The 57,671-nt window shown below is 43.6% G+C and carries 53 protein-coding genes (2 of these 53 only partly in view); 29 read left to right on the top strand and 24 right to left on the bottom strand.

The annotated features are described in order from the left end of the window. The 3 genes in view from DQN48_RS06960 to DQN48_RS06970 are tightly spaced (at most 59 nt apart) and all read right to left on the bottom strand, a layout consistent with a single transcriptional unit that may run on beyond the window. Nucleotides 1-259: the start of an HD domain-containing protein gene (locus tag DQN48_RS06960; RefSeq protein ID WP_013023645.1), read on the bottom strand. It extends 935 nt beyond the left edge of the window; the window shows 259 of its 1,194 coding nt (coding positions 1-259); its start codon is at nt 257-259; its stop codon lies off the left edge, out of view. A 59-nt stretch (nt 260-318) separates the two neighbouring features. Then, nucleotides 319-1,887: a ribonuclease Y gene (gene rny, locus DQN48_RS06965; protein ID WP_111713515.1), complete on the bottom strand. Its 1,569-nt coding sequence runs from the start codon at nt 1,885-1,887 to the stop codon at nt 319-321. Further along, nucleotides 1,796-2,440: a 5-formyltetrahydrofolate cyclo-ligase gene (locus tag DQN48_RS06970; RefSeq protein ID WP_111713516.1), complete on the bottom strand. Its 645-nt coding sequence runs from the start codon at nt 2,438-2,440 to the stop codon at nt 1,796-1,798. The genes rny and DQN48_RS06970 overlap by 92 nt, the downstream gene beginning before the upstream one ends. A 146-nt stretch (nt 2,441-2,586) precedes the next feature. Here DQN48_RS06970 and DQN48_RS06975 point away from each other — a divergent pair, with 146 nt between their 5' ends. The 11 genes from DQN48_RS06975 (at nt 2,587) to lpxD (ending at nt 12,323) form a co-directional block, all read left to right on the top strand. Then, nucleotides 2,587-3,297 carry a TlpA family protein disulfide reductase gene (locus DQN48_RS06975; RefSeq protein ID WP_013023648.1) on the top strand — a complete coding sequence of 237 codons (711 nt, stop codon included), beginning with the start codon at nt 2,587-2,589 and terminating at the stop codon, nt 3,295-3,297. A gap of 12 nt (nt 3,298-3,309) precedes the next feature. After that, complete coding sequence (ftsY, locus tag DQN48_RS06980; RefSeq protein ID WP_013023649.1) at nt 3,310-4,188, top strand: signal recognition particle-docking protein FtsY; 879 nt, start codon at nt 3,310-3,312, stop codon at nt 4,186-4,188. Then, nucleotides 4,188-5,531 carry a DNA repair protein RadA gene (radA, locus tag DQN48_RS06985; RefSeq protein ID WP_013023650.1) on the top strand — a complete coding sequence of 448 codons (1,344 nt, stop codon included), beginning with the start codon at nt 4,188-4,190 and terminating at the stop codon, nt 5,529-5,531. Before ftsY ends, radA begins: the two co-directional genes overlap by 1 nt. 60 nt (nt 5,532-5,591) lie before the next feature. Further along, on the top strand, nt 5,592-6,011 hold the full coding sequence (locus tag DQN48_RS06990) for a universal stress protein (protein ID WP_013023651.1): 420 nt from the start codon (nt 5,592-5,594) through the stop codon (nt 6,009-6,011). After that, nucleotides 6,008-7,315, top strand: coding sequence for a DNA recombination protein RmuC (rmuC, locus tag DQN48_RS06995; RefSeq protein WP_231843987.1), 1,308 nt, complete (start codon nt 6,008-6,010; stop codon nt 7,313-7,315). Before DQN48_RS06990 ends, rmuC begins: the two co-directional genes overlap by 4 nt. Before the next feature lie 11 nt (nt 7,316-7,326). Further along, nucleotides 7,327-8,013, top strand: coding sequence for a di-trans,poly-cis-decaprenylcistransferase (locus DQN48_RS07000; protein ID WP_013023653.1), 687 nt, complete (start codon nt 7,327-7,329; stop codon nt 8,011-8,013). Nucleotides 8,014-8,057: 44 nt separating this feature from the next. Next, entirely contained in the window at nt 8,058-8,279 is a 222-nt protein-coding gene (locus DQN48_RS07005) for a hypothetical protein (protein ID WP_013023654.1), read from the top strand. Beyond that, the gene (locus DQN48_RS07010; protein WP_013023655.1) at nt 8,272-8,511 is read left to right on the top strand and encodes a hypothetical protein; all 240 of its coding nucleotides are present in this window, start codon (nt 8,272-8,274) and stop codon (nt 8,509-8,511) included. The genes DQN48_RS07005 and DQN48_RS07010 overlap by 8 nt, the downstream gene beginning before the upstream one ends. Next, nucleotides 8,477-10,540, top strand: a complete 2,064-nt coding sequence (gene priA / locus DQN48_RS07015; RefSeq protein ID WP_013023656.1) for a replication restart helicase PriA — start codon at nt 8,477-8,479, stop codon at nt 10,538-10,540. The genes DQN48_RS07010 and priA overlap by 35 nt, the downstream gene beginning before the upstream one ends. 110 nt (nt 10,541-10,650) lie before the next feature. Next, entirely contained in the window at nt 10,651-11,358 is a 708-nt protein-coding gene (locus DQN48_RS07020) for a triose-phosphate isomerase (protein ID WP_013023657.1), read from the top strand. Between the two features lie 2 nt (nt 11,359-11,360). Then, nucleotides 11,361-12,323, top strand: a complete 963-nt coding sequence (gene lpxD / locus DQN48_RS07025) for a UDP-3-O-(3-hydroxymyristoyl)glucosamine N-acyltransferase (RefSeq protein ID WP_013023658.1) — start codon at nt 11,361-11,363, stop codon at nt 12,321-12,323. Nucleotides 12,324-12,466: 143 nt separating this feature from the next. Here lpxD and DQN48_RS07030 read toward each other — a convergent pair whose 3' ends face one another. The 10 genes from DQN48_RS07030 to DQN48_RS07075 form a co-directional block, all read right to left on the bottom strand. Further along, nucleotides 12,467-15,118 carry a phosphoenolpyruvate carboxylase gene (locus DQN48_RS07030; RefSeq protein WP_013023659.1) on the bottom strand — a complete coding sequence of 884 codons (2,652 nt, stop codon included), beginning with the start codon at nt 15,116-15,118 and terminating at the stop codon, nt 12,467-12,469. A gap of 137 nt (nt 15,119-15,255) precedes the next feature. Continuing rightward, complete coding sequence (locus tag DQN48_RS07035) at nt 15,256-15,567, bottom strand: SMR family transporter (protein WP_013023660.1); 312 nt, start codon at nt 15,565-15,567, stop codon at nt 15,256-15,258. After that, the gene (locus DQN48_RS07040) at nt 15,567-15,905 is read right to left on the bottom strand and encodes a DMT family transporter (RefSeq protein ID WP_013023661.1); all 339 of its coding nucleotides are present in this window, start codon (nt 15,903-15,905) and stop codon (nt 15,567-15,569) included. The genes DQN48_RS07035 and DQN48_RS07040 overlap by 1 nt, the downstream gene beginning before the upstream one ends. A gap of 69 nt (nt 15,906-15,974) precedes the next feature. Beyond that, nucleotides 15,975-16,850 carry a prolipoprotein diacylglyceryl transferase gene (gene lgt, locus DQN48_RS07045; RefSeq protein ID WP_013023662.1) on the bottom strand — a complete coding sequence of 292 codons (876 nt, stop codon included), beginning with the start codon at nt 16,848-16,850 and terminating at the stop codon, nt 15,975-15,977. Then, complete coding sequence (locus DQN48_RS07050; protein WP_013023663.1) at nt 16,847-17,161, bottom strand: hypothetical protein; 315 nt, start codon at nt 17,159-17,161, stop codon at nt 16,847-16,849. The genes lgt and DQN48_RS07050 overlap by 4 nt, the downstream gene beginning before the upstream one ends. Next, the gene (locus DQN48_RS07055; RefSeq protein ID WP_013023664.1) at nt 17,158-17,895 is read right to left on the bottom strand and encodes an RluA family pseudouridine synthase; all 738 of its coding nucleotides are present in this window, start codon (nt 17,893-17,895) and stop codon (nt 17,158-17,160) included. The genes DQN48_RS07050 and DQN48_RS07055 overlap by 4 nt, the downstream gene beginning before the upstream one ends. After that, nucleotides 17,892-19,064, bottom strand: coding sequence for a lipid IV(A) 3-deoxy-D-manno-octulosonic acid transferase (gene waaA / locus DQN48_RS07060; RefSeq protein WP_013023665.1), 1,173 nt, complete (start codon nt 19,062-19,064; stop codon nt 17,892-17,894). The genes DQN48_RS07055 and waaA overlap by 4 nt, the downstream gene beginning before the upstream one ends. Before the next feature lie 8 nt (nt 19,065-19,072). Next, the gene (locus DQN48_RS07065; RefSeq protein WP_013023666.1) at nt 19,073-19,777 is read right to left on the bottom strand and encodes a zinc ribbon domain-containing protein; all 705 of its coding nucleotides are present in this window, start codon (nt 19,775-19,777) and stop codon (nt 19,073-19,075) included. Nucleotides 19,778-19,807: 30 nt separating this feature from the next. Next, nucleotides 19,808-20,545 (bottom strand): Nif3-like dinuclear metal center hexameric protein, encoded by a 738-nt coding sequence (locus DQN48_RS07070; protein ID WP_013023667.1) that lies wholly within the window; start codon nt 20,543-20,545, stop codon nt 19,808-19,810. Nucleotides 20,546-20,664: 119 nt separating this feature from the next. Beyond that, nucleotides 20,665-23,361 carry a RecB-like helicase gene (locus tag DQN48_RS07075; protein ID WP_013023668.1) on the bottom strand — a complete coding sequence of 899 codons (2,697 nt, stop codon included), beginning with the start codon at nt 23,359-23,361 and terminating at the stop codon, nt 20,665-20,667. 113 nt (nt 23,362-23,474) lie between these two features. On the opposite strand from DQN48_RS07075, the gene DQN48_RS07080 reads away from it, so the two are divergent. After that, complete coding sequence (locus DQN48_RS07080) at nt 23,475-24,251, top strand: hypothetical protein (protein WP_013023669.1); 777 nt, start codon at nt 23,475-23,477, stop codon at nt 24,249-24,251. A gap of 301 nt (nt 24,252-24,552) precedes the next feature. On the opposite strand, the gene DQN48_RS07085 is transcribed toward DQN48_RS07080, so the two are convergent. The 6 genes from DQN48_RS07085 to uvrB form a co-directional block, all read right to left on the bottom strand. After that, nucleotides 24,553-25,038, bottom strand: a complete 486-nt coding sequence (locus tag DQN48_RS07085; protein ID WP_013023670.1) for a phosphatidylglycerophosphatase A family protein — start codon at nt 25,036-25,038, stop codon at nt 24,553-24,555. Further along, nucleotides 25,039-26,034, bottom strand: a complete 996-nt coding sequence (locus DQN48_RS07090; protein WP_013023671.1) for a sulfate adenylyltransferase — start codon at nt 26,032-26,034, stop codon at nt 25,039-25,041. 25 nt (nt 26,035-26,059) lie between these two features. Beyond that, nucleotides 26,060-26,209: a hypothetical protein gene (locus DQN48_RS07735; protein WP_158303477.1), complete on the bottom strand. Its 150-nt coding sequence runs from the start codon at nt 26,207-26,209 to the stop codon at nt 26,060-26,062. Further along, a complete protein-coding gene (locus DQN48_RS07095) occupies nt 26,187-27,077 on the bottom strand; it encodes a DNA-binding transcriptional response regulator (protein WP_013023672.1) in 891 nt (296 codons plus the stop codon). Before DQN48_RS07095 ends, DQN48_RS07735 begins: the two co-directional genes overlap by 23 nt. Further along, nucleotides 27,074-28,210, bottom strand: a complete 1,137-nt coding sequence (locus DQN48_RS07100) for a bifunctional 2-C-methyl-D-erythritol 4-phosphate cytidylyltransferase/2-C-methyl-D-erythritol 2,4-cyclodiphosphate synthase (RefSeq protein ID WP_013023673.1) — start codon at nt 28,208-28,210, stop codon at nt 27,074-27,076. The genes DQN48_RS07095 and DQN48_RS07100 overlap by 4 nt, the downstream gene beginning before the upstream one ends. 366 nt (nt 28,211-28,576) lie before the next feature. Then, a complete protein-coding gene (gene uvrB / locus DQN48_RS07110; protein WP_013023674.1) occupies nt 28,577-30,541 on the bottom strand; it encodes an excinuclease ABC subunit UvrB in 1,965 nt (654 codons plus the stop codon). Between the two features lie 144 nt (nt 30,542-30,685). Here uvrB and DQN48_RS07115 point away from each other — a divergent pair, with 144 nt between their 5' ends. Further along, the gene (locus tag DQN48_RS07115) at nt 30,686-32,761 is read left to right on the top strand and encodes a heavy metal translocating P-type ATPase (RefSeq protein ID WP_013023675.1); all 2,076 of its coding nucleotides are present in this window, start codon (nt 30,686-30,688) and stop codon (nt 32,759-32,761) included. A gap of 255 nt (nt 32,762-33,016) precedes the next feature. Here the strand turns inward: DQN48_RS07115 and DQN48_RS07120 are convergent, their stop codons facing one another. Beyond that, nucleotides 33,017-33,700 carry an outer membrane beta-barrel protein gene (locus DQN48_RS07120; protein ID WP_013023676.1) on the bottom strand — a complete coding sequence of 228 codons (684 nt, stop codon included), beginning with the start codon at nt 33,698-33,700 and terminating at the stop codon, nt 33,017-33,019. Nucleotides 33,701-33,765: 65 nt separating this feature from the next. Between DQN48_RS07120 and DQN48_RS07125 the strand changes: the two genes are divergently transcribed. Genes DQN48_RS07125 through DQN48_RS07140 form a run of 4 tightly spaced genes read left to right on the top strand, consistent with a single transcriptional unit; the run spans nt 33,766 to nt 36,987 of the window. After that, nucleotides 33,766-34,872: an MlaE family ABC transporter permease gene (locus DQN48_RS07125; protein ID WP_170118064.1), complete on the top strand. Its 1,107-nt coding sequence runs from the start codon at nt 33,766-33,768 to the stop codon at nt 34,870-34,872. Further along, complete coding sequence (locus DQN48_RS07130) at nt 34,869-35,642, top strand: ABC transporter ATP-binding protein (protein ID WP_013023677.1); 774 nt, start codon at nt 34,869-34,871, stop codon at nt 35,640-35,642. The genes DQN48_RS07125 and DQN48_RS07130 overlap by 4 nt, the downstream gene beginning before the upstream one ends. After that, entirely contained in the window at nt 35,627-36,418 is a 792-nt protein-coding gene (locus DQN48_RS07135) for an MlaD family protein (protein ID WP_013023678.1), read from the top strand. The genes DQN48_RS07130 and DQN48_RS07135 overlap by 16 nt, the downstream gene beginning before the upstream one ends. Next, nucleotides 36,415-36,987, top strand: a complete 573-nt coding sequence (locus DQN48_RS07140) for an ABC-type transport auxiliary lipoprotein family protein (protein ID WP_013023679.1) — start codon at nt 36,415-36,417, stop codon at nt 36,985-36,987. Before DQN48_RS07135 ends, DQN48_RS07140 begins: the two co-directional genes overlap by 4 nt. 124 nt (nt 36,988-37,111) lie before the next feature. On the opposite strand, the gene DQN48_RS07145 is transcribed toward DQN48_RS07140, so the two are convergent. The 3 genes from DQN48_RS07145 to DQN48_RS07155 all read right to left on the bottom strand — a co-directional run bounded on the left by DQN48_RS07145 (nt 37,112) and on the right by DQN48_RS07155 (nt 42,411). Then, nucleotides 37,112-38,365 carry an MFS transporter gene (locus DQN48_RS07145; RefSeq protein ID WP_013023680.1) on the bottom strand — a complete coding sequence of 418 codons (1,254 nt, stop codon included), beginning with the start codon at nt 38,363-38,365 and terminating at the stop codon, nt 37,112-37,114. A gap of 453 nt (nt 38,366-38,818) precedes the next feature. Next, on the bottom strand, nt 38,819-41,635 hold the full coding sequence (uvrA, locus tag DQN48_RS07150; RefSeq protein WP_013023681.1) for an excinuclease ABC subunit UvrA: 2,817 nt from the start codon (nt 41,633-41,635) through the stop codon (nt 38,819-38,821). A 74-nt stretch (nt 41,636-41,709) separates the two neighbouring features. Then, the gene (locus DQN48_RS07155) at nt 41,710-42,411 is read right to left on the bottom strand and encodes a DUF4198 domain-containing protein (protein WP_158303478.1); all 702 of its coding nucleotides are present in this window, start codon (nt 42,409-42,411) and stop codon (nt 41,710-41,712) included. A gap of 49 nt (nt 42,412-42,460) precedes the next feature. Between DQN48_RS07155 and DQN48_RS07890 the strand changes: the two genes are divergently transcribed. Beyond that, nucleotides 42,461-42,586, top strand: a complete 126-nt coding sequence (locus DQN48_RS07890; RefSeq protein ID WP_269460490.1) for a hypothetical protein — start codon at nt 42,461-42,463, stop codon at nt 42,584-42,586. A gap of 204 nt (nt 42,587-42,790) precedes the next feature. Here DQN48_RS07890 and DQN48_RS07160 read toward each other — a convergent pair whose 3' ends face one another. Then, nucleotides 42,791-43,480, bottom strand: coding sequence for a Bax inhibitor-1/YccA family protein (locus DQN48_RS07160; protein ID WP_013023683.1), 690 nt, complete (start codon nt 43,478-43,480; stop codon nt 42,791-42,793). A 241-nt stretch (nt 43,481-43,721) separates the two neighbouring features. On the opposite strand from DQN48_RS07160, the gene DQN48_RS07605 reads away from it, so the two are divergent. From DQN48_RS07605 to DQN48_RS07220, 11 genes are all read left to right on the top strand, one after another. Beyond that, complete coding sequence (locus DQN48_RS07605; RefSeq protein ID WP_158303479.1) at nt 43,722-43,943, top strand: hypothetical protein; 222 nt, start codon at nt 43,722-43,724, stop codon at nt 43,941-43,943. Nucleotides 43,944-44,120: 177 nt separating this feature from the next. After that, nucleotides 44,121-45,113, top strand: a complete 993-nt coding sequence (gene gap / locus DQN48_RS07165) for a type I glyceraldehyde-3-phosphate dehydrogenase (protein ID WP_013023684.1) — start codon at nt 44,121-44,123, stop codon at nt 45,111-45,113. A gap of 4 nt (nt 45,114-45,117) precedes the next feature. Further along, nucleotides 45,118-46,266, top strand: coding sequence for a DegT/DnrJ/EryC1/StrS family aminotransferase (locus DQN48_RS07170; protein WP_013023685.1), 1,149 nt, complete (start codon nt 45,118-45,120; stop codon nt 46,264-46,266). Between the two features lies 1 nt (nt 46,267). Then, nucleotides 46,268-46,789: a hypothetical protein gene (locus DQN48_RS07175; RefSeq protein ID WP_013023686.1), complete on the top strand. Its 522-nt coding sequence runs from the start codon at nt 46,268-46,270 to the stop codon at nt 46,787-46,789. Nucleotides 46,790-47,229: 440 nt separating this feature from the next. Beyond that, nucleotides 47,230-48,603: an amino acid permease gene (locus DQN48_RS07180; RefSeq protein ID WP_013023687.1), complete on the top strand. Its 1,374-nt coding sequence runs from the start codon at nt 47,230-47,232 to the stop codon at nt 48,601-48,603. 80 nt (nt 48,604-48,683) lie between these two features. After that, nucleotides 48,684-50,330, top strand: a complete 1,647-nt coding sequence (locus DQN48_RS07185) for an ABC-F family ATP-binding cassette domain-containing protein (RefSeq protein WP_013023688.1) — start codon at nt 48,684-48,686, stop codon at nt 50,328-50,330. Beyond that, nucleotides 50,327-51,694 carry a TolC family protein gene (locus tag DQN48_RS07190; protein ID WP_013023689.1) on the top strand — a complete coding sequence of 456 codons (1,368 nt, stop codon included), beginning with the start codon at nt 50,327-50,329 and terminating at the stop codon, nt 51,692-51,694. The genes DQN48_RS07185 and DQN48_RS07190 overlap by 4 nt, the downstream gene beginning before the upstream one ends. A gap of 512 nt (nt 51,695-52,206) precedes the next feature. Beyond that, nucleotides 52,207-53,145: an HlyD family secretion protein gene (locus tag DQN48_RS07195; RefSeq protein ID WP_041913408.1), complete on the top strand. Its 939-nt coding sequence runs from the start codon at nt 52,207-52,209 to the stop codon at nt 53,143-53,145. Further along, nucleotides 53,145-54,224 carry an ABC transporter permease gene (locus DQN48_RS07200; protein WP_013023691.1) on the top strand — a complete coding sequence of 360 codons (1,080 nt, stop codon included), beginning with the start codon at nt 53,145-53,147 and terminating at the stop codon, nt 54,222-54,224. The genes DQN48_RS07195 and DQN48_RS07200 overlap by 1 nt, the downstream gene beginning before the upstream one ends. After that, a complete protein-coding gene (locus tag DQN48_RS07205; protein ID WP_013023692.1) occupies nt 54,221-55,354 on the top strand; it encodes an ABC transporter permease in 1,134 nt (377 codons plus the stop codon). The genes DQN48_RS07200 and DQN48_RS07205 overlap by 4 nt, the downstream gene beginning before the upstream one ends. Nucleotides 55,355-56,710: 1,356 nt before the next feature. Then, nucleotides 56,711-57,671: the 5' portion of a restriction endonuclease subunit S gene (locus tag DQN48_RS07220; RefSeq protein ID WP_013023694.1), read on the top strand. The gene runs 365 nt beyond the window's last position; only the first 961 of its 1,326 coding nucleotides appear in the window; it begins with the start codon at nt 56,711-56,713; its stop codon lies beyond the right edge, outside the window.

Genomic DNA, 57,671 nt, shown 5'->3' on the forward strand with positions numbered 1-57,671 from the left:
AAACAGGAGGCTTAATATCTGTGAGGACCACACGAGAAAAAAATTCAAAACAAAAATACAAGATAAGATTTTCCCAATCAATTTTCACCCCCCTCTCTTGCTCCTCTATACGTGCAAACAAATAGGCAATCACGAACTTATGAGCCTGCTTATCAAGCTCCACAAATTCAATGGGAGTGGCTTGATCATTCCACCTACGGATAGAAGCAGCGACAAAAATCTTGCGCAGCAATGGGGTTTTGAGTCTTGGATCTTTCATCTAGCACTTCTTTGGATTTTTTTGTATTTTGGATTTTTTAGAGGCGGTGTCATCTTCTTTCATCTTGCAAAATCCACAGATCGCGTCTCGCGGATCACATTGACTTTAATCTCGCCAGGATATTGGAGGGTGGATTCAATGTCTCTTGCAATCTCGCGCGCAAGCACCACTGCGCCCTCATCACTCAACAAATCTGCCCTAGCAATCACGCGGACCTCCCGACCCGCACTAATAGCATAAGCCTGCTTGACGCCAAATTTTTGTGCAGCAATCTTTTCAATATCCTGCATGCGGTTTAAGAAGTTTTCTAACACCTCTTTGCGCGCACCAGGACGCCCCGCACTAATAGCATCTGCTGCGCAAACAAGGGCAGATTCTATGCTTGTGGCCTCCTCATCACCATGATGAGAAAGAATGGCATTGATTACCACAGGATGCTCGTTATAACGCTTGCAAACATCAGCGCCTCGAGTTACATGATTGCCACTCTCTTGGGTGAAAACCTTGCCAATATCATGCAAGAGCCCCGCACGGCAAGCCAAATCTTCATCTGCACCGAGCTCTGCAGCCATAAGCCTTGCAAGCTTGGCCACCTCGATGGAATGCCCCAGGGCATTTTGGCCAAAGCTCGCGCGATATTTTAGCTTTCCAATGAGACGCTGGATTTCAGGATGGATATTATTGAGTCCCAAATCAATGACAACTTTTTGCCCCTCTTCTAATACAAGATTTTCCATTTCCTGCGAGACTTTTTTATAGATTTCTTCGATATTGGCAGGCTGGATTCTGCCATCTTGGATTAGCAGCTCCATGGTTCGCACTGCAATAGCACGACGATAAAGATTGAAATTACTCAAAATAACCATCCCAGGAGTATCATCAATAATCACATCCACTCCAGTAATCATTTCAAAAGTCTTGATATTCCGCCCTTCCTTGCCAATGATTTTGCCCTTGATTTCATCATTGGGCAAATGAACCACATTGATGAGTTTTTCTGTGGCAAATTCCCCAGCATAGCGACTAATAGCCTGGGCGATGATATAATTTGCACGCTTTTTTGCCTGCTCCATGGCTTCGCGCTCAGAGCGCTTGATGAAACGAGCCTGCTCAATAATAAGTTCTTTTTGAAGTTGGTCAAGAAGGATATGCTTGGCTTCCTCTTGTGTGAGCTGGGTGTAGGAGCTTAGGGTCTCAAGCATTGCTTTAGAGTATTCCTCACAATCCTTGATGAGTTTTTTGTATTCGACTTCTTGGTGCAAGAGCTTATTTTTGAGGTTAGCAAGTCGATCTTGTTCCTGCTCCAAAAACAATCTATCGCTTCGACTTTTTTGGGAAATCTGGTATTCCTTGTCTTTTAGACGGGAGAGCTTGTCTTCGTATTCTTTGATGATGGAAGAGGATTTTTCTTCAAACTGCTCTCTTAGCTCCATCTCCTGCTCCTTGAGCTTTAGATTTTGCTTCTGTAGCAAGGTGGTAGCCTCAAACTCAATGGCCTTGGCCTTGGCTCTGGCTTGATCGATGATGAAATCTCTATTAGAGTGGTAGAGCCTTTTTACGACAAAAAAAGTGATAATCCCCACAAATAGGCCTACGCCCAAAGAGCTGATAATCAGGTAACTTAACATTCTTTGCCTTTTTGATTTTATAGAAACTGGAAATAAAATAATCACCCTGGATATCAAAATCCTGCGTAATTATATCTTTTGAAAAATAGAATTTTTTGGCGATAAAAATAACTTTTGGCTTCTTTTTGAGGCTTGCAAAAAAGCGATCATACATCCCCTTTCCAAAGCCAACGCGCGCAAAGTTGCCATCCATGCCCAAAATGGGCACGACCATGGCATCAAGTTTGCAAGAAACCCTTCGCGTGTTGCATTCCAAGATTCCATAGGAATTCTTTTGCAAAGGGAGAGAAAATCTTACAACATCAAAGCTAATTTTTGCGATTTTGGGCAGGAAAACCTTAATGCCCCTTTGTTTTTTCAGCGCAAAGAGAGTGGGCCTTAGATCCACCTCGCTTCTCAAGGGATAATACAGCAGGATTTTTTTGGCCCCAAGATTTTTGAGCAAGGAGCAAATCTCTTGATTGATGGCAGTTTTTTGTGCATGATAGCCTAGCCTCTCACGTCGCAATCTTGCCCTGCACTCTGCTCGAAAATGCTTTTTTTTCTCCTGCATGCCTTGCCTTTGGTTTTTTGCCTGTGATGATTTTGCTAATAGCCCAAATATTTATGGTGCTCAAAGCCCCTTGCAAGCTTGCAAAAACTTGATTTTTGAAGCTTTTCATTGTTATAATTTTACAAATATTTGGCAAGAAGTAATTGATGAAAAAATGGCTTATAGCGACCCTGCTTTTTTCTCTATTCACGGGCTGCAATCCACACAAAAAAAATCTTAAAAAATACCAATTCCAGGACCTGGGGCAAAAAACCATCCAAATCCAAAGCGATTTTTTTCATCTCTCCTTGCGCTATGGCGGAGTGCAAAAACCAGAAACGCAGAAAAACTCACAAAAGAGTGCGAAAAACACACTTTTATTTGTGTTTGATTTGGATGATAAAAGCTATCAGGCCTATATTGATGTACTAGAAAATCTCCAAAAAGACTACAAAGATCTGCGTGTCATTGGGGTATTGGACACGCATAAAGATCCTAAAATTCTGCAAAAATTTGCCCAGGATTATAAGATTCATTTCCCCATCCTCAATCCCATGGATGGAAAATCTCTGCGCGCGGATTTTTCAAAAATTCTCGCACAAAATGCAGAGCTAGAGGAGCAAAATTCCCAGGCTATAGACCCAAATCAAAATGCTCTGGCACAAAATTCCACCTCGCAACACTCTCTAGCAACACCAACTCAAAACACCCTCAAAAACACTGCACAAAACACGCAACAACATTCTGAGCAAAAAACACCCTACCCAATCCTGGGGCTACCCTTTCTCGTACTCTATGATAAAAATGGCCAGAAGGTCCAGTATTATGAGGGCAGCGTGGTGCAGGAGATGTTTATGCATGATCTAAATCACTTATAAAAAAGGAAAAAAATGTTTGATTTTTTTAAAAAAACCGCACAAAATATCAGCAATTTTTTGGGAGGTGGAGCCAAACAACAAATAGAAAAAGAGCTCCTAGAAGAGGTTTTGATCGAAGCAGATGTGGATTATGAGGTCATTGAACAGTTACTGCAGCACCTGCCTCAAAATATCACGAGGAATCAGCTAGAAGTGGGGCTAGATCGCTTTTTTCGCGGAGAGAGCTATTATGACAAAGTCTCCCTCAAAGACATCCCCACCAAGCCCCTTGTAGAGCTTATCATCGGAGTAAATGGCGCAGGCAAAACCACCACAATCGCAAAGCTTGCAAAACGCTATAAAGATTCTGGGAAAAAGGTATTGCTTGGTGCAGGGGATACCTTCCGCGCAGCTGCAATCGATCAACTAAAACTTTGGAGTGAAAAAATCAGTGTGGACATCATCAGCACACAATATGGAAGTGACCCCAGCGCACTAGCCTATGACACCATCAACGCAGGAAGTGCCAGAAAAATGGATCACATCATCATTGATACCGCAGGACGTCTGCACAATCAAACCAATCTCAAAAATGAATTGCTAAAAATCACTAGAGTCTGCTCCAAGGCTCTCAATAATGAGCCCTATCGCAAAATCCTGATACTAGATGGAACACAGGGGAGCTCTAGCATCAATCAAGCAAAAATTTTTCATGAAATGCTAAAGGTGGATGGGGTGATTCTCACCAAGCTTGATGGCACAAGCAAGGGCGGGGCGATTTTGAGCATCATTCATGCACTCAAACTCCCCATTATTGCTATTGGTGTGGGAGAGAGGGCTGAGGATCTGCTAGATTTTGACCAAAAAGATTTTATTAACAAATTGCTAGATTCTATTTTTGAGGTCAAATAGTGGCAAAAAAAATCACGCTCTTTGAATGTCAGCATTGTGGCGCTCAAAGCTCAAAATGGCTTGGTAAATGCAGCAATTGCGACTCCTGGGAGAGTTTTGTTGAACTCAAGGCTAGTGAAATTGAAAGCCTCAAAAACCCCTCTTTGCAAGGCAAAAAAAGCAGTGCTACTCCCATCACAGAGGTAGCCTATGAGAGTGTAGAGAAATTCACCTCCACACAAGAGGAGTTTGATATCGTGCTTGGCGGAGGGATCGTCAAAGGTGGGCTTTATCTCATCGGAGGCAGTCCAGGAGTGGGGAAATCCACGCTTTTGCTCAAGGTCTCTGGAGGGCTAGCCCAAATGGGAAAAAATGTGCTTTATGTGAGCGGAGAGGAGAGTGCTGGGCAAATTCGCATGCGCGCAGATCGCCTCTCTTGCGTGCATGAAAATCTTTTTTTGCTCAATGAAATTGAATTAAGCGCGATCAAAACCCAACTTGTGAGCAAAAAATATGAGATTTGCATCATTGATTCCATTCAGACGATTTTTTCCTCCCAGATCCTCTCTGCCCCTGGGTCTGTCTCACAGGTGCGAGAGATTACCTTTGAGCTCATGCGCCTTGCCAAAGAATATGAAATTGCCATTTTCATCATCGGGCATATCACCAAAGAGGGGAATATCGCAGGTCCCAGGGTGCTAGAGCATATGGTAGATTGCGTACTTTATTTTGAAGGCGATCCCAGCAGGGAATTGCGATTACTGCGGGGTTTTAAAAATCGCTTTGGTGCTACCAGTGATGTGGGGATTTTTGAGATGAAAAATGATGGATTAGTCAGCGCCAAAAATGCCTCTAGGCTCTTTTTTTCTGCCAAGAGCAAGGCCGCAGGAAGTGCCATCACCATCCTTCTTGAAGGCTCCAGGGCCCTGGTGCTAGAGATCCAAGCCCTTGTGAGTGAGAGTAGCTTTGCCACCCCCAAGCGCTCTGCTACTGGGTTTGATACCAATCGCTTGAATATGCTTTTGGCATTGCTAGAAAAAAAGCTAGAAATCCCACTCAATCGCTATGATGTCTTCATCAATGTCACTGGAGGCATCAAGATCACTGAGACAAGTGCGGATTTAGCAGTGATTGCAAGCATACTCTCTAGCTTCAAAAATCGCCCCCTCAATCATGATGTAGCATTCATTGGAGAAGTGAGTTTGATTGGCGACATTCGCGAGGTAAGCAATATGGACATGCGTCTCAAAGAAATGGAGAATTACGGATTCAAAAATGCAATTCTTGCCAAAAGACCCAAGACAAAAACAGCCATTAAATGCTTTGAAGTCGCAGAGGTGACCAAGATCTTGGATTGGATGTAAATACCTCTTAAGAATCGCAGGCTTTTGGGTAGAATATCAAAATCATCTCAAGGAGTCAGAATGAAAAACATACTTTTTGGAGTGCATGATACCGAGGAATGCAGACAGGCCATCAACACCATAGCAAGGCTCTTTGGAGATCAAAAAGAAAGTCTAGAAATCACGCTTTTGCATGTGATTCCTGAGACCATCATCCACACAGAAAGCGGCATTATTGATTATGAAATGATCGAGGAAAAAGAACAAGAAGAAGGCCAAAAAATCTTGCAAGAATTCGCGCATGCTTTTTATGAATTGGGCTTTTCCTGCAAAAAAATCCTAAAAAATGGAGATCCTATCGACAAGGTATTAGAGGCAGCACGCGATTATGAATTACTCATCATTGGGGCTAGCGAATCTTCCTTTCTGCATCGCATTTTCAACTCCCATCAAGACAGCTTTGTCAACGCATCTCCCATCTCAGTGCTCGTGGCAAAATGATGCCTTTGCTCATCGCCTTGGCAATCTCACTCCTTTTCCTTGTGGGGCTAGCTTTTTATGCCTATATGCTCAGATCTGCGCTCAATGCAAAGAGCGCACAAAATACCGCTCTAGAAAAAGAAAACACAAATCTACAAAACCAAAACCTAGAATGCAGAGAAAATTTCCACAAACTCAAGGAGCAAGTCAGTATTTTGCAAACACAACTTCAGGCAAAAGAAGAGAAAATTTTAGAGTTACAAAGCTCTTATGAATTGCGCACTCGCGAACAAAAAGAAGATTATCATGCCCAAATCACAGAATTAAGGGCCCAATACCAAAACAATATCACTACGCTCAAAGAGGAACTGCACAAAAATATCCAGGAGCAAAACCAAAGCCTGCTTGCCCAAAATAAAAATCTCATCAACGAGGATTCCAAAAAAATCCTTAGTGAAATCTTTGACCCACTCAAAGAAAGAATCAAATCCTATGAGAAGCGCCTGGGTGAGAATGAAGTAATCCTAGGCCAGCAAATCCGACAGGTCTTTGATTTTTCCAAAAATATCAGCGACAATGCAAACAATCTTGCCAACATCCTCAAGGGAGACAAAAAAATCCGTGGGAATTTTGGAGAAATCCAACTAAAAAATGTCCTTGAAAACAGCGGGCTAGTGAAAGGAGAGCAATACAAGCTCCAAGAATCCCTGAAATGGGAGAATGCACGCTATGTGCCTGATGCAATCATTTATCTAGAGCGAGATAAAAGCGTGATTGTGGATGCAAAATTCTCCCTGCCCAGCAATCTGGATTTTCAAAGACTTGATGATGGGGTGGGTGGTGAACTCTCTCAAAATCTGCGCGCACGCATTGATGAGCTTGCCAAAAAACCCTACAAACAACTCGGGGACTATAGCTTTGTTTTGTTATTCATCCCCTATCAAAATCTCTTGGACCTAGCACTAGACAAAGACCCCTCCCTCTATCAATATGCCTACAATCAAGAGGTCTATCTCACCACGCCCCACACGCTATTCATGGCATTAAAGACCATCAATCTCACCTGGCTTAATATCCGCCGCGATGAAAATATCTCCAAAGCCTTTGAGGAAATTGGGAAATTTTATGACAAATTCTGTGGCATCGTGCAAAATTTTGAAGAAATGAAGCGCCATCTAAACAGCTTGCAAAAATCAGCAGATGGTCTAGATAATAAGCTCATCTCTGGGAGCGGGAATCTCTCCACGCGCTTTGAACAGCTCAAAACCCTGGGCATCAAGACGCAAAAATCCCTAGCACAGCACAATAAAAGTCTGCTGTCATAAAGCCAGAAGCTATGAATTCTCTCTGTCATCTTGCAATCATCATGGATGGAAATGGACGCTGGGCTAAGGAGCGCAAAAAACCCCGCAAAGAAGGCCATAAAGCCGGCACCAATGTCGTGCGTGAGATCACAACCTGGTGTGCAAAAAATGCCATTACCTACCTCACCCTCTATGCATTCTCCACAGAAAACTGGAAACGCCCAAAAACAGAGGTGCGCTATCTCATGAAGCTTCTAGCCCAATATCTAGAAAAAGAAAAGCAAACCTACCTTGACCATGACATTTGCTTCAAGGCCATTGGAAACATCGAGGCATTTGACCTCTCGCTCAAAGAAAAAATCTATGAGCTCCAATCCCTCACACAAAACAACAAAAGCCTCACCCAAATCCTTGCGCTCAATTATGGAAGCAGAGATGAGATTACACGAGCACTCAAAGACCTCCTCCTCTCCCCGCCGCAAAATCTAGAAAATCTCGAAGAAGAATTGAATGCCAGGCTAGATACCCGCGGGATCCCTGATGTGGATTTGCTCATCCGCACAGGGGGAGAGCAGCGCATTAGCAATTTTTTGCTTTGGCAGATTAGCTATGCAGAACTCTTCTTCACGCCCACCTATTGGCCAGAATTTAGCACGCGCGAACTCGAGCAAATCATCGCTTCCTACCGCCAAAAAAATCGACGCTTTGGCGGACTCTAATTACACAATTTTGTTATAATCCCCCATCAAGACAAGGAAAGATCATGCTCCTCACTCAATTGGATGAAAAAATCCAAGAAATGCTCCAAGTGATCCAAAGCCAGCGCACAGAGATCCAAGGTCTGCGGCTCAAAATCTCCACTCTCACCACCCAGAATGAAGAAAAAGACCGCCAGATTTCTCAGCTCTATGAGCAGATCGCCCAAAAAGATTCCCAGCTCCAAAAGCTCGTCGATAAGGTCCAAAGCGTTTTGCAGAATGTATAAAAAAATTCACATACAAGTTGCAGAGAAATGCTTTGAGCTTGAGTTGCAAAATTTTGATGCCCCCACACAAAAAGAACTCATTGATTTTTTTGAAAACAAAACTATTACCATCGATCAAATCCTAAAAGCCTACATCAGCAAAATCCAAGAAAACCAACAAATGAGCCAAAAAATCTCCCAAATCTTAGAAAAAATCCATGCACTATTACCTAACTGCGTCTCTGAAATCTAGTGCTCCCTATCTCACCTACGCATCCCCCACTCCCTGCGAGGCTTTTGACATCATTCATATCCCCTTGCGCAAGCAAACAAGGCTTGGCATCATCATCTGCGAGGTAGAAAAACCAGAATTTCCCTGCAAAACCCTGCAAAAAAGTCCACTACATTTCACACCCATACAAAAAAAACTAGGCAAATTCATCGCGCAGTATTATTGCGCTAGCTATGGGGAGAGCTTTGGCATCCTCACCCCGCTGGATCCCACTACAGATGATTTTAGTGATATAAGAGATTTAAATAGCATAAGCAGAGCTGTGAGCGGGGATTTTGTGCAGGATTGTGGTGGATTTGATGACACAGAGGCTCAACACATGCCAAATCCCCCAGAAACTGCCAGCCAAATTTGCACCAACATGCCTCCCAAAGAAACTCCATGCCTATCCAAAAATAAGTCTGGGCTTGATGGCGCCACATCTGCTAGCACGCTAGAAGATCAGAGCCAGCCTAGGCTCCATGATCTCAATCCCAGACAAAAACTAGCACTGGATTTTTGTCAAAAAGATTGCTTGAGTCTGCTTTTTGGCGATACAGGCAGCGGAAAGACAGAGATTTTTTTTCACCTCATAGATGAAAAGCTAAAAGAGGGAAAAACTACGCTTTTACTCATGCCAGAGATCTCCCTCACTCCACAGATGGAGCGGAGATTGAAGGAGGCATTTGGAGAGATTTTTGTATTGTGGCATAGCAAGCTTGGCACCAAAAAGCGCAGGGAAAATCTAGGAAAAATCCAAAGCCAAAAGGCAAAAATCATTGCTGGTGCGCGCAGTGCGCTGTTTTTACCCCTGGTAAATCTTGGACAAATCATCGTGGATGAAGAGCATGATGATGCCTACAAATCCCAAAATAAACCCCTATACAATGCTAAGGATCTCTGCATCTTCTTGGCTAGCAAGGATTTAAGAATCATCCTCTCCTCTGCCACACCCTGCCCCTCAAGCTATCTCATCGCAAAAAATCGCTCCCGCATCTTTCGCCTCAAGGGCGGACATTTCCAGACAAAAAAAACATTCCTCTTTGACCCTAGCACCCAGATCCCAAGTCCCATGCTTTTAGAAGCGCTACAAAAAAATCTAGAGGCCAAAAAGCAAAGCATGATTTTCATCCCCACGCGCGCCAATTTCAAAACCCTGCTCTGCCAAACATGTGGAGAGAGCATCCTTTGTGAGCAATGCAGTGTGGCTATGAGCGTGCATCACAAAAAACAAGCCCTGCTCTGCCATTATTGTGGTTTTAGTAAGAGCATTCCACAATTTTGCCCTAGTTGTGGCGGGGCGGATTTCCTCTCGCAGAGAATTGGCAGCGCACAGCTAAAACTAGAGCTGCAAAATCATCTACCAAATGCGCGCATTGGCATCTTTGATAGGGATCATGCCAGTACAGATAGACAGATAAAATCCCTGCTCAAGGCCCTCAAAAAAGAAGAGATTGATATTTTGATTGGCACGCAGATGATTGCAAAGGGGCATGATTATCCCAAAGTGAGCCTGGCAGTGATTTTGGAGCTGGATTACATCCTAAAGAGTCCGGATTTTCGCTGCAATGAAAAGGCGCTAAATCTGCTTTATCAAGTCGCAGGAAGAAGTGGGAGGAAGAGTGATGGATGCGTAATTATCCAAACACTCAATGCCAATTTTTTCTCTGAATTTCTCCAGGATTATGAGGATTTTTTATTGCATGAGTTAGATTTACGAAAAAACCTCTACCCCCCTTTCAAAAAACTCGCACTCTTGCATTTCCAAGACAAAGAAGAGGGGAAGGTCTTGCAGAACTTGGGGAAGGTCTTGCAGAACTTGCAGGCTCACAGCACACAAGATTTCCAAATCATTGGCGCAGAAAAAAATCGCATCGAAAAAATCGCAAATGTTTATCGCCATCATATTTTACTGCGCATCCATCACCAAATCCCTACCTTGAGGCTTTTGCAACATCTCCAATCTCAGTATGATTTTTCCATCGATATAGATCCGCTAGATTTTTCCTAAAGCCTTTTTTTTAATTCATTCTCATTGCGCTTTATTGCACGATCGCATAAATCCAAAAGAGGGAATTTTTTTGTTTTTGCTACAATGCTTGGCAAAAAAAGAGGGATGACATGGGAAAGATTATTGCTGGGAATTTTAAAAGCAATTTGACAAAAAGCAAAATTGCAGAGTATTACAAGAAGCTCAATGCCAGCCTAGATGCAAAAGATTCTGTGTATGTCTTTGCACCATTTTTCGGATTAGAAGGAGTGGAGGAGCAGAGGTTTTTTATCGGGGCACAGAATGCCTATCCTGCAAAAAATGGGGCATTTACTGGTGAAATCACCCTAGAAGCCCTGCAAGATCTAAAAATCCATCACCTTCTCATCGGACATAGCGAACGCAGGAACATCCTCCAAGAAAGCCAGGAGTTTTGCGCACAAAAATTTGAATTTTTTAGGGCACAGGGTTTTCATATTTTTTATTGCATCGGAGAAAGCTTAGAGGTGCGCCAAGCAGGTGAGGATGCTATTAGACACTTTCTAAAAAGCCAATTTGAGGGAATTGATGTCAATTATGAAGGGCTCACCATTGCTTATGAGCCCATCTGGGCCATTGGCACAGGCGTAAGCGCTGATGCTAGGCAAATACAGAGCACTCATGAATTTATCAAAAAACTCTGCCCACGCCCCCTGCTCTATGGTGGAAGCGTGCGGGCTGAAAACATCACTCAAATCCTGCAAATCCCAAATGTCGATGGGGTGCTCATTGGCGGAGCTTCGCTGGATGTGGGCATTTTCTTGGAAATGATAAAATCGGCTCGAAATATCAAAGGATGAACATGAAACTCTCCCAAATTCTTTCAAAAATCAATATTTCTGCTACATTGACACATGATTTTGAGCTCATGGGCATCGCCCCACTGCAGGAAGCCAACGAAAAACAATTAAGCTACATCGAACAAAAACAATACCTCAAGGATCTCAATGACTCCAAAGCAGGGGCTGTGCTAATCCGCCAAGAATTCTCAAATCTTGTGCCCACGCATATACAAGCCATCATCACGCCAAACCCCCATCTTGCCTTTGCTCAAATCTCACATTTTTTTGCCAAAGGGGAATTTTTGGATGAGGGTGAGGATGCTTGCATCCATCCCAGCGCGAAAATCATGCCAAATGTTTATCTGGGCAAAAATATTCGCATTGGTGCAAATTCTTTGATTATGCCAGGAGTGGTGATTAGCGATCATGTAATCATTGGTGAGGACTGCAAGATCTATCCCAATGTCGTCATTTATCGTGATACCATCATTGGCAATCGCGTCAATATCCATGCAGGCAGCGTCATTGGGAGCGATGGCTTTGGCTATGCGCATACCACAGATGGCAAGCATGTCAAGATCGAGCATAATGGATGCGTGGTGATCGAGGATGATGTGGAAATTGGAGCAAATAACACCATCGATCGCGCGGTATTTGGAGAGACCAAGATCCAAAAAGGTGCAAAAATCGATAACCTTGTGCAAATTGGACATAATTGCGTCATTGGACCCCACAGCATCCTAGTCTCTCAAGTAGGGCTTGCAGGATCCACCACCACAGGGAGAAATGTCGTAATGGGTGGGCAGGCAGGCACAGGCGGGCATATCCATATCGGGGATTTTGTGCAGGTGGCAGGGCGCGGTGCTGTAGGCAAAAATCTACCCCCTAACACAAAATGGGGTGGGCACCCACTCATGGAGCTAGATGAGTGGATGAAATTTTATGTAAACCTTAGGCGCATGCTCAAAAAGAAAAAGGATTAAATCTCTCCCCTAAAAAGCCATTCCACAACCTAGCAGTAAGCGGCGGCGATCTATCAGCAAAAACCAGCCCACGGTCAAAAATCATCCTCACTAAAAATCCACAAACCAAAACAAGAGCTAAAAATCAAACCAAAGAGGGCTCTCTAGCCTGTGTTACGCAGGCCCTGAGCGATGCCTATGATGGTGCTATGGATCTCCTCTAATAGGCGGGTTTTTTGTTTTTCATAATGGGATTTTTGATAGCGCTTGATGAGTTCAATCTGCAAAAGATTGAGTGCATTTACAGTGGGCTTGCGCATGAGAATGGATTTTCTAATCTCTGGCTGAGAGCAAAGCAGCTCACTTTCATCGCGAATCCATAGAATGTATTCCATGGTTTTGTCATATTCCTCTGCGATCATGCCCCAGATCTTATTCCCCAAGGCCTCATCATCAATAAATGCATTATAAAATCCTGCGATCTCTAAATCCACCTTCAAAAAGGCTTGAGAAATATTGTCAATTGTGGCGCGAAAAAAATCTGATTCTAGATAGGACTGACGCAATGCGTTTTTGTCCTCAATTGCCAAGAGACCGCTGCCAAGACCATACCATGCTGGAATAATGCTGCGATTTTGCGTCCAGGCAAACACCCAAGGAATGGCGCGCAAATCCTCTACTTTGGCGGTGTCCTTGCGCTTGCTAGGACGTGAGCCCAGATTGAGCTGCTGAATGAATTCAATAGGGGTGGCAGCCTTGAAATAATCCATAAATCCTGCTGTCCCATACACAAGCTCGCGATACTTGAGATAGGATTGTTCTGAAATTTTTTGCATCTGTCCTCTATGAGATCTTGTGATCTCACACATCTTAGCATCCAAGTCATCATGAGCAATGTCATGGGTGCAAAATGCATCAAGACAGGATTTTTTGAGCAATGCGCTCAATGTATTGGCAAAATTAAAATCCGCACTCATGGGGCTTAGATATTTAGAGCCAATAATCTCGCCCTGCTCTGTGACCTTGAGCATCCCATTCACGCTCCTAGGGGGTGCGGCAAGCAGAGCAGATTCTAATGTCCCACCCCCACGGCTCACGCTCCCACCCCTGCCATGGAAGAGCTTGAAGGTTATCTTTAGGCTCTCGCCAAGCTTGATGAGATCATAGATTGCACTATGAAGATTGTAATTGCTTGCAAAAATCCCCCCATCCTTGCTGGAATCTGAATATCCCACCATGATTTCCTGAGTGGATGCGCAATCCTTGAGATAGAGGCTGTAGTGAGGATTTTTGCTAAGGGTGAGGAGAATCTCTTTGGAATGCTTGAGATCTTGGATTGTCTCAAATAATGGAGTAATGGCAATCTGTGCACTCTGCCCTGGGATCCAAAGCCTATTTTGCTTGATAAACCAAAGGATGGTCAATAAATCACTAGCATCTGTAGTCATAGAAAGGATAAAAGAGTGCAGAATCTCTTCTGAGATATGACGCTTCCCCCAGGCAATGGAGACAAAAATCTCAATCACATTTTGCGTATCCCTGCTAAGGCTAGGCAAAATCTCAGAGAGAATGGATTTGGGAGAATCTAGCGCTTGATTTAAAATCTCTATTTTTTTCTCTTCGCTAAGGGATCCAAAATCATTATCACACATCCCAAGCAGACAGAAAATCTCGCTAATTGCCTCCTGAAAGACACTTTTATGCTCGCGAAAATCCAAATGCAACAAAGAAAAATCTGCTAACAAAACAAGATTTCGAAACTCTTTGAGACTGCGCGTGCAATGCTCTGGGGCACTATCTATCAATAAATCAATATCTGCAAGCAATTCCTTGGCACTATGATAGACAAACTCCTCTCTCCAATTGGTATTGATGCCTATGAAGCGATTTTGGAGTTTCTTTTTGATCAAAAAGAGTTTGGTGCGAAAGGGCTCTTTGCTATAGAGTCTAAAGCTATCTAAATGCTCTTTTTCTCTCTGGATGCTTCTCAAAAGCTCCTCAGAAATATTGCAAAAATCCTGAGAGATGGAGAGCTCACGAATGAGCTTCTCTACTTTTTTGATATAAAGATTGATAAGGAGCTTGTGTTGGGTTTTCATAACTTGTGTCATGAGTTCATTGCTTACAAATGGATTCCCATCACGATCCCCACCAATCCAGCTGCCCAGTCGTATGGGGGATTTGCTAAGAGGCTTTGGCAAAAGAGCGCTTAGCATGTTTAGGGTTTTTTGCGCACTATTTAGGATGCTTGTCTCAATGATATAGAGCAAATTATCCAATTCAAACAAGACCTCTAGCTTTTGACTGCGCACCAAATGGGTGCGCCAAAGCAAATGCAAGCGATAATTGATGTCTTCTATGAGTTCTTCATCATGCAACTCAAAAATTTTATGCAAATCGCGATTAATGGCATAATGTGCTTCCAAAAATGTCCGCCTGCGAGATTCTGTAGGATGGGCGGTGAATACAGGATAAAACTCCATTTTGTTAATGATTTCTTGGATGTCCTCTGGATCAAATCCCTGAGCGATAAGCTCCTCATAGGTTTGTGCGATCTTTTGTAGAGGCTTAGCAGTCTTGATGTTATAGCGCTCTTGGATGATATTTAGCAAAATATTATAGAGCGAAAAAGCCTTGATGACCTCAAGGGTTTTATTGTTTTGGATAATTTGGGTGAGCAAGGAGGAGGTGCATTCCTGCTTGTTCAAAGCCAAGATAAAAGCATCAAAAAACTCCGCCGCTAGAGCATCTGTGCTCTGCAACATCTTGCGCATCAATTCCATAATAAATTGTTTTTCTCTCTCAAAGTCACTCATAAGAAATCCTTATTGATTTTCTTCCCATTATATAAAAAACAACAAAGGGGCAGAAAACCATTGCATTTCTTGCAAGGATCCTAGAGATTTCTATGCTTTTTACCCAAGAATCCAGTTGCATTTTTGTGAAAGAATTTTTAAGAGATGTGCAGCAAAACAATAGAAAATAGCACGCAGATTACCCCCAAGATCCCAATTTTGTTGATTTTTTCACCAAAGAAAAAATACCCTCCCAAGATCGTGCCAACAATGCCAATGGCTCCCCAACTTGCATAGGCGATGCTTAGGGGCATAAAATCCATCGCAAAAGAAATGGCCACAAATGCAATCAATACCGCACAAATTGCGCCCACCCCATAAAATTTATTGGCAAAGCCATTAGATTTTTTTAGCAAGAGATTGGCCAATATATCAAGCAGTGCAGCCATGAGCACAAAAAATATGCCCATCATTCCCCCTCATCCCCAAGATGAATCAAAACAATCCCCAAGATTCCAAGCCCAATACCAAGCTTTTGATAAAGACTTAGCACCTCATCAAAGCAAAATGCCCCAATGAGGGAAATGAGAATAATCCCCAATGCCTCCCACATCGCATAAGCCAGGCCAATAGAAATCCTCTTGATGGCCAATCCCATGAAAAAATAAGAAAGCATAATAAAGCCTGCCATAAATCCATATCGCAACAATAAAGAATCCTCAAAAAACCTCAGGCTACCGCTGCCCAAAACCTCCATAACGATTGCCAGAATCAAAAAAATCCAAGATTTTTGCACGGGATTTAGCATTTTTTTCCTTCAGTTTTCAAATTTTAGAAAATGAAAAATTCAAAAAAGTTCTATCCAATTTGTAAGTTGCTATTTTTTGGGATTTGTCACTTTTTTCCTGCTAGCTTTTTGCAAAGAATCTCTTTGCTTGCATGCAACAAAATAAATCACCCCGCTAAATGCAAGCATCACAATGCTTAAAATCTGCCCCATGGAAAACATGCCAAAATACGTCCCCAGCTGCTCATCAGGCTGCCTGAAATACTCACTTACAAATCGCGCGATGCTATAAGCCACGCCGTAAGCCACGATGAGAGAGCCCTGCATAGTGCTTTTTTTGCTCACAAAAAACACCACAAAAAACACCACAACTCCCTCCAAAAATGCCTCGATCAACTGACTGGGATAGCGCAGCTGGCCATTTACCAAGATCCCCAAAAAATCCCATTTGGGATTGGTGATGACCCGCCCAACAAGTTCTTGATTGAGGAAATTCCCCACACGGCCAAAAACATAGGCCAGCGGAACGCTGATGGCAATAACATCTAGAAGCATCAAAAAATGCACTTTTTTAAAATAAGAAAACAAGATACTAGAGAGCAAAAATCCCACCAAAGCCCCATGATAACTCATCCCACGGATCCCCACAAAATTCCCCGCCTCATCCCAGGGATTAAAAATCTGCCAAGGGTGCAGCAAATAATACTCCCAATAAGGATCATAAATGAAGATGTATCCAATGCGCGCACCCAAAATCACGCCAATCTCTGCCCAGATAAAATAGCCCTCCAGAGTCATGGCACTAATAGGAAAGCGCTTTTTGTCCCCTCTAATCCAAAACTTTGCCAAAAGTAGCGCGCAAATCAATGCACTCAAATATGCAAGGCTATACCAATGCACCTCAAAACCAAAGGCCTCAAATGCCACTGGATCCAATCGGGAGTAAATCTCATTCCAAGAATTCATAGCACCTCTTTGAATAGAACTTCAAATTTATCACTCAAATGCAACTCTTCAAAGGATTTGATCAAGCGAAAATCATCAGTGACAATCTTGATATTCCATTGGTCATTTTCTCTAAGCTTTAGTAGAAATCCAAAAAAGTAATTCTCCAGCGGAAAGCAGTGATCAAAAACAAGCACTAGGGGATTTTGCTTATCGCAAGCTTTTAAAATCTCATCAAAGTGCGATTTGAATTCCAAAAATGCCTCATAATCCTTGAACTTCCCTCTGCAAACGATGCAATCCTTGCTCCCCTCAAGTCGATGCGCCCTCATTCCCCACCAAAATCTTGAAATTCTTTGGGCAGGGGGGCATGAAATTCATAATCAAAGATCTTAATCTTGCTGGCATGCAACATAACGCGCCTTGCACTCATGCCACCATAAAGCCTATCGCCTATAATGCTGTGCCCAATATGCTTGAGATGCACGCGAATTTGATGCGTGCGACCTGTTTGTATAACCGCTTTGATGAGGGTTTTTTTGCCAATGATTTTCAAGGGATCGATGTACGTGACAGCACTTAGGCCATCTTGATGGATTCTACTTTTGGCAAAGCCCTTTTTTGTAGTTAGAATGGGTGCAGTAATGGTCTGTGGCTCACTAAGAAAGCCAGAGACTAGGGCGATGTATTCCTTATAGACCTCTTGGTCTTTGAAGGCTTTTTTTGCCCTCTTGTGAAAATCACTCTCCCCTCGCACCAACAAAATTACACCACTTGTCTCCTTATCAAGGCGATGGAGCAAAACCCATCCATCAAACATCTCTGCGAGATCGTAGCTCTCAAGAAATGCTGGCTTTATAAGGGCTAGGAGATTTTCATCTTGAAATAAAATTTCTGGCTTTGGAGGAGGGGCTACATCAAAGAGGGTGTGACTGGGATATTCTGCACGCGCGATGCCTACCTTTTTGCCCGCCACACTCACAAGTCCCTTGTCAATGAGCTCCTTTGCTTTGTTGTGTGAGATTTTTTTCTGCAGACTTAAGATTTTATAGGCTTTTTGTCTCACAAGATCTCCTCAATGAGTGCATCCAAGCCGCATTGCTCTGCCTTGATCCTAGCATGGGGCAATTTCTCAAAATTGAGCATCTTATCTTGCAATTCACTTGCATTTTGGGCGATCTCATAGCCCTCAATATAATCAAAAAGTACATATTGGTTAAAGATATAAGGCCCGCTAATAAGACGGGTGCCAAAAAATGCGGGCTCCAAAGGATTGTGTCCACCAACCTCCACAAAACTCCCACACAAGATCACTAAATCTGCGATGCGATAAATATTATTCAATTCCCCCAGGATATCTACAAGCACCACATCCATCTCCTCATTGATGCCTCCATCTGAGAGTCTAGATACCCTAAAGCCCTCAAGCATCTTATAAACCTCATCAAAGCGCTCTGGATGCCTAGGAGCTAAAATGAGCAAAGATTGTGGATAGGCATGGAGGAATCTTGCAAACACACTTAATACAAGTTCCTCCTCCTCTGGATGACTGCTAGCTGCCACCACTACAAATTTTTTGGGCTTGTGATAGAGCTTGGTGATCTCAATCTTGCTATAAATCTTCAAATTTCCACAAATTTTGATATTCTTGGCCCCTAGACTCTCTAGGCGCAATACATCATTTTTGCTCTGGGCAAAAACCCTATCAATCCGCTCAAACACTTCTTTGTAATAGGCCCTTAGCTTGAGATATTTGTCATAGGAGCGATCGGAAATGCGCGCATTGATAAGCAGGGTCTTTGCTCCCAGGGTTTTTGCAAGAAAAAAAGGCATATACCAAAGCTCAGATTCTGTAACTACAAAGCTTTTTAGTTGTTTTAATGCTGGCTTCCAACGCCATACAAAAAGCTCAAATGGCAGGTAGCGCACCTCAAAATTAGGCTCCATTCCAAAGGTTTTTTGCCCAAGATCATGACCGGTTTGTGTGGTCGTGGTAAGCAAGAGTTTTTTTTCTTTGGAAAGCAGGGATTTGATGATGGGCTCAAGCGATCTAACTTCGCCAAAAGAACAGGCATGCAGCCAAATTTCTACCCCATTACTCGGGGGTTTTTGACAGCCAAAAAATCTCGCTGGAAGGGATTTGCGGTATTTTTGCTTTACTGTTAGCAGTAGCAAAAGAGGAAGTAGCAGCACATATGCCAAGGAAAGAACAAAAAAATAAATCAAGCGTTTCAAAACAAATCTTAATCCTGGATGTACAAAATCCTGCCACAATGGGGACAATTGACAATGTCATTGCTTTGCTTAACTTCTGCAAAAACACGATCATTGATACGGATGAAGCAGCCCCCACAGGCCTTCTTTTTGATCGGGACGACACTGGTATTTTTGGCCCATTTTCGAATCTTTTCATAGAAAACTGCAAGCTTATTATCCAGGGAAGCATAGAGCTCTTGCTTTTGGATATAGAGTCTTTCTTGCTCAGCCTTAATGGTTTCAATCTCCTTTGCACTTGCGGCCTCTTGTGCTGCAACCCCATCTTGTATCTGGAGAATTTCTTTTTCGATTTCTAGGACTTTTTCTTTTTTTCTTTCTTTTTCCTGCTCGATGCGCTGGATGTCTTGATTGGCTTTGGAAAGCTGCTCTTTTGCCAAATCTTCCTCGATAGCCAGGGAATTTATCTCGCGCTCAGATTTTACTTCGCTGCGTTTTTTGGCGGCATTCTCGATGCGAATGGAACTTTCCTCAATGGTATTTTGTGCATTTTTGATCCGCAAATCCAGCTCATCTTGCTCTTCTTTGAGAAGAGTAATCTGAGACTCTTTCTTGGATTTTTCGTGCAGTAGAGCCTCGATTTTTGAGCGCTCTTGGAGGATTTTTGGCTCAAGGAGGTCAATTGCTTTGTCCAAATTGGCCGCTTGAATAAGTTGCTGCAAATGTTTGTTCATTCTGTGATCCTTACAAAAATTCTATGATCCCTATAAAAATTCAAATGGGTTTTTCGTGGTGCTAATTATAGCCTGATATCCCTTTTTTTGCAAAATTCTTTGTAGGATTTGCACAAAGCCACATTCAGATTCATAATGCATAATATCAATCAAACTCACCCCCATTGCCCTTGCTTGCATCCCATCATGATATTTGATATCTCCTGTAAGAAAACAAAAATTTTTATACCCCCTTACTTGAGGAAACAAACCAAAGCCGCTCCCGCACACAATCCCGATGCAAGAAATCTGCTCCCCTGCTCTGCAGACTTTGAGCACAGGGAGGTCTAGGGCTCTTTGCACAGATGCTGCAAGCGCCTCTAATGAAGTGGGCTCTATGCTAGCAAATGCAATGCTTCCTTGCATTTGGGCATTTCTAAAGCCTAGCATCTCGCGCGCAACATAGAGATTGAGATGCGTGATGTCAAAATTTGTATGCATGGCAATGACACAAGATTTCTTTTCTATGAGCCTTTGGATAAGAATGGAGGGATAATCACAAAAATCCAGTCTTTTGAGAGCTTTGAAGATCAGGGGATGATGCACGATGATGAGGCTTCTTTCTCCTAAGCCCTCAATCACAGCCTCATCAATCTCAAGGGCCAGCACGATGGAATCAAATTCATCTTCAAGACTGCCTAGCTGTAACCCACTATTATCCCAGCTCTCCTGCAGCTCAAAAGGAGAAATCTCTTGTAATAATGCATAAATTTCAGCCACCTTTGCCATTTTCATCTCCTAAAATTTTCTAAAAGTCTATGCTAAATGTAGGCATGAGTGCGTCAAAAAAAGCACAAACACCAGAGCACCAAAAAATAAAAACACGGCCACCACACAAGCCTAGCAGACTAGATTTTTTCTATCACAATGGGATTATGCAAATAGACCAGATACCCCTCTATGGGCCTATCAAAATAACCCCTAGCAAAATCCATATAATGCTGCACCTGTTGGATATGCTCCTCTTGATGCATGCCGCTTTTGAAATCTAGCACGCGGATCTTCTCACCCACCGCCAACATGTCGATGCGAAAGAGATTATGATCTTTGATGAATGCCACTTCACTATAGCAGGAGGAATTCTCTAATAGCGCCCTAAATTGCGCATTTTCACAAAGCACATGCAGGAAAGAGAGGATCTTTGCTAAAGCGCGAGAATCCAAATAAAATCCATAGCAATTGCAAAGCTTCATGGACAGATGCTCTAAGTTTATGCCAAATCCCAAATAATTTTCTATGCTTGCATGTAGTGCCTGGCCAAAGAGGAGATTTTTCCTCACAGGCAGGGGTGCATCTTCTTTGGTGATAAAAGCACTCTGACGCCCAAAATCTCGCTGCATTACGGGTTTTTTTGCTAGCGCGGTTCTTTGGGGTCTATCATCCTCATCAATCAAAATCCCTCCCCTCTCCTGCTCTTCTAATCCAAGTGATGCCAGAGAGCCATCAGCATGAGGGATGACAAAGAGGGAATTTTTGGCGCGGGTGAATGCCACATATTGCACATTAAATTCCTCTTGCTTTTTTTTGTTTTCAAAGCCATCAAGAGCCCTTTGATACCGTGCATCAAAAAGCTCGCGGTTTTTTTGACGACAAAAAATCTCATCATCAAAAATGACAAATTTACTCGTATCTGCCCTATTTTTTTTGAAACGATCGCACACGATGATATGCTTGAACTCCAATCCCTTGCTTTTATGGATGGTGAGCAGCAAGATCCCATCTACTTCTTCTTTGACAGACTGGATATCAATCCTCTCAATTTCATTCAGAAACTCAGAAACATTCTCATAATCAAAAGAAAGCTCTAAGAATTTCTGAGCATGCAAATCACAGAGACTAAACTCCTGCATACAGGCAAAAATGAAGCTAGAGAGATCTTGATGCAAAGAGGGGATGGAGATCTCTGCATCAAATTCCAATCCCAAAAGCTTGATGATGTTTTTGTAATGCAGCCTAGCACCACTCCCCCCTGCGGCCTCACGATAGAGAAGAGCTTCTTTAAGAATCCTGGGTTCGATGCGATTTGTGAGAGAGAGGTTACTCTCTGTGACAAAGCTCATCCCAGCAAAGCGCTCGCTCAAAAAGGATTTGAGCTCATCAATGTCATTGTTTGTATAAGAGAGGATTGCGATGTCATTGGGATGTGCGCCAGCTTGCAAGAGCTGCTCAATGTGTTGGGCAACTTTTTCTTTGATGGCCCCACTGATATCATCTAGCTCTGCAGGGAGGGGAGTGACTCTGATATAGCCTAGCTTTTCTTTTTTGCTTGGGATTTGAGCACAGTCAGGGAAAATCTTGCCAAAGACTTCATTGTTGAATTCCACCACCTCTCTTTGGCTGCGATAATTAAAAGGCAGGGAATTGGTAGGATAGGGGAGCTTGTCAAAAATGCTGCTATCACTCCCTCGAAATCCATAAATGCTCTGCTTCTTATCCCCCACAAAAAACAAACTCCTCTCACCCAGTCGCCCTTCTCCTGAGGCGATCTCCTCAATCAAGGGGAGCAGGATTTTGTATTGCATTTCATTGGTGTCCTGAAATTCATCAAGCAAAATATGACTGATTTTGTCATCTAGACGAAAATAAAAAAAATCCCTTGCAAAATTTTCTACAAGAATTTTATGCACAAAGAGCATGATGTCTTCAAAACTAAGGCTTCCATCTTTTACATTGCATTGGTGGCAGGCGCTTTGGTATTTTTGTTTAAAGCGCTCTAATTGCGCAAACACCTTCTTCTCTTTAGCATCAAAATACTCCCTTCCTAGCAAAAAAATCTTGTCACAATCTGGCTTGATATTGAGATTTAATTTTTTGAAATAGTGATATTCATCATTTTTCACAAGCCAAGCACTTGATAAAATCTCCTCGATTTTGGTTTTTTCAAGCGCTTTTTTTGCAGCAGAACTTGCGTCCTTGTGGGTGAAAACCCTCTGCTTAATATCCTTCACAATCAAAGAAATCTCTTCTTGTATCTCTGTGATGGGGCGAGTTTTTTGCTCTATCTCTAGGCTTAGATTTTTTGAAATAATCTGCCTAAGCAAAAAAAGAAATCCAGCAAGCTCCATCCTCATGTGCTTACAAAAATCCAATAAATCGCGGTATTCCTCTTGAGTGAGGCTGTTTAGAAACATGATGCAAATGCTAGATTCCTCCTGAGCCTTGATGGTAAAATTCTTGCTAAGCCCCACATTCCAGCAGAATTTACGCACAACAGAATTAAAAAAAGAATCCAATGTGGTGATTTTGATGTTGCTCGCAAGAAAATGACCAAACACCCTCTTTGCATTCCCTAAAATCTCTTCTTTACTAAACCCATAATCTGTGATTAAATTTTGCAAATACTTGCTTTCCCCAACACTAGCTAGCTCCTCCAATGCATCAGAAATGCGCTCACGCATCTCTCCTGCTGCTTTTTTGGTGAAGGTCAATGCCAAAATCTCCCCTGCATTTGCACCCGCAAACAACAAACTCAAATAGCGCAGAGTAAGGGCAAAGGTCTTGCCGCTACCAGCACTAGCCATCAGTGTAAGAAATCTCTCTTGCATTCTTCTCCCTTGAACTAAAACCTTGAATTTTTTGCCGATTGTTTTGTAGCTTTTGCCAATTTTTTTGTGATAGGATTTTATTACAATTTTGTGATTCATTAAGGAGAAAACCGATGAAAAAATGGTTCATAGGGATTTGCAGCATCCTTTTGCTAAGCACCCTAAGCTTTGGTGCTACAAAAGGCAATAGAGTCCAAAAAAAGATCTCAAAAAATTTCACGCCCGGATCTGTTGTAAGCGGAACTCCTTCCACCGGGAAGGTTCGCCGCTGGTATTTTTTCAACGAAGGGGCCATTGGCGCCTCCTATACCTTTTTGGGGAGGGCGCAGTATACCTCTATAGATTTGGGCTATAACTTTTACTTGCGTAGCATTGAGTCCATGCTAGGGGGAGTGAATTTTTTCATTGGCTCTGAAATCAATATGCCCCTTTATTTCAAAACCATGCCTGGCTCTAGATCTAATATCATCAGTGGCCATCCTAGGCTAGAAAGCAAGGAAACCCAAGGACTCTCAGGCGTAGGCATTCAAATCCCCTTGGTACTTGGCTTTGAATACCAGGGCTTTTATGTCGCAGGGCTTGCGGGATATACTTGGCTATTCATGAATGACACCTATCCCTCCAAGGGAGCGGGCGTGCATCCCACCATCCAAACCCAATACGATGGGGTCATTTATGGCGGTGGGATTGGCTATAAAATCAGCAATATCATAAACATTGGGGTACGCTACATCGCAGGATCGCTCACAGATCGCTCCAGCACCACCAAACCAAGTGGCAGAGCAATCGCAGAGGGCCTAGACAAAGAGCTCATCAGCGCCAAGACACAGCGCGATATTTTTGGCATCCCCTATCAAAGCATCCATGTTTTCATCTCTCTAATCTACTGATTCTCAAATTCCCCCCTCGCCCCTTTCTTGGGCCTTGGGGAAATACAAAACACAAAAAACCACAAGGAGTTTCAACCCCCTCTCAATAAGCTTGATAATTTTCCCCACACGGCTTTCAAGCCCTAAAACATGGCCTAGAAATACAAAAAGCACTCAGCTACAAAACTCCAGGCAGATTAGATTAAAGAAATAGCACGAAAAATCCTCAAGGATTAGGTCAATGGAACAAGCTTTGTGGCTTTGAAACTCTAGGCATGCTAAAAATCCCAGCGGCCTAGTGAGGCAAGCTCTAGATGAACCCCTAAAATATGGGAGCGAAAAATCCCCAGATCTTCAAAAGCAAAAGCGTGATAATGCCAGCAAAAACCCCCGCTAAAGCATCATCCAAAACCACTCCAAGCCCTCCTTTTACCTCCCTATCAACCCTGCCAATAAAAGAAGGTTTTTTGATATCAAGGATGCGAAAAAACAAAAAGCAAAAGCCAAGCAACATAAAAGAAATTCCTCCCATGCCTCCCCCAGCAATGCCCATGGCTATCCACATTCCTACAAGCTCATCAATAACGATTTCCTTGGGATCATGCATGCCTTTTTGAGCCTCATAGATATCAATCTGCTTGCTAGCAATAATCCCAATAAGAATGGCTAACAAGAAAATCATCTCGCTAGAATACCACAGAAGTGGGATGCCCAAAATCATGGCCACAACACTGCCCATGGTCCCCGGGGCGATGGGAGATTTCCCACTAAAAAACAATGTCAAAAAGCATTCTCTATAAAAATTCATTTAATTTCTAATGCGATACAAATCAATGAGTCGTAGATAAAAATCCTCTTGGATATTCTCTGAAAAGACTCCAAAAGTGGGCAGGGTCTGGTAATAAATCTGCTTCATAAGCTCGAGTCTCTGGGGGAAGAGATATTCTAAAATCAATGCACTCACCTCGCGGCGCACCAAAACCGTTGGCGGGATGATGCCCATTTTGAAAAAATGCAGAATGGACTGCGTGGAATAAGAAATGTGATGATGATGTCCATGCGGGCAGGTCCTGGTGTTTAGCAGACAGCGGCATTTGGTACAGTATGCATATTCATCCAAGATCTTCACCTCAATATCAATCCCCCTTAGGCTATCAAAGATGGTGTGACGTATGCTGTGATCATAATATACAGAAAGCCCTTGAGTCTTTTGCCCTAGCAGGATCTTGGTGCAACCATAATTTTTGGCAATGAGGGAATAGAGGATGATTTTATTGCTACCAGAAAAAAGATAGGTCGCATCAAGAGGTATCACGCAAATCCTCTCTTTAGAAAGAAAATTATTTAACACTAAATCCAGGCTTTTTTTGCGGATTTCAAAATTGAAAAAATCCTCTTTATGATAGTGGAGCAAAAAAATCACAATCAGATCCGAATCATTGAATTCCTCACGCAGGATCTTTTCATGCACGCGGTGGATGGGATTGGCATGGAAAACCACTCCAGTGATGCGCTTTGCCTGGAGTTTTTGTTTTTTTTCTAGAATTTTTTGTTTGTAGATCTCAAGATCGCTCTTTATCTTCACTTTTCCGCTGATGGCATATTCCCCGATACGCGTGACAATATAATCCCTTTCCTCCAAGATCACACCAATTTGAGAGAGGCGCTCTTCTTTGTTGATCCCAAATACCTCATCTGTCTCTATGCTTCCCACAGGCTCACCCTCACAGACAAGCTCGATTTTCTCGCCCTTTTTGGCAGTGCTTAGCACCTCTTGGTTGCGTCTACCACTAGGACTTAGCAAAAATGGACAGGGATAGGAGACATTTTTATAAAGCCCAGTTTTTTTTGACCTCTTCTGTTTCTTTTTTGTTCATCAGGCTTTTCACAGGATAAAGCAATCCTTCTTGCAGAAGCCCCAATGCACTCACAGCTTCTCTGTCGATGTAAAGCTGCCTATTTTTTGCGAGTGATTTCATATTTCTTCCTTTTTTCCCACAGGCTCTTGCGACTAATTCCCAATTTTTTGGCAAGCTCGATATCAGAATACCTGCCCTCAAACTTTGTAATCATCACTTTTTCATATTCTTTGATGGAGAGAATCTCGCCGCCGAGATCCTGCTGATTGGAGATATGAGTAATATCCACAATTTGCGAGAAAGAAATCTCATCATCACTAATCACAGAAACAATGACATTGTATTTTGACATATTTTTGAGAAACTCTTTGGCCTCATGCTTCTTGAGATATTCAAAATTGGTGAGGTAATAGCATTTCTTGCGATCTGTGGGAAGTTTTAGCATCTGACGCCATCCCTCATCCGCAAAGCTTAGGATTTGAAAGGTGCTCTTATGCTCCCTGGCATATTTCATGGCATAGATGTCTGCACTGCGCTGAGAATTGCTCTTGATAATGAAGGGCGGGCGATAATGCGGAAGGGAGGGGGTGTTTAGCTCCCCTTCGACAAAATTGAAATAAGAATCATAAAATGCAATCTTTGTAAGCAAGGCCCGATGATTGATGTAGTGATTGATCTTGCGGATCAATTCATCAATCATAAAGGGCTTTAAAATGTAGTCTTTGGCCCCTGCATTAATGGGTTTGATGATGCTATCATCGCTGATGTAGGCCACAAGCATGATGATCACAGCTCTTTGGGCATGATTTTTGATAAACATCTCACAATCATCCCCGCATGCGCTATAAGAGAGCAAAATCACATCCGCATCCACAGTGGTGAAATTCTCCAGCGATGGAGCAATGGTGCACATATAACTCAATCCTCCTAGTCTTGAGGCTATGCTTTGGGCTAGGTAAGTTTCATTCTCAATGATCAAAACTTTCATAATTCCCTCCAATCTAAAAATTTCAACGTTGCGCTAACATTCACGCAAATCCCTTCCTTTCGTCCGACAAAACCCATGCCCTCCGTGGTAGTCGCCTTGATATTTACACAATGTTTGGATAGGTGGAGCAAAGAGGCGATGCTTTCTTGCAAATCTGCTTTATGCGGCACGATTTTGGGGATTTGGGCAAAGATGCTGACATCAAGATGCACAATCTCAAACCCCACCCCCACAATAAATGCGCGGATTTTCTCTAGCAATACCCTGGAATCTATATTGTGGTAGGTAGCATCATTATCTGGGAACCACTCCCCGATATCCCCAGCGCAAGCCGCACCCAAAAGCCCATCTATGAGCGCGTGCAAAACCACATCCCCATCGCTATGTGCCCTCAAACCAAGATTGCTAGGGATTTTCACACCTCCAAGCACCATGGGTCTGTCTTCTTCAAATGCGTGGATATCCCACCCCTGTCCTACAAAAATCCGTGAGCTTGGAGGATTTTTTAGCATTTCTAAATCTTGCAAATAGGTGAGTTTACGCATCCTTGCACTCCCCCTCACAAACCCCACACGATATCCGCACGCATGCATAGCGCTGCTCTCATCGCTAAAATCCCCTTGGCACAGGGCATTTTTTAGCTTTGCACTCTCAGAGATCTGAGGGGTTTGAATGAGCTTGATAGCAGAGCGATCTAAAATCTCCTCTCCATGCCACGCGGTATCCACGCATTCCACATAGGGCACGACACAATCATACTCCCCCCTAGCCTCTAGCAATCTCTGGCATACTGTCTCATCCACTTCGCATCTGGCCACATCTGTGACAAAAACATAGGGGCTTTGCACAAATTCCAGCGCATTACGCAAACTCTGCGCTCGAGTCTCCCCACCAACTACGATGCGCTCCGCATCCACGAAATTCCTTGCATATCCACTGCCCTCCTCATCCATCACCACCAAAATTTCCTCAAAAGCCACCAAACTTTTTAGCTTTTCTAGCACATATTTCCAAAGAGGCAGAATCCCTATTCGCAGCCACTGTTTTTTTACCCTCTTTTCAAAAGGTAACACAGCACTAAACCTCGTCGAATCCCCAGCAGCCAGGAGAATCAGGCATATTTTCTCATGCATTCCCTTCTCATCCTACAAAAAAATCCCTGCATTGTACTCTAAAAATGCTTCAAAGATTCTTATTTTCAGAATAAAAAAGTATCATTTTTGCCATGCAGATTTTTAGTGTTGTTAATTTGTTTCGCACTGCAATTTTTTGGGGCGTGTTTTTTTACTGGGGGGGGATTTTGCATCCGTTGAAAAGGCACTGCGTTTTTTGTCGCTGCATATCAAACTACTTTAAGATTATGAAAATCTCAATCCCTCTGATTCTTCAAAAAATCCTTCTCAAAACACCTAGAGACCAAAACATCAAAAAGATTCAACTCATTTCCTCAAAAACCTCCAAAATCCCTCAACCCCAAAAAATGAAGTTCTCAAAAAGATTTAGAGACTTTTGATTCTAGCGATTTCATCACGCAGCCTTGCTGCCTCTTCAAAATCTAGAAGCTTTGCAGAAGCAAGCATTTTTTTATTCAGTTCTTTGATGATGTTTTCCCTCTCAGATTTTGGAATTTTGGCCTTTTTGTCTTTGTAGAGCACAGCACTGCTCTCTAGCTTCAATTCTTCTTCCAAATTACGCTGCACGGATTTGGGAGAGATTTGATGCAGGGCATTGTATTCCATTTGTTTCTTGCGACGATAATCCGTGATTTCCATAGCCCTCTGCATGCTTTGAGTGATTTTTTTGGCATAAAAAATCACCCTCCCCTCCACATTCCTAGCTGCCCGCCCCATGGTTTGGACTAGACTTGTCTCACTGCGCAAAAAGCCCTCTTTGTCTGCATCCATGATGGCAATGAGGCTTACTTCTGGCAAATCCAACCCCTCACGCAATAAATTAATGCCCACCAAAATATCAAATTCCCCTAGTCGCAGGGAGCGGATGAGATGATTGCGCTCAATAGCATCAATTTCGCTGTGCATATACTGGATTTTAAGTCCCAATTCCGCATAATATTTGCTCAATTCCTCCGCCATTTTTTTGGTCAAAGTGGTGATGAGCACACGCTGCTTTTTGGCCACCACGCCCTTAATCTCATCATAGAGATCTAGCACTTGATTATCACTATCGCGTACCTCATACAAAGGATCTAATAGCCCTGTTGGGCGAATGATTTGTTCAGCCACATTTTGCCCACTGAGCTCTAATTCCTTTTGTGCGGGTGTGGCAGAAACAAACAAAAAATGCGGCGCCTTGTGGATGAATTCTTCAAATTTCAAGGGGCGGTTATCTAGTGCACTGGGCAGTCGGAAGCCATATTCTACCAGTACTTCCTTGCGGCTGCGATCCCCAGAGTACATTCCGCCAAATTGGGGCAAAGAGACATGAGACTCATCCACAATAACCAAATAAGGCCTGCCCTTTTGCTCAAAATAATCTAACAAAGAATAGGGCGTCTCTCCTTCTTTTTTCCCCGTGAGATGCCTGGCATAATTTTCAATCCCCCTGCAGATTCCGCTAGATTCCATCATCTCCAAATCAAATTCTGTGCGAGTTTTAAGCCTAGAGTACTCAATCATCTTATCTTGAGACTCAAAAAATGCCAGACGCTCTTGTAATTCTTTCTCGATATTTCTTAGCGCAATTTTTTGACGCTCATAGCTAACGATGAATTGATTTGCCGCATAAATCACATAGGAATCCAGTCTCTTTACCTCCCTGCGCTCGATGCTATCATAGATCCCGATGCGCTCGATCTCATCACCAAAAAATTCTACCCTCACAAATTCCACTTCATTGTATGCGGGGAAGATATCCACACACTCTCCACTCACAGCAAAATTCCCTCGCTCAAAAAAATTATCATTGCGACTATAGCCCATGTCCACAAGCTTTTTGAGCAGATGATCGCGGCTGGTATGCTGTCCTACTTGCACTTTTTCAATCATGGTGAGATATTCCTCAGGATTTCCTAGCCCATAATTTGCCGACACACTTGCCACCACAATCACATCATCATAGGCTAATAGGGAGGTCGTGGCAGAAAGACGCAATCGCTCTAAGTCCTCATTGATGCTAGAATCTTTTTCGATAAACAAATCCCGGCGCGGAATATAGGCCTCTGGCTGGTAATAATCAAAGTGAGAGATAAAATACTCCACATGATTCTTTGGAAAAAATCCCTTGAACTCACTATAAAGCTGCGCACAAAGCGTTTTGTTATGGCTCATGATAAGGGTTGGCATATTCAGCCTAGCAATAATATTTGCCATGCTGAAAGTCTTGCCACTCCCCGTTACGCCAATGAGAGTCTGGTATTGGTTGCCATTTTTGATAAAGGTGCTAAGCTTATGAATGGCCTGGGTCTGATCGCCCGCAGGAGCATAGGGCGCATGCAAGGTAAACATGGGGATTCCTAGAAGAAAATTTTGGGCGTATTTTAGCAGAAGTGCCATCCAAAAAAGCGCAAAAAGAAAACGAAAAAAAACCATGCTTATGCTAAGATACCGCCAAAAATCCTAGTCCCAAAATCCAAAATCAAAGTACAAAAAATGCAAAAATTTCTCATCAAGAATCTTGATTGCGCCTCCTGTGCAGACAAACTAGAGAAAAAAATAAAAAACCTCTCTAGCGTGCGCGAAGTAAAAATTTCCTTTGCCACAGGAACCCTGTATATCGATTGCGATGATTGGGATGCTGTAAGGGATGTCATAGCCGCACTTGAGCCCAATGCCACGCTTGAATCCATGGATGCACCTAGCACCAAAGACTCAAGGGCGCAAACCTTTAGCTTTTTTACCCAGCAATTTTTTCTGCTCATTACACTCATTGCGAGTTTTTTGCTCATTGTGACGCTTGATTATCTCTATCCCCAGCTCCCTGTCTATCCTTTTGTGTCTCTTGGCGTAGTGATTTATCTTATCAGCGGGCGCAATGTCTTTAGAGGGGCTTTAAAAAGCCTAAAAAATAGAGAATTTTTTGATGAAAATATCTTGATGCTGGGGGCTAGCATCGCGGCATTTTGTATCGGCGCTTGGGAAGAGGCAGTGAGTGTGATGCTATTTTTTTCCACAGGGGAATATCTCCAAGAAATCAGCGTGCAAAAATCCAAAGCCGCCATCAATCAGAGCGCAAATCTCACCCCTTCCTTTGCACACAAGATCTCTACAGATTCCCAGGTCCTTGATGTAGACCCAAAAACCCTGCAGGTGGGAGATAGGATCCTGCTCTATGCAGGGGAGATGCTGCCCTGTGATGCTAGATTGCTGCAAAATCACGCGAGCTTTAATTGCGCAGCAATCAGTGGGGAATCTCTGCCTATCAATGCAAAGGAAGGAGAAGAGATTCTAAGTGGCAGCATCGCGCTAAAAGAGAGCATACAGCTAGAGGTTTTGCGCCCCTTTGAAAAAAGCCAGATTGCAAAAATCACCGAGCTCATCGCATCTGCCACCACGCAAAAATCTAAAACCGAGAGCTTCATCACAACTTTTGCGCGCTATTACACCCCTGTTGTTTTTGTGATCGCCTTGCTCATCGCGATTCTCCCCCCACTGCTAAATTTTGGGAGTTTTGAGGAGTGGATTTATCGCGCACTCGTGGTGATGATGGTGAGCTGTCCTTGTGCACTCATCATCTCTGTGCCCATCGGATATTTTGGAGGATTGGCTGCAGCAAGCAAGCATGGCATCCTCATCAAAGGAGCCAATTATCTAGAAGCACTCAGCCAGCTTGGCCTCATTGCCTTTGACAAGACAGGCACCCTCACTCAAGGCAAATTCAGTGTCACAGACATCATCCCAGCCCCCAATCACACCAAAGAAGAGCTACTAGAATCTGCCCTATGTGCACAATCCCTCTCCAATCACCCCATCGCCCAAAGCATCAAAGCCCTTGGCTCTGCCAAAAATTTCTCCATTGATACTTATGAGGAATTTGCAGGAATGGGGGTGCGGGCAGTGACACAAAATGAGGAGATCCTCGCAGGAAACGAGAAGCTTTTGCAGCATTTTCACATCCCCTATGAATCCAAAGAAATCCAGGGCAGTGTGGTGCATATTGCCAAGAATCAAAATTATCTGGGCTACCTCCTTATCGCTGATGTATTAAAAAGCGATAGCAAAGATGCTATTTTGGCCCTCAAAAAACTAGGGATTGATTCTGTGATGCTAAGCGGAGATGGAGAAGCTCCCTGCAGGGTCATTGCAGAGCAGCTCCAATGCCCCTATTATCACTCGCTTTTACCCCAAGACAAAGCACGAATTTTCTCAGAACTCAAGGCCAAGGCTTCCAAAAAAGTCGCATTTGTGGGCGATGGCATCAATGATGCGCCCACCATCGCACTTGCAGATGTGGGCATGGCCATGGGTAGCGGAAGTGATATCAGCACACAGAGTGCGGATGTGATTTTGCTCAATAGCTCCCTAAGCACACTGCTAAAAAGCATCAAAATCGCACAAAAAACCAAAAACATCATCTATCAAAATATCTTTTTTGCGCTCGGAATAAAGGCTGCATTCATCATTCTAGGATTGCTTGGGATGGCCAGCATCTGGGAGGCGGTATTTGGCGATGTGGGAGTGGCACTACTGGCACTTGCCAATGCTATGCGCGCACTAAAGATTGCTTAATTCTTGAGAATCAAACACAGCTTTTGGGTTGATGATGCAGATCCTATTAACTCCAAAGATACGCCATCAAAATCACAAAAGATTTTAAATTCATCGCTTGGGGATCTTCTTGCCTCTTTTATGATGCAAAAGAGCTCAAAGATATAAAAACATTCAAATATTCATTTTCAAAACTTGCACCAATGGCTAAAATCTTTGAATCCATGCAAATGGCCTAAACTGCTGCTTTATGCTTGCGCCAGTGGCTAAAATTCTCTATTTTTTGGATTTGCGGGCAAAAATATTGGTGTCAAATTTGTATTGATAATTCATAAAAAGCAAGAAATCTGTTTCCTCAGCCACAGAGCGAGACCAGCTTTTTTGCACGGGGGTGGTCTTGACCCCTATGCTAATGCGATGCTTGATGTTGATAGTCAAATCCACCCCGACTTCTGCGATGAACCCTGCAGAAACAAAGGAATTTTTGAAAAATTTATAATGAATATTGTCGGTAAAAATGCTAGCACCAAGTCCAATGCCAAAGAATGCGCCTAGGAAGTTTTTTTGATTTGGGGTAATGGGAAATTCTGTAAGCAAATCAATGCCGACGGAAAAAAACCCAAAAAAGGAGGTTGTCGGCGGCCTCTTGAAGCCATAATTTAGATTTTCGCTATAGGTGTCAAATTCAAAGTACCCGCGAATTCCCACTCCCTTGGTAAAAAATGTCTGACTCCCTGCCTTAAAAACAAAAAGCACAGGGACATAGGTGTTTTTTTTGCCATGAATTTCTTGTTTGAGGCGCAGGACCGAGGTGCCAAGCCCAAAGGAGATGTATTGCCCGCCTTTTTTTCGGATGAGATTTTGCTCTTCATAGATTTTCTTGATTTCATCTGTATCAGTCGCTTCTTCTGCAGAAACATAGAGCAAAATTGCAAAAAAAACGCAAAAAAACTTTTTCATCTTAAAGATCCGTCAAGAATTATTAACTTTTGTTATAATTCTATCCAAAAACTAAGGTTATAACAATGCAGGCAAGCTTTGAGACCCAGGATGCAAAGGACAGTAATGGCGCAAATCTGGTCGTCTTTATCATCGGAGTTTGGGATTTTAACACTCCGCAATCACTTTTATCAGACTTCGCAGATTCCATGCCAAAAGAGAAGCAGGTCGTCCTAGATTTTTCCCGCGCTAATAAAGTCGATTTCAACGCGATTAGCTTTTTGTTTCTCAATGCCTCTGTGATCTCCTGGCAGAATGCAAGCCCTGGAATCCTCTCCCACATCCAGGCATTTCAAAAATTTCACGATCAGGGCCGCAGCAGCATCGACAAAAAGCACAACAATTTTTTCTGGTTTTTTGGCAAAAAAGTCTATGCATTCTATAGCGATGCTAGGGATTTTATAGAATTTCTTGGATGCGTGCTCTACCATCTCTATCTCAATCTCAGATACCCCAGTAGATTTCGCTTCAAATCCTTTTGTCACCACATCAATGAATCTGGATTCAAAGCATTGCCTATCGCAACTCTGACCACCTTCATCGTAAGCGGGGCCATCGCTCTGCAAAGCGCTATTGAGCTTCAATCTCTAGGCGCCCCGCTTTTGAGCGTGGAGATCACAGCAAAATTATCCCTACGCGAAATTGGCCCCTTCATCCTGACATTGATTATCATAGGGCGCAGCGCCTCCTCCTACACCGCACAAATTGGAGTAATGAATATCACAGAAGAGACCAATGCCATGCGCGTGATGAACTTCAATCTCATCGATTTTTTGGCCATTCCCCGATTTCTAGCACTTGTCATCGTCATGCCGCTGATGGTATTTTTGGCCGATGCAGCCAGCATTTTTGGAGGAATGCTCGCTGTCAAATTCCAGCTAGATGTTAACTTCATGCAATACTTGCAGCGATTTACTGAAACAGTGGGATGGAGCCACTTCTTTGTGGGTCTGGTAAAAGCTCCATTTTTTGGTGCTATCATCGCACTAGTGGGATGCTTTCGGGGGCTACAAGCCCAGGGAGAGACTGAGCTCATTGGTAGGGCTACCACCACCAGCGTAGTTAACACACTTTTTTGGGTGATTTTTGTCAATGCCATCTTTAGCATCATCTTCACAAGGCTGGATGTATGAAAAAGCCAGTTATTGAGGTTTGCAATCTCACCACCTCCTATGGAGATAGGATTATCCATGATAGGATTAATTTTGAGATTTACAAAGATGAAAGCTTTGCAATTTTGGGAGGCAGTGGAAGCGGGAAGAGTACGCTACTCTCAGCCATGATCCTGCTCAATCGCCCAAAAAGCGGCGAGATAAAAATCTTTGGCAGAGATATCTGCAAAATGAGTGCGCCAGAGCATGCAAAAATCATGCAGCACTGTGGGGTGCTCTTCCAATTTGGCGCACTCTTTAGCTCACTGAGTGTGATTGAAAATGTAAGCGTGGTATTAGAGGAATATAGCAACTACCCTCCAAGCACCATTAGAGAAATCGCAAAAATGTGGCTGGATCGCGTGGGACTCAAACCCAATGCCTTTCATCTCTACCCCTGTGAACTCAGCGGAGGCATGAAAAAGCGCGTGGGTCTTGCAAGGGCCATGGTACTCAATCCTGAGATTTTGTTCTTGGATGAGCCTACAAGCGGTCTAGATCCCTTGAGCGTGGGGAGATTTGATGAGCTAATCTCAGAGCTAAAAGCTGCAAATCCCTTCACCGTGGTGATTGTCACTCATGACCTAGACACAGTAAACTACATGACAGATAGATTTCTTTTACTCAAAGAAGGTAAAATTGAGTTTCAAGGAACTCTCAAGGAATTTAGGCAATACGCCCAAGAAAACAGCTTAGATAAAGAGAATTTATTCAATAGCACAAGAGGAGAAAGATTTTGGAAAGAAATGTAAATTTTACGATAATTGGCGTGATTTTCTTTTCGATTTTGAGCGCGCTAGTTATTTTCATCATGATTATGGGGAATTTCAATCTCCAAAAAGATGAATACACCAATTATGTCGTCTACACGACAAAAGAAATCACGGGTATTGGAGTCAATACTCCCGTGCGATTCAAGGGTATCAATATTGGCAGCGTCACTTACGTCGGATTTGACAAACAAAATCCCGATGTCGTAAAAATTATGGTGCAAATCAAAAAGCACATCCCCATCAAAGAAGGCTCCACGCTAATGGCAGATTCCCAGGGCCTTGCAGGCATCACCTTCCTAACTCTCAAACAGAGCAATAGTAAGATTTTTATTACAGGTGAGAATGGTGCGCTGCTCAATTTCGAACCCAGTCTATTTCACAGACTCAGCACCAAAGCTAATCAAGCAAGCACCGACATCATAGACATCTTAAAGGACGCAAAAAACGTGCTCAATGAAAAAAACATAGAGAGTGTCTCACACATCCTAACCAACATAAAAATCTTAAGCGCAAATCTCAACCAAACTCAAAAAGACATCGATAGGCTAACAAATAACTTCGATACACTCGTCAACAATCTCAACAAACAAATCCAAAGCGGGGATTACAACATCAAAGGGATTCTCGACCCCATGATCCTGCGCCTGAATATGTCACTCAATTATATGGATAGATTTTTCAAACGTGGCAGCGGTGTACTAGAGAAATTTGAAAGAGATCCTTATAATACCCTTTTTGGAGAGCAGAAAAAATGAAAAAATCAACAATATTTTTTAGCACCATCCTTGCCATGACCCTCACAGGATGCTTGGATATCAAAATCAGGTCTGAAATTCCCAAAAAAACCTACTATGATCTTGATACCAATATCCTGCAAGAGCATCAGTGCAAGACCTTTGATCTTATTTGGTTTGGTGGGGTTACTAGCACCTCTTATCTAGATCAAACAAGCATCCTCCACAAGAAATCCAATGGTGAGGTTTCCACGATTGCAAACACGCTATGGATGGACAATCCCAAAGAAATGTTCAAAACCATTCTAGTCAAAAATGGATCTCAAAAATGCCTAAGCTTTGAGAATCTCAGCGTAGAAAAGCCCAATCAATATCTCTCCATTCAGCTGCTGTTTTTAGGCTTTGTTGATGAAAAATCAGATATTGAATTTGTCTACAAGATCTATGACAAAAACCTCCAATTCAAGGGCATGGGCACCATCCACAAAGAAGAGCCAGGCACTGACATTGCGACATTGCAAAAAACTGCACAAAGTGGCATCAATGAGCTTTTGGAGATTTTGGGGGGACCCAAAAATGAAGCCAAATAGCCTCTTTTGATGGGGTTCATCTCTCACAAGCCCCATCCTCTTTAGCCTGTTCACCCCCCATCTCATCACACCTCTCTAAAACTCCCTTCAAACTCTCCTGCTAAAAATCACGAATTTTCCCACATTACTCCAATTCAGATTTTTTGGGCAGAAAAAAGATAGCAATGAGCATAAGCATGAGCACCACTGCCATATAGACAAAAAATCCCTTTTCATATCCTGCGCTCTTAAATTGCAATGCCACATAGGATGCCGACCCTCCAAATATGGCATTGGCAATCGCATAGCCAAGCCCAGTGCCCAACGCTCGCACATGCTCAGGAAATAACTTGGCCTTGAAAATCCCAGCAATAGAAGTGTAAAAACTCAAGATCACAAAAAGCCCAAGCACTAGCAAAAATGTATAAAAAGCATTCTGCACCACTGCTAGCAATGAAAAAATAGGGTAGACCAAACATAATGCAAGCAAGCCAAAGATGGCAAGCTGGCGCTTATGGCCAATACGATCCCCTAACATGCCAAAAAGAGGTTGCATCACCATCAAGCAAAACAGGGCTGGCAACAAGAGATTGTTGGCCAGCTCCTTGCTCATGCCCACTCCAATCAAATAGGTCTTGATATAAATAGTGATGGCATAAAAACTCAGTGACCCCCCTGCTGTGATGCCAATGACTAGGAAAAATCTCCCCTTATATTTCCACAGGGCCTCTAGCGTGCCGCTTTGTTTATGATTTTCTGGGGGGCTGGAGCTCTCTTCCATGAGATTGCGCAAAAACAGGGATGCCAGCGCCAGCACTCCTCCCAGCACAAACAAAAATCTCCAGGCATAATCATACATTTCTTGCGCGCTAAAAAACAAAAGCATGATGGAGATACTAGCCACAGCTAGCAGCTGCCCGCCAATTAAAGTGACATATTGAAAGGAAGAATAAAATCCCCGCCTGCCCTCTTTGGCAAGCTCAGAAAGATAGGTGGCAACAACTCCATACTCCCCACCAACACTTAGCCCTTGCAATAACCGCGCCAAAAGCAAAAAAAGGATGGCAAAATCCCCCACGATCTCTTTGCCAGGAAGCACTGCGATGAGAAAAGATCCCAGTGCCATCAAAATCACAGAGAAAATCATGGATTTTTTGCGCCCCACTTTGTCTGCTAAAGATCCAAAGAGATACGAACCCAAAGGACGCATGAAAAAACCTATGGCAAAGACCCCAAAGGCATGGATTTGCTGGATGAGTTCGCTATTAGAAACAGAGAAGGCGTGGGCAAAATAAGTGGCCCCAAAAGCAAAGATATAAAAATCAAACCATTCAACAAGATTCCCGCTGCTTGCTGCAAAGATAGAGCCAATTCTCTTGGTTTGTGTGATTTGTTCCATAAGCACCCCTAAGTTTTTTCTATATTACTAAAATTCCAAGCCAAAGAACTAAAATTTTGCCCCAAAATCTAGCAAAGCTAAGTGAGAATTTCTTTCCAAAGCTTGCAACCCAGAGACAAGTCACAGAGATGGAGGGGGCATGGGGCTAGTTTTAACATTTGGAGATGGTGGGGTGGTGAGAGGGTTTTGTGGCAAGATGAGGAGGCAAAAGCATGCACACTCAAGCAGGATGCTGGGGGATTGGGATACAAATGAGTGCAAAACTCTAGGTGGGCACATGAGTAATATGGCATAAGCAGTGCTATGACAAGAAAATGCGTAGCAAAAAGCCAAATGCAGGGCAAATGATAAGCAGAGATTGCGCAGAAAAGAGGGTGTGCAGGGGGGTTACAAGCACGCAAATAAAAAAGCAAAAATGTACAAAAGTACTAGAGAGTGAACAAAATAAATGGATTAGTATTTTTTGCGCTTCATAGAGGCAAGCTCCTTTGCCAAAAACTTCCCCGTATAACTCCCGCTGCTTTGATGATCTCTAGCGACCTTCTCCACGCTTCCACAATCCACCAACTTCCCTCCCCTATCCCCTCCCTCAGGACCGATGTCAATGATATAGTCTGCATTTTTAATCATGTCAAGATTATGCTCAATCACCACCACAGAATTCCCAAGATTGACCAAATCATGCAAAACCTTAGTGAGGCGATCCACATCAGCAAAATGCAACCCCGTGGTGGGCTCATCCAAGATATAGAGCGTCTTTCCCGTGTCCCTGCGTCCCAATTCTTTGGCAAGCTTGATTCTCTGGGCCTCACCACCACTCAAAGTCACAGCATTTTGCCCCAGAGTGATATAGCCAAGGCCCACTTCCTGCAGGGTTTTGAGGCGGGAGGCGATTTTTGGAATCTTGCAAAAAAATTCCAGGGCCTCATCCACACTCATTGCCAGCACATCGGCAATGGACTTGCCCTTGTAGCGGATCTCTAGGGTCTGGGGATTGTATTTTGCCCCATTGCAAGCATCGCATTTCACCATCACATCGGGCAAAAAATGCATCTCAATCTTGATTTCGCCCTCGCCCTGGCATTTCTCACAACGCCCACCTTTGACATTGAAGCTAAATCTCCCCACGCCATAGCCTAGAATCTTTGCTTCTTTCACTTCGCTAAAAAGCACTCGGATGTCATCCATCACGCTGGTGTAGGTGGCAGGATTGCTGCGAGGAGTGCGACCAATAGGGCTTTGATCTAGATAGATCACCTTGTCTAGATGTTCCAGCCCCAAAATCTCCACCCCATCGCATTTTTTGATTTTTCTTGCGTGATTAAGTAGCTCTTGGGTCACAGGAAGAAGTGTCTGCAAAATAAGAGAGCTCTTGCCACTCCCACTCACCCCCGTGACGCACACAAAATTAGAAAGAGGAATTTTGACATTGAGATTTTTGATGTTGTTGATGTTGGCATTTTTGATCTCTAAGAAATTTTTCTGCCCCCGCTCGTGGGGGTAGAGGATTTCTTTTTGGCGTTTGATGTATTGGGCGGTTTGGGTGTTGGATTTTAGCATGGATGACACATTGCCACAAAACACAATCTCCCCTCCATTTTTCCCAGCTCCAGGGCCGATGTCAATGATATAGTCTGCATGCCTGATGGTCTCCCTATCATGTTCCACAACGATAACGCTATTTCCCTTTTCCTGTAGGCTTCGCAGGGTTTTAATCAATTTCATAGTATCTCGCTCATGCAATCCAATACTTGGCTCATCTAGTACATACATCACGCCTGTAAGCCCGCTGCCAATCTGGCTAGCAATGCGGATGCGCTGACTTTCACCCCCGCTAATAGTGCGCGCATCCCTTCCAAGGCTAAGATACCCCAGCCCCACATCATAGAGAAAAAACAAACGCTCTCTAATTTCTTTGAAAATACTTTGGGCAATGAAATGCTGCTGCTCGCTAAGATGGGAGAAATTTTCCTCCTCCATAAAAAAATGATAGACCTCTTCAATGGGCATGTCAATAATCTCCCCAATACCCTTTCCACCGACTTTCACAGCCAAAGAAGAAGCCTTGAGACGGTGGGAGTGGCAGGTGGGGCAGGGCTTCTCGCTCATATAATCTCCCAAATCCCTCTCATCCTTAAATAATTCATAAGCAATCTGCAAAATCCCCCGCCAAGGGCGTCTGAGTGTAGAATTTTTCCATGCAAATTCCACCTCGATGCTATTTCCATAAAGCAGGCTATTTTGCTCCTCTTCAGTGCATTCCTCAAAACTGTTGTTGGGATTGATGGCATTGGCTCTGCAAAAACCTGCAAATAATTCTGCGTAATAATTGCGATTAAATCCAAAAATCACCTTAATCCCGCCTTTATTAAGCGGCAGGGATTTATCCAAAATCTTTTTGAGATCAATGCTATATTTACTTCCCAGCCCACCGCAGTCCTCGCATGCACCCTTGGGGGAATTGAAAGAAAAGCTTAGGGGCTCAAGCTTTTCAAAACTCACCTTGCAGCCAAAACAAGCCAGATGCTCACTATAATGCACCACCCTCCCCTCATCTAAAATCTCAATCTCCACCTCACCAAAAGACTCCTTCAAAGCCCTCTCGATGGCCTGAGCCAGGCGAGAGTGATTTTCCTCATGCAACACCACTCGATCGATTACGATTTTAATCGTGTGTTTTTTGTTTTTATTGAGCTTGATATCCTCATCCAGACGCACGATCTCCCCATCAATATGCGCGCGCACAAAACCCTTTTGGCGCAGGGCCTCTAGTTTTTCTCCAAAGCTTCCTTTTTTTTCTTTGATTAATGGAGCAAGGATGATGAGCTTTGTTTTTTCCCTAAGCTTTAGCACCTCAGAAATGATGTCTGTCTGAGTCATTTGAGAGATGGGATTCCCACACAAATGGCAGTGCTGCAAGCCCACCCGCGCAAAAAGCAATCGGAAATAATCATAGATTTCTGTGATGGTTCCTACTGTGGAGCGGGGGTTTTTGGAGGTGGTTTTTTGATCAATGGCAATGGCTGGCGTGAGTCCCTCGATCTTGTCGACATTGGGCTTGCCCACCTTGTCAAGGAATTGGCGCGCATAGCTAGAGAGGGATTCGATATAACGCCGCTGCCCCTCTGCATAGAGCGTGTCAAATGCCAGCGTGCTCTTGCCACTCCCACTAAGGCCAGTAAAAACAACCAATTGATTCTTGGGAATCTCTACATTGATGTTTTTTAAATTATGCTCTTTTGCGCCAAAAACCTTGATAGTATTTTCCAAATCATCCTCTTTGCTTGTAAGAAATTTATAATAAATCTAGAATTCTATAACAATTCATTAAAAACGAAACAGTCTTAATGGGCTGGCGAAAAACTGAGCGTGGAAGTGAGCTGCAATGTGTCTGCAAAGCGATCAAGCTGGGGTTTTTTCACACTCACTCCAATAATCTGCAATCCATCCTGGGATTTGCGCAACCTAATCTTTGCCCTGCCCTCTTCATCTGTCTTTAATGATTTGATATCCCCTACCTGATCTTCAAAACCCAATCCCCCCATGGGCTTGCCTTGATAAAATACCTGCACCTCAAGCTCTTGATTTTCTCGCAATTTTAGAGGATTTTGCAATGGCACAATCTCTAGATCCATGCCAATGGGCTTGGCAAATGCGTCATTCCAGGCCAAAATATTTTTGCTTAATTTATAGATCTTGCGGGTTTGTGTGATGGCATTGCCATTTTTGTCTTGGATTCTATCGCGCCTTTGTGGATAGGGCTTCCCATCCTTATCAAAGCTGTAATATCCAAAATCATAATGCAGGGCAATCAAAGCAGGCTTGGCACCAAAAAAGAGCTTATTCTTTTGATAATCATAACCCGCCTTAATTTTTTTACCATCTCCATCCTTGGCCCAAACACCAAAAACATTCTGATTTTGGTAGCTACCCCAATGTCCATCCGCCCAAAATCGGATTTTGTAATCTTGATGATCCCAAGAAACCACAAACTGATGCGCAAATCCAAACGATGCACACAAAAGCAAAGAGAAAAATTTTTTCATAATAATCCTTGATTGAAGAGATAAGCCTTTATTATTGCCAAAAAAAGTAATGATTGCACTATGGATCTTGCAAAGCAACTCTAGCATGATAGCCCCACAAATCCCTAGTATCACAGAGATGTGCGAGGTAAGTAGCGCAGGGAGAGATGGGGTGGCACTAGCGCGCATCTGCTAGTTAAAAAGTGGGGGTTTGGGATGAAAAAAAGCGCGGGGTGTGGATAAACCACAGAAACAAAATCAGAAGGGGCAAAAACAACAATTAAACATAGGAGAAAACTAGGGAAGCCAGGACTTGAAATAATAAAAGCGACAAAAACAAAAAAGCAATCAAAGGTTGAGGAGAAAAAGACCCAGAAGCCCTTAGGCTTCCAAGTCAGGATTAGTCATCTCGACTGCCAAGAAGGCCTGTAAGCTGCAGAATCACGATGAAAATATTCAAAAAATCCAGATAGAGATTTAGGGCTGCATCTACGGGGCTGTCATAAAGTCCGCGCATCATATTCTGCGTATCATAGGCCACAAAAAGACTAAATAGGATCGCTGAAGCGCCAGCGATGACAATCTGGAACACAGGGGACTTCAAGAGGAAGTAATTCAGCAAGGAACAAACAATCACCACAAGCAGCGCGATAAAGAGCATTTTCCCCATGTTTGCGAGATCGCTTTTGGTTTTGAGTGCAAAAATGCTCATCACACCAAAGATGATTGTAGTCATGCCAAGCGCCTGCCACACCGCACTCATCCCACTTTTCATGATCACAAACCCTAGCAATGGGACAAGTGTCACTCCTGTGAGTGTGGTGAAGATGAAGAGCATGGCTACATTGATACCAGGCTTGCTCTTAGAGAAAATCAAACCCAAAAAGGCAAGAATTTCTGCGATGAAAAACACCCATTTATTTTGCACGACCATTTCAAAATTCTGCAGTCCAATCACAGAACCAATCGTAGCAAATAACAAGCTTGCGCAGAAAAATTTATAAGTGGTCTTTACAAAATTCACCATCGCGCTTTCGCTAGCAAAAGCTCTTGTTTGTTCAAAACTACCAACTCTATCGTATAAACTCATTTTTACTCCTTACAAATGTAAAAGTCACCAATACTACAGAAACTCTGTTAAAAATACGTAAACTCCAAAAACCCTCAAAAGCACCCTTCAACAAAAAGAAAAATTTTTGCAAATCCTAGCAGAAGAGGCGTGGCTTGAGGAATGCGCGCATTTAACAGAGTATTGCAATGCATGGAAATTTTAGCAGGGTTGGGATTGTGAAGGAGTGCAGAGTTTTGGGAGTTGATTTGCTAGGGTTTCCTTGCACATGAAACTGCTGGGTTTGTGGGTTTTGTCTGTGAGAGGGGATTGCACTGCTACCCCCACCCCAAGCTCCACAACCCTGCCATTTGATGATTTGACACCTATCCCTCTTGTATGCCTCTACCATCCCTGCGGCTCTAGCGGGATTTTTCTCTGCCTGCAGCCTTGTTTGTTTGAAATTTTAGGAATCTTTGATAGCAAAAGCACATTATTTTGCTAAGATTTCCCAAAACTTTGCTAAAAATCATAGGGAATTCCAAAGCCCCCATGTTTGCAAACAAGAACAAAATGCGCCAGAGAATGCGCCCTTAAGATTTTATTAAAAAGTAGAGGAAGCAATTGCGCTAGAAACTAAAGGAAAGTCAGGGAAAACTAGGAAGGCTAGACAAATACAAACATGGCAGAAAAAATAAAAATCGCAATCAATGGTTTTGGCAGATTGGGGAGAAGCATTGCGCGGGTGATTTGTTTGCAAAAAGACATGGAACTCATCGCCATCAATGATGTGGGCGAATGGGAAATCCTTTCTTATCTTTTGGCCCATGATAGCATTCATGGCCCCTTCCCAAAGAGCGTGAATTATGAACAAAATGCACTTTCCCTCGATGGCAAAAAAATCCGCATCACCAATCACCAAGATCCCAAACAAATAGAATTTGGCGATGCAGATATCATCATCGAGTCTTCTGGCAAATTTCTGCATACTAGGGATTTTGTCCATCATCTAGAAAAAGGCGCAAAAAAAGTCATCCTCTCCTCACCCAGCAATGATGATATGCCCACCTTTGTACTAGGGGCAAATCACCAGGAATACCAGGGGCAAAGCATCATCTCCAATGCCTCCTGCACCACCAACTGTCTCGCACCAATTTGTGATATTTTAGAGCGGCATTTTGGCATCATCTCTGCAAACATCCTCACCATCCACAGCTACACCAATGACCAAAATCTCCTCGATGGCGTACACAGAGACAAGCGTCGTTCACGCGCTGCTGCTAGCAACATCATCCCCACCTCTACAGGTGCTGCAAAAAATCTCTACAAAGTCCTCCCCAGCCTCAAGGGAAAACTCCATGGCCATAGCGTGCGCGTCCCAGTAAGCGATGTCTCTTTGCTAGATCTCAATCTCTGGCTCAAGCAAACACCAAGCATCCCTGAGCTGCATGCACTTTTTTTGGATTATGCCAAAAACAGCCTGCAAGGGATCTTACAACTGGATTTTGATTTTGGCGTGAGCAGTGATTTCTTGCACAACCCCCATAGCTGCATCATCGCCAATGATCTAAGCTTTGAGGTGGGAGGACTGCTCAAGATCATGGCATGGTATGATAATGAGTGGGGATATTCCAACCGCATCATTGAGCTAGCACGCTACATTCATCAAAGATAAGACCATGCAGATTCCCTTTCTTGATCTTACTTCTTTGAACAAGCCTTATTTCTCACCATTTCTCAGGCGCACAAAAGAGATTTTTGCTCAGAGTGATTTTATCAATGGAGCAGCATGCAAGCAGTTTGAGCAGGAATTTGCTCGCTACATTGGTGCGCGATACTGCCTGGGAGTGGGCAATGGCACAGATGCGCTAGAGATTGCCATCAAGGCCTTGAATCTACCAAAGGGCAGCCAAATCATCCTCCCAGCCAATACCTTCAAGGCATCTTGTGAGGCAATCTTAAACACGGGGCATAAGGCTGTGATTGTGGATTGCAACGAAGATTACACCATCAATATCCCCTCACTAAAAAGAGCCCTCACTCCAGGCAGCGCGGCAATCCTAGTGGTACATCTTTATGGCAGAATCTGTGACATGGCATCCATTCTAGAGATTGCTAGAAGCTATGAATTAGCCCTGATTGAAGACTGCTCCCAGGCTCATGGCGCAAGGATTAAAATCGGGAATAAAATGCTTTTTGCAGGAAATATTGGAGACATCGCTACCTTTAGCTTTTATCCCAGCAAAAATTTGGGTGCCATCGGGGATGGGGGCTGCATCCTAAGCAATGACAAAAATTTAATTTCTAGATGTCAAAACATCGCCAATCACTGCCCAAATCCTCAGGAAAAAATCCACTTCATCGGCAGAAATTCCCGCCTAGATTCCCTGCAAGCCGCATTTTTGTCACTAAAATTGCCAGATTTGGAGGCCCAAAACCAACATCGCCAAAAAATCGCTAAGCTCTATAGAGAAAAACTCTGCAACATCCATGCCCTTGTTTTGCCCCAAATCCCGGTGTTTGCTCATCAATGCGTGTGGCATTTGTATGTGGTACGCCTCCAAGGGGAATTAGAAGGAAAGAGAGAGGATCTAATGGAGTTTTTGAGGGAGAGAGGCATAGAGACGCGTGTGCATTATGCGCAAAATCTCACCAAGCTTAAAGAAATTCACAGCAATATTAGCACCATCACCTCCCCCACTCCCAATGCCAACAATTGGGAGGCCAATCTCCTTTCTTTGCCGATGGGCACCCATCTGCAAGAAAAAGATATTATCATCATAGCAGAAAGCATCCAAGCATTTTGCAAACTCATTACAAAGGCATAACATGAAATTTTTCTCCATTTTACTAAGCACATTTTTCTTATTTGGCTGCTTTGGTAGCAAACCTGAGCACAAGGCACTTCCAGCAAGGGCAAAAACCTGCGATAGCCCTCATGCCATCATCACCCCCCCAACAATCAAAGCAGAAGAAAAAAATGATCTTGCCATCACTCCAGAAAAAGTAAAAGAAGGTCTCAACTACCTTATCCAAGATGGCTGTCTAGTTATTGGTGAGGGCGCGGATGCCTATAGCCTTGACATCAGCTATGAGAGCGAACTGCACCAACAGCAAGTAAGTCTCCTGGTTGTCAGCGATGAGGAAAACACCGCAAAACTCACCATTGAGGCCACTTTGAAAAAACAAGGCGTTACAAGGACTTTCAAAAGCACCAAGAATATCTCACACAAGGGTAAGAAAATCCTAGGAATTGGATCAAACACAGAAATCACCAAAGATGATATTGATGAATTACTCAATAGCACGCTGCTAAATGTCTATGATCAAATCCTAAAGAACATCAAATAGCCCAAGTTCCCACTAAAGCCACTTGATTCCCGTGGCTTCTTCTTGTGCCTGCAATGGCATGGGGCTTGGATTTGACAATGGGAATAGCTGTGAGTAGTCTTTGGATTTTTGCAAGCACTCAAGATGCAGCGGAGTTAGGATCCTTTGACTTTGGCGACATTAGCGTGGTTTCTTCCCATGGGATGATTAACACAGCGACTCTATGAGTTTTGTAATTTGTGTGAATCATACAGACTTGTGAATGGAGGGGTTGTGGTGGATTTTCTCATGGCTATAGCAGAGTTTTCTATCGCAATTCCTTGCGGAAGTATAGCTTTGGGGGTTTTATAGTGGGTGGTTGAGATTTTTGAAAATCCCAAAAACTCTCGTGGCTTCTTTGTTCCACAGAAGGAATCTGGTAGAATGTAGGTTTTATTTATTTTAGAATTTTTGGGGAGAAGATGAAGGAAGATTCACAACAAGATTTCCACAGAATTATGAAAAATCGCCATTTGATGATGATTGCCTTTGGTGGGGTGATTGGCACAGGGCTCTTTGTAGCCACGGGAGAAAATCTCCACCAAGCAGGTGCACTTGGCACACTGCTCTCCTATGCCATTGGCGCACTCATTGTATGCACTGTGATGCTGAGCCTTGGGGAGCTCTCTTCTATGTTTCCCAATACTTCAAGTTTTGGCGATTATGCACATCGTTTCATCAGCCCCAGCACGGGCTATGTGGTCACCTGGCTTTACTGGCTTACCTGGGTGGCGGCACTTGGAGGGGAGTTCACAGCAGTGGGACTATTGATGCAAAAATGGTTTCCTGATGTGCCCGTGTGGGTATGGGCAAGCATCTTTGGGGTGGTCATTTTTGTGCTCAATATCTGGACGGTGCGCGTGTTTGCCGAAGGAGAATTTATCTTTAGCGGGATCAAAGTCATCGCGGTGATTTTGTTTTTGCTGCTAGGTTTTGGTGTGATTCTTTACAATGTTTTCCATTTTGGCGTGCGCGAGACCTTTGTGTATTACTACAAAGATGGCTGGTTCCCCAATGGCCTTTCCGCAATCTTGATGACGATTTTGGCGGTGAATTTTGCCTTTTCTGGCACAGAGGTCATCGGGGTGGCTGTGGGCGAGACCAAAGACCCGGGAAAAGCCATGCCAAAGGCCATCAATGCCACACTATGGCGCTTGGTGCTGTTTTTCATCGGCACGGTTTTCATCATCGCCACCCTCCTGCCCTATGATGATGCACGCCTTAGTACCAGCCCCTTTGTGGCGGTACTAGACAAAATTGGCATCCCCTTTGCAGGCGATATTATGAATTTCATCATCATCATTGCCATTTTTTCTGTAAGCAATTCTGGACTCTATGCCTCTTCTCGAATGCTCTGGAGCCTAGGAAATACCGGCAAGATCCCCAGATTCTTTGGCAAGGTCAATCACCGCGGCACACCAGTGAATGCTGTGATCTTCTCCATGCTAGGATCCCTCTCAGCCCTAAGCTCGCTAGTCTTTGCACCAGAGATTGTCTTCTCCACACTCATTGGAGTCTCTGGCTTCACTTCCATCCTCACCTGGATGTCTGTGAGCCTAGCCCAATACAATTTCCGAAAATCCTGCAGCCAAGAGATGCTTGCAAAACTGCCTTATAAAACCCCATTCATGCCCTACACGCCCATCATCGCGCTCTTTCTTTGCTCTGCATCCATCATTGGTTGCTTCTTTGACACCACCCAGAGGATCTCCATCTTTGCTACACTGATTTTTGTGCTTGTGTGCTATGGAACCTATTTCCTCACAGAAAAAAAACCCTCCACAATCAATTCCTAGGAAAAGTCTTGGTTTTTATTGCAAAACCAAGGGATAATTGATAAAATCCAGAAATATTTAAATACAAAGCAAGGAAAAAAATGCTACAGACCATCAATCTCACCATGAACTACGCCACAAAAAAGCTCTTTGAAAACATCAACATCAAGCTGGATTCAGGCAAGCGCTATGGACTCATCGGGGCAAATGGTGCGGGGAAATCTACTTTTTTGAAAATCCTTCAGGGTGCCTATGAGCCAAGTAGCGGAGAGGTCATAATCCACCCTAATGCAAGGCTTGGAGTACTGGGTCAAGATCAATATGCCTTTGAAGATCTCAGCCTCAAAGATGCCGTGCTCATTGGCAACAAGCGCCTTTTTGATGCGGTGAAAGAAAAAGAGAGGCTCTATGCAGAGGGGGATTTAAGCGATGAAAAGGTCAATGAACGCTTAGGCGAACTAGAGATGATTTGTGCTGAAGAAGATCCCATGTATGAATATGAAGTGGTCATTGAAAAAATCCTGCAAGATCTAGGATTCCCCACAGATCTCCACACACAACCAATGAAAACACTCACTGGAGGAGATAAGTTCAAAATTTTGCTTGCTCAAGTGCTTTTCCCAAAGCCTGAAATCCTATTACTAGATGAACCTACAAACAACCTCGATCTCCCCGCCATCGCTTGGCTAGAGGAAAATCTCAAGCGACATGTTGGAACAATGGTGGTCATCAGCCATGACAGGCATTTTCTCAACACCGTTTGCACACACATTCTCGACCTAGATTTCAAGACCATTCGCGAATTTAGTGGGAATTATGATGATTGGTATATTGCCTCTACCCTCATTGCCAAACAACAAGAAATGGAGCGCAATAAAAAGCTCAAAGAAAAAGAAGAATTAGAGAATTTTATCGCTAGATTCTCTGCCAATGCTTCCAAAGCAAGGCAGGCCACCTCGCGTCAAAAACAATTAGAAAAGCTTGAGATTCAAGCCCTTGCCCTATCTAGCCGCAGGGATCCTAGCATCAGCTTCAAACCCAAGCGCACCATTGGTAATGAAGCACTGGAGTGTGAGGGGATTTCTAAGAGCTATGGAGAGAAGAAGGTTTTAGAAAATCTTAGTCTGAAAATTCTCCCAGGGGATAAAATCGCGCTCATTGGTGCCAATGGAGTGGGGAAAAGCACACTGTGCAAAATCCTAGTCGAAGAGATAGCGCCTGATCAGGGAACCGTAAAATGGGGCGCGACGACTCAGCGGGGCTATTTTCCTCAAAATGTAAGCGAAGAGATAAAAGGCGAAGAGACGCTTTATGAATGGCTGAGGGGATTTGACAAAAAAGTAGAGAGCGGGGAAATTCGCAATGCACTAGGAAGGATGCTATTTAGTGGCGAAGAGCAAGAAAAAAGCATCAATGCTCTAAGCGGTGGCGAAAAGCATCGCATGGTGCTTTCTAAGCTCATGCTTGAGGGAGGGAATTTCCTCGTGCTTGATGAGCCAAGCAACCATCTGGATCTAGAGTCCATTGTAGCCCTTGGCGAGGCACTCTATAAGTTCAATGGGAATGTCATCTGCGTAAGTCATGACCGCGAACTCATCGATGCGTTTGCAAATCGAATCATCGAGCTAGTAGATGATGGAGCCAATGGCGCTAAAGTGATAGATTTTCATGGCAGCTATGAAGAATACCTAACCAGCAAAGAACAAGCACTTAAATCTAAAGCAAGCAGAAAGGATCAAGGCACTTGAAAAAGGTTTTATTTTTTTTATGCGGTCTCATTTCTCTAACAAGTGGCCAAGATATCACAAGCAAACAAGCCTGGGAATATGTCCTAGAACACAATGACGGAATCAAGGCTGAAGAACTAGGGCTTAGGCGTCAAGAGAAGCTAACTCTTGCCTCCAAGCTCTCCTTCCTCCCAGAGATCAACATCACCGCACTCTATATGCACCTAGCAAACCCCATCCACCTAGACATCAGCCCTACAAAAAAAAGCATTGCAAACACCATCAACAACCGCATCCCTCAAGCAGCACCGGTCATAAATAGCACCCTTTCTCAAATCCCCAACTTCATCAATCTCACCAATGAAAACATTGCAATCGGCTCGCTCAACATCATCTACCCACTCTACACAGGCGGGCGACGCATAAGCGGAATTAAGATCGCCAAACTCCAAGAAAAAGACTCCATAGAAGCCCTACGCCTCAAAAAACTCGCCACCTTTGAGGAGCTCAACAAAATCTATTATGGAGTCTTGCTGCAAAGAGAGATCTTGCAAACCCTGCAAGACATCCAAAAAGGCGCAGAGATTCACTACCAAAACGCAAAAAAACTCTACAAAGCCGGACAGATCGCAAAAATCGAAGTGCTGGGCGCGCAGGTGGCGCTGGATAAAGCAAAAAACAAAGTCAAAGAGGCAAGCAACACGCTAGAAGTCTCCAAGATGGCCCTAGATATCGCGCTAGATCTCAAAGGCGCCAATCCCACCTCCACCATCAAAGTAGAAAAAATCCAGATGAGTGAAGAAAGCTTGGTGCAAAGAACACTAGATTCCTATCCCATCCTAAAGAGCCTGGATCACAAAGTCGGTGTGGCAAAGGAAATGCGTCATATGGAGATTTCTAGATTCCTGCCAGAAGTCTCTGTTATGGGGTCTTATTTCTTGGATAATCGCTTTTTGTTAGGCAATCAATCCCTCCCCTCTTGGTATGTGGGAGTCTTTGGAAAGCTACCCATTATCACACCTGGGGGCAGGATCCCTCATGTGCAGGCTGCAAAAATCGCAGAGATGCAGCTAGACAAAACCAAATCTCAAGCCATCAAAGACATGGAAGTGCTCGCGCGCAAGACCTACAAAGAAGTGACCTTCGCCCAGCAAGAATACTGGAGCCTAGACTCTAGCATCAAGCTTGCAGAAGAAAACCTAAAGCTCCAGGAAGAAGCCTTCATTCAAGGGCTTGCCACAAGCGTACAGGTCACAGATGCGCGCAATCTCCTTGCAAGCACCTTGGTAGAACAAAAAACCATTGCCTACAAATACATTGTTTTGCTTTCCAAAATGATGGCACTCAGCGATGACATTGCGCTATTTTATAAAATCCAATACTAAGGAACTGCATGGAAGAGAAAAAAAATAAGGAAAAACAAGACTCCGCGCAAAGAGCCAAAAAGGATGCAGAAAAAGAGGTCAAAAAGGCGCGCAAAAAAATAGAAAAAGAGGCGCGCAAAAGAGCAAAAGAAGAAGCCAAAAAAGAAAAAACACAGGAAAGAGAGTCTAAGTGGGCGGGGTTTTTTGGAACCAAAAAGGATAAAAATGACAAAAAAAGCACAAATGAGGCGCCAAAAAACAAAGGAGAAAAGTCAAAAGAGAGCAAAAAAGACAAGAAGCAAAAAAGGCTGCTTGTGCCAGAGATTGAGCATCTCAAGATAGAGCTCAATCCCAAAAAAGAAGAAGAGAAACAAGAGAACAAAGAAGAGGTAAAAAAGCTCCAAGAGCCAAAAGAGGAGAAAAAGGCACAGAAAGAAGACAGGGAAGAGAAAGAAAAAGAATCCAAAAAGGACAAAAAGAAATCCAAAAAAAGAAAAAAGGGATTTCTCAAGTTCCTTTTATTCCTCCTTGGTATTGGCATCATCATCTGGCTTAGCGTGACTTTCTATCGCGCCTATCTTCCCAAACCTCTGCGTTTGCAGGGCCAAATCACTGCTAGAGAATATAGCCTAAGCTCCAAACTCGCTGGCAGAGTTGAAAATCTCAAGGTCAAAAAAGGAGACATGGTACAAAAAGGCGAGCTCATCTATCAAATCCATAGCCCCGAAGTAGAGGCCAAGCTCGCCCAAGCTCAAGCAAGCTATGAAGCTGCAAAGGCAATCAGCCAAGAAACCAGCAAAGGCGCGCGCGATGAGACCATCATCTCAGCAAAAGATGTCTACTCCAGCGCAAAAACCATGACAGAACTAGCAAAAAAAACCTATGATCGCCTAGAGGGCCTCTATAAAAACGGAGTGGTGAGCTTGCAAAAGCGCGATGAGGCCTATGCGGCATACCAGAGTGCAAAATACCGCGAAAATGTCGCCTACCAGCAATACAAAATCGCCCTAGATGGAGCGCGCGATGAGACCAAAAAAGCAGCCTTTGAGAAGCAGAAAGCAGCCCAGGGGCAGGTGAGTGAGGTGGAGGCCTATATCAAAGACATCAATGTCTATGCGCCAATTAGCGGGGAGGTGAGCAATGTACTGCTCCATGATGGGGAGCTAAGTCCTAGTGGATTCCCTGTCGTGCTGCTAGTGGATACCAAAGATGTGTGGCTGCGCCTTAGCATCAATGAGCAATACCTCTCCAAATTCCAAAAAGATGCCGTCTTTGAGGGCTATATCCCAGCCCTTGACAAAACCATAAAATTCAAGGTCAATTATGTCTCTGTCATGGGAGATTTTGCCACATGGAAAGCCACAAGCAGTGGTAAGGGTTATGACATGAAAAGCTATGAGATTGATGCGGTTCCACTAGAGGAGATTGAAGGCTGGCGCATGGGGATGAGCGTCCTAGTTGAGGTCCCTTGATGCCCCGGCTCTTCCTCATCCTCTCCCACTCAAAATTCCTCTGGATCCTCTACATCGTTCTTCCACTGGCATTTTGCGGCATCATTTATAGCATCTTTGTAGATGCCCTTCCCAGATCCCTGCCTATTGGTGTCGTGGATGAAGATCACAGCAGCCTCTCGCGAGATCTCCTCTATGCTGCAGCAAATTCTGCCACGCTCAAAATCACCAAGCAATACCATTCCATCAAAGAGGCCAAGGAAGACTTAAGCATCGCTAAAATCTATGCACTCCTAGTCATCCCCAAAAATTTGCAGAAAAACATCAAAATGGGAGTGGAGCAGAGTGTTGGATTTTACTACAATGCCCAATTCATCCTCATTGGCAAGGCATTAGATAGTGCGATGCTCCAGATCATTTCAAGCATCAATGCCAAACTCCAAGCAGGCAAAAATCTCATAAAAGCCACCAACATCAACATGGCTCTAAGCCAAAGCGTGCCCATTCTCCCTCATATTAATTTGCTTTTCAATGCCAAAAGCAATTATGCCCAATTCTTGGTCACGCTCATTTTGCCCTGCATCTGGCAGATCCTCATCGCCCTTGGCATACTCAATCTCCTCTCCTATCCCCTCAAAAACAGCAAGGATTTTTGGGCGCGCTTTGGCTTCAATCTTTTTATATTTACCTTCTGGGGCATGGCAATGGTTTATTTTTTTGCCAAGATGGATTATCCACTCCTTGGCTCTATCCCGCTGATTTTCCTAGGCTTTGTGGTGCTAGGAATTGCGATTAGCTCTGTGGTGATTTTTTTGCAATCCCTTCTCCAAGAGCCCACCAGATCCATCTCGTTCATCGCAGCCTACACAGCCCCAAGCCTAGCATTTGCAGGCGTGACCTACCCACAAAGTGCCATGGATCATTTTGCATTATTGTGGAATCATATTTTGCCCATCTCCTATTTCATGGAATTTTATTTCCAGCAGGCAAATTATGGCGGGTCCATCCTAGGAGGCCTTGAGATCCTTGCCAAAATGCTGCCCTTTTTTGGCTTCTTATTTTTGGGCTTTTGCATCTACAAACTGCGGGGAAAAATATGAGTCTTGCCAAAGTCTTAATCTCTGAATTCAAATTCCTTTTTTCCAATATCATCATCTTGCTTACTGTATTTGGTGGCTCGCTGATTTATCTTTTGCTCTATCCCACCCCCTACAAGTCCGATGTGATCCTGCATCAAAAAATCGCCATTGTAGACTTAGATCAAACCAAGCTCAGCCAAGAACTCATCTTCATGCTCAATGCCGCCCCACAAGTGGATGTAACTTCCATCCTTGGCTCAGAAAAAGAAGCTAGAGACAAGGTCCTGCGAGGCGAAATTCTAGGCTATGTCTCCATCCCCAAGGGCTTTGAATCCGATCTTCACAAAGGCATCAGCGCCAAGCTTGACTATGTGGTCAATGCCTCCTATTTCTCCGCATATGGCGCGATCATGGAGGGCATCAATAATGCAGTAAGCACGCTTAGTGATGCCATAAAAATCCAGCGCAAAATCCTAACAGGTCAAGAAATCCACCAAAATCCCGACCTCCTCAAAAAAGAAAGCATCCCCCTCTACAACCCCACCAATGGCTATCTCAACTACGCTCTAGCAGCGATTTTGATCTTTATCCTGCATCAGACTGCAGTGGCTGGGAGCATGCTCATGGGTGCATTCCAAAATGCGCAGAACTCCAAGGGCGCCTACTACAAAGAAGCGCCATTTTTCAAAGTCCTGATAGCTAGAATCCTCATTTTTATGGGGATTTATATCCTGCTTTTTTTGCTGTATTTTGGCTTATTTTTCCAGATCTATCACATCAACGTGCACGCCAGTGATCTGGATTTTTGGTGTTTTGCGCTCGCGCTCATCTTTGCGATGGTATCCCTGGGAAGCTTTCTGGGACTGTTTATCAAAGACACTGCACTCCCCACCCAAATCGTACTCATCTCCTCCCTGCCCATCGTCTTTGCCCTAGGCTTCATCTGGCCTAGCGACCTCATTCCCCTCCCCATCAGAGCTTTCATGAATCTGCTACCAGCTTATCATGGAGTCAATGGCTTTTTGCACCTCAATCAAATGGGTGCACCCCTCTCTCAAGTCATGCCAGAGTTTTTTTGGCTGCTGGGGCTTGGGGGATTTTTTTGCATCTGCGCGATATGCACCCAATCCCTTAGAAAAAGAAAAATTTAAATGCAATGGGATACCTGACCAGGCGCGGGGGATTAGAGGGGAAGCATTTTAAAACCCCCTGCGGGCCCCGCCCGCGTAAAAAGTAGAGCCTGACCGGGGTGGGGGATGGATAAGGGGGAGGGAGCGACTTTGCCATTCAAGCCCCCTCCCCCTTGTCAAAGAAAAAGAAGCAACCCCCGCAAAGGGAGTGAGAGAAAAGCAGTATCAGGTTATTCGAGGAAAAAGTGCTACAGATCGAGAGAAAAAAGTATTTTTTTGGAAAGTGCTTTGCTTGCATTTTTGGTTCAACCCACCAAAAGGGCGGGGCAAAAGCCCCAAAGCGTTACCTCTTGAGTAGAATCTCCAACCTAAACCAAAAAAGGCTAAATTTGAAGTATAATACCCTTGTAGGACGCTTTTTGCTATGTCTCTTCATAGCTCGTCCTTTTTGGTAGTTTAGCCCCTCTCTTCAAAGAGGGGCGTTGCTATTATAGCAAAGCACTTAGATTTATTCTATTTAGCAATTTACCTCTAGCTTCCCCTAATCCCCATCACCAAAGAATAAAATCCTTCCCCCCATCATCCACGGTAAGATAGAGCCTAATGTTAAGAATGCAGTGGTTGCAGCACAAGGGTGTAGGGGGCCGCGTAGGGTGGTGTGCGAGAGCAGGGCACGGGCACAAGTGGGAGCATTTTAAAAAATCCCTGTGGGCGTATGCCCACGGTAAAAAGTAGAGCCTGACCGGGGTGGGGGTCCATAAGGGGGAGGGGTGACTTCGCGCACGAGCGAAGCTCTTGCCCATACTTGCCATTCAAACCCCTCCCCCTTGTGAAAGAAAAAAGCAGCTCCCGCGTAAGGGTGGCAATAGCAAAAAGAAAACCCTCCTCGGGAAAACGAGGAAAAGAGCAGCCGCGCAAGGAGGGTAGAAAAAGAAACCTCGCAGGGGATAAGGAAAAAAGAAACTTCTCGAGTCATCGAAAAGTAACCCTCCTTGAGCCATCAAGGAAGAACCCTCACACAGATCTAAAAAACCCCGCGCAAGGGAGCAAGAAACCCCCTTGAGTCATCGAGAGAAAGGCCAGAGAAAATAAAGCTTAATTTCATCAGAGGGTTTTATACCATCACCAAAGCCACTCCGCATAAAGAGAAGTGAGCAAAGAAAACACAGCCTTTGCTTGATGTCTTTGATAAACTCGCTTTGTATTGGTAAAATTCCCTTGTAATTTTTGGAGTTTGATAAAAGAAGGTGATGGGATGCATGCTATAAAGACACAGGAAAGCCAAAAGAAAAAAACACTAAAAACAAGCCAAGTCAAAGAGAATAGGATGCAAACCCCAAGCCAAAGAGATTCAAGGAGTTTGAGGAAGGTAATAATATGAATTCTGTAGAGAAATTACTCCAAACCCTCTGCCCTCATGGTGTGGAGTTTAAAACACTCGAGGAAGTTTTTACAATTGGAAATGGTTACACTCCATCAAAAAAGAATCCTGAATTTTGGGAGAATGGGAACATTCCTTGGTTTAGAATGGAAGACATCCGACAAAATGGCAGAATCCTAGAGGATTCTATTCAGCACATTACCCCAAAAGCTTTAAAAGGTGGGAAGCTATTCCCTAAGGGTTCGATTATCATCTCTACGACAGCAACCATAGGAGAACATGCTCTTTTAATCGTTGATTCCTTAGCGAATCAACGATTCACTTTTTTGAGTAAAAAAGTGAATTGTGATATTGCTCTGGATGAAAAATATTTTTTCTATCATTGCTTTGTATTGGGAGAATGGTGTAGAAAGAATATCAATGTCTCAGGTTTTGCCTCTGTGGATATGGCTGCCTTTAGAAAATATAAGTTTCCCCTTCCCCCTCTGGAAGTCCAAAGAGAGATTGTGAAGATTTTAGACACATTTACAGAATTAAATACAGAATTAAATACAGAATTAAAGTTACGCAAAAAGCAGTATGAATACTATCGCAATTGGCTGCTCTCTTTTGGCGATGTGGATGCAAGCAAAGAAGGAGCAGAGCAGAGACTAAGAGATAAATCCTATCCCAAAGCCCTCAAAGCATTGCTACTCTCTCTCTGCCCTCATGGTGTGGAGTTTAGGAAGTTGGGGGAGGTGGGGAGATTTACTAGAGGCAATGGACTTTTAAAAAGCAATCTACAAACCCATGGCAAGCCCGTCGTGCATTATGGACAAATTTATACTCGGTATGGCCTTGCAACTGAGAAAACGATTTCATACGTTAGTGAAACTCTATTTGCGAAATTAAAAAAAGCAAAACCCAAAGATATACTCATTGCTGTAACTTCAGAAAATGTAAAAGATGTGGGAAAAA

This window comes from Helicobacter mustelae (assembly GCF_900476215.1).
Taxonomy (GTDB): domain Bacteria; phylum Campylobacterota; class Campylobacteria; order Campylobacterales; family Helicobacteraceae; genus Helicobacter_H; species Helicobacter_H mustelae.

Bases quoted from the DNA above. Each gene is read 5' to 3' on its own strand.
- rny (WP_111713515.1), bottom strand. From the start codon at position 1,887: ATGTTAAGTTACCTGATTATCAGCTCTTTGGGCGTAGGCCTATTTGTG.
- DQN48_RS06970 (WP_111713516.1), bottom strand. From the start codon at position 2,440: ATGCAGGAGAAAAAAAAGCATTTTCGAGCAGAGTGCAGGGCAAGATTG.
- DQN48_RS06975 (WP_013023648.1), top strand. From the start codon at position 2,587: ATGAAAAAATGGCTTATAGCGACCCTGCTTTTTTCTCTATTCACGGGC.
- ftsY (WP_013023649.1), top strand. From the start codon at position 3,310: ATGTTTGATTTTTTTAAAAAAACCGCACAAAATATCAGCAATTTTTTG.
- DQN48_RS06990 (WP_013023651.1), top strand. From the start codon at position 5,592: ATGAAAAACATACTTTTTGGAGTGCATGATACCGAGGAATGCAGACAG.
- rmuC (WP_231843987.1), top strand. From the start codon at position 6,008: ATGATGCCTTTGCTCATCGCCTTGGCAATCTCACTCCTTTTCCTTGTG.
- DQN48_RS07000 (WP_013023653.1), top strand. From the start codon at position 7,327: ATGAATTCTCTCTGTCATCTTGCAATCATCATGGATGGAAATGGACGC.
- DQN48_RS07005 (WP_013023654.1), top strand. From the start codon at position 8,058: ATGCTCCTCACTCAATTGGATGAAAAAATCCAAGAAATGCTCCAAGTG.
- DQN48_RS07010 (WP_013023655.1), top strand. From the start codon at position 8,272: ATGTATAAAAAAATTCACATACAAGTTGCAGAGAAATGCTTTGAGCTT.
- priA (WP_013023656.1), top strand. From the start codon at position 8,477: ATGCACTATTACCTAACTGCGTCTCTGAAATCTAGTGCTCCCTATCTC.
- DQN48_RS07020 (WP_013023657.1), top strand. From the start codon at position 10,651: ATGGGAAAGATTATTGCTGGGAATTTTAAAAGCAATTTGACAAAAAGC.
- lpxD (WP_013023658.1), top strand. From the start codon at position 11,361: ATGAAACTCTCCCAAATTCTTTCAAAAATCAATATTTCTGCTACATTG.
- DQN48_RS07030 (WP_013023659.1), bottom strand. From the start codon at position 15,118: ATGAGTGACTTTGAGAGAGAAAAACAATTTATTATGGAATTGATGCGC.
- DQN48_RS07035 (WP_013023660.1), bottom strand. From the start codon at position 15,567: ATGGGCATATTTTTTGTGCTCATGGCTGCACTGCTTGATATATTGGCC.
- DQN48_RS07040 (WP_013023661.1), bottom strand. From the start codon at position 15,905: ATGCTAAATCCCGTGCAAAAATCTTGGATTTTTTTGATTCTGGCAATC.
- lgt (WP_013023662.1), bottom strand. From the start codon at position 16,850: ATGAATTCTTGGAATGAGATTTACTCCCGATTGGATCCAGTGGCATTT.
- DQN48_RS07050 (WP_013023663.1), bottom strand. From the start codon at position 17,161: ATGAGGGCGCATCGACTTGAGGGGAGCAAGGATTGCATCGTTTGCAGA.
- DQN48_RS07065 (WP_013023666.1), bottom strand. From the start codon at position 19,777: ATGAACAAACATTTGCAGCAACTTATTCAAGCGGCCAATTTGGACAAA.
- DQN48_RS07070 (WP_013023667.1), bottom strand. From the start codon at position 20,545: ATGGCAAAGGTGGCTGAAATTTATGCATTATTACAAGAGATTTCTCCT.
- DQN48_RS07075 (WP_013023668.1), bottom strand. From the start codon at position 23,361: ATGCAAGAGAGATTTCTTACACTGATGGCTAGTGCTGGTAGCGGCAAG.
- DQN48_RS07080 (WP_013023669.1), top strand. From the start codon at position 23,475: ATGAAAAAATGGTTCATAGGGATTTGCAGCATCCTTTTGCTAAGCACC.
- DQN48_RS07085 (WP_013023670.1), bottom strand. From the start codon at position 25,038: ATGAATTTTTATAGAGAATGCTTTTTGACATTGTTTTTTAGTGGGAAA.
- DQN48_RS07735 (WP_158303477.1), bottom strand. From the start codon at position 26,209: ATGAAATCACTCGCAAAAAATAGGCAGCTTTACATCGACAGAGAAGCT.
- DQN48_RS07095 (WP_013023672.1), bottom strand. From the start codon at position 27,077: ATGAAAGTTTTGATCATTGAGAATGAAACTTACCTAGCCCAAAGCATA.
- DQN48_RS07100 (WP_013023673.1), bottom strand. From the start codon at position 28,210: ATGCATGAGAAAATATGCCTGATTCTCCTGGCTGCTGGGGATTCGACG.
- uvrB (WP_013023674.1), bottom strand. From the start codon at position 30,541: ATGTTTACCTTGCATGCGCCCTATGCTCCTGCGGGCGATCAGACCCAG.
- DQN48_RS07115 (WP_013023675.1), top strand. From the start codon at position 30,686: ATGCAAAAATTTCTCATCAAGAATCTTGATTGCGCCTCCTGTGCAGAC.
- DQN48_RS07120 (WP_013023676.1), bottom strand. From the start codon at position 33,700: ATGAAAAAGTTTTTTTGCGTTTTTTTTGCAATTTTGCTCTATGTTTCT.
- DQN48_RS07125 (WP_170118064.1), top strand. From the start codon at position 33,766: ATGCAGGCAAGCTTTGAGACCCAGGATGCAAAGGACAGTAATGGCGCA.
- DQN48_RS07130 (WP_013023677.1), top strand. From the start codon at position 34,869: ATGAAAAAGCCAGTTATTGAGGTTTGCAATCTCACCACCTCCTATGGA.
- DQN48_RS07140 (WP_013023679.1), top strand. From the start codon at position 36,415: ATGAAAAAATCAACAATATTTTTTAGCACCATCCTTGCCATGACCCTC.
- DQN48_RS07145 (WP_013023680.1), bottom strand. From the start codon at position 38,365: ATGGAACAAATCACACAAACCAAGAGAATTGGCTCTATCTTTGCAGCA.
- DQN48_RS07155 (WP_158303478.1), bottom strand. From the start codon at position 42,411: ATGAAAAAATTTTTCTCTTTGCTTTTGTGTGCATCGTTTGGATTTGCG.
- DQN48_RS07890 (WP_269460490.1), top strand. From the start codon at position 42,461: ATGATTGCACTATGGATCTTGCAAAGCAACTCTAGCATGATAGCCCCA.
- DQN48_RS07160 (WP_013023683.1), bottom strand. From the start codon at position 43,480: ATGAGTTTATACGATAGAGTTGGTAGTTTTGAACAAACAAGAGCTTTT.
- gap (WP_013023684.1), top strand. From the start codon at position 44,121: ATGGCAGAAAAAATAAAAATCGCAATCAATGGTTTTGGCAGATTGGGG.
- DQN48_RS07170 (WP_013023685.1), top strand. From the start codon at position 45,118: ATGCAGATTCCCTTTCTTGATCTTACTTCTTTGAACAAGCCTTATTTC.
- DQN48_RS07175 (WP_013023686.1), top strand. From the start codon at position 46,268: ATGAAATTTTTCTCCATTTTACTAAGCACATTTTTCTTATTTGGCTGC.
- DQN48_RS07180 (WP_013023687.1), top strand. From the start codon at position 47,230: ATGAAGGAAGATTCACAACAAGATTTCCACAGAATTATGAAAAATCGC.
- DQN48_RS07185 (WP_013023688.1), top strand. From the start codon at position 48,684: ATGCTACAGACCATCAATCTCACCATGAACTACGCCACAAAAAAGCTC.
- DQN48_RS07200 (WP_013023691.1), top strand. From the start codon at position 53,145: ATGCCCCGGCTCTTCCTCATCCTCTCCCACTCAAAATTCCTCTGGATC.
- DQN48_RS07205 (WP_013023692.1), top strand. From the start codon at position 54,221: ATGAGTCTTGCCAAAGTCTTAATCTCTGAATTCAAATTCCTTTTTTCC.